This is a genomic window from Mycobacterium bulgaricum (genome assembly GCF_041287165.2).
In the GTDB taxonomy this organism is placed as follows: Bacteria; Actinomycetota; Actinomycetes; order Mycobacteriales; family Mycobacteriaceae; genus Mycobacterium; species Mycobacterium bulgaricum.
Genome location: NZ_JBGGKV020000001.1, coordinates 1,244,998 through 1,301,971 on the forward strand (window position 1 = coordinate 1,244,998; position 56,974 = coordinate 1,301,971).

A 56,974-nucleotide genomic window follows, 5' to 3' on the forward strand; every position below is an offset into this window, starting at 1 on the left:
CCAGCAGTACTCGGTGACCAGATCCTGCAACGGTTGCGAGAACTCGTCGGCATTGGCCGCCGCCCGTTCGACATAGTCGGCGCCGAGCACTGCCGTCCGGATCTGCCGGCCCTTCTCGTAGGTTTCGCGATCCATGCTTCCTCCGTGATCGGTCACGCCGGCGGCGGGGTGCCGATCAACACGGCACTGAGACGGCAGCCGTCGGGGCCGCCCCGCCACGCGTGGTCGACGCCGGTCAGCACCACGAGGTCACCCTGCTCCAAGTGGTGGGCGCCGTCTCCCAGGACGAGGTCGACACTGCCGGAGAGCACCGTTTGCAGATCGAGGGTGTCGGTGTGGTGCATCGGCGTCTCGGAGTCCGGGCCCAGCTCGACGAACATCCAGCGCACCAAACCGGGCGCGATGCCCTGATCGATCAGCGGCGCGCTGCCTGCGGGACGGGTGGGCGGCGGACTTTCCGACGTCGCGAAGGGAATTCCCATCGCAAAGCCGGGCGCCAGCTGGTCGAGCGTGAGCTCGTCCTGACTCACGACGCAGGACTTGCCGTCCGCGTCGACTCCCGTGATCAGCGTCCGCACTTGTCCTCGCTCCCTCCCCGCCACGGCGTCATGTTGTCGACCCGGGCCCGGGCCAGACTCCGTGATGGTGACATTGGTTGCCCCCGTTACGTTTTGCACGGTACATCGCATTGTCGGCGGCGGCGATCAGGTGGTCGACGGCGGCATCGTGCGTCTGCGTCGAACCGGTCAGTTCGGTGTACGCCGTCCCGACGCTGGCCCGAACGTGCATCGGCAGTGCGGCGATCGCGTCGCACACGTCCTGATACCGCAGGGCGGCGCGCGGCGACGACGCGACGTCGGCGATCAGGAACTCCTCCCCGCCGCTGCGGGTGATGACCGCTGTCGGCGTCGCGGTCGCCCGCAGCGCGTCGGCGACGGCGACCAGCGCCCGGTCTCCCGCGAGGTGCCCGTGCGCATCGTTGAGCGCTTTGAAGTCGTCGAGATCGAGCAGGGCCACCACCAGGTAACGATCCGTCTCGTAGCGGCGCGCCAGCAGGCTCCTCGTCTGCCTGCGAAAAGCACGACGGTTCAGCAGGCCGGTCAGCGGATCCAGATCCGCGTAGAGCAGGTCGCCCTCCAGCGCGTGCAGCAGCAGCCGAATCGCCAGCGGCACGCCGATGTTGATCTGAAGGATCAGGAAGAAGTCGACCGCGGCCAGGGCGGTGCGGCCTTCGGCGGCGAGCTGGATCGCCTCGTAGGCTCCCACCCCGGCGGCGACCGCGACGTTGGCGAGTACCAGCCGCGTCGTGTGGAAGAACGCACTGATCGCCCCGTTCGTGGTGAACGCGACACACCCGAGCAGCGCGGCCAGCGGATCCGGATAGGCCAGACAGGCGAGCGCGATCGAAATGCTCGTCACCATCACGAAGCCTGCCGACTGCGTTTTGGTCGGCCACCGCCGCAGCCACAGCGCAGTGCCTGCCACGCCGCCGGCCACGGCCACCCACATCATGGCGCGCTGAGGGTGGTCCGTCGGGCCGCCCGCGCCGGCGAGGAGGACGAGGACCGCCACCGCCATCGACAGCGTGAGCGCCGCCACGAAAAGGCGCACGGACAACGTCACACCGCGTGCTTCGAGGAAGCCGCTGAACCACTCGTAGTGATCAGCGCGTCGGTGATCCCGCTGCATGCCACACCATCTCGTCGCCCGTGCTTTTTGTGTCATCCAACATGGCCGGGTCGGCCCGGGTGATCGAACGCGCCGATCGGGATGCAATTCACAAGAACCGTTTGCCGGCGGCTTCACCGCATTCTTGCCGGTCCTTCCCGCCCGCCCGTAGCCTCGTCAATGTGTCTGGCCTGGCTGCAGTTCGCGCCGATGACCTCGCCGCGCTGTCGGTTTTTCACGGCATCAGACCCGAGGCCCTCGTCCCCCTCGCTGCACAGTTGCGCCCGTTGACGGCGGCGCCGGGTCAGGTGCTCATGCAGCAGGGCGAGCTCGCGGTCTCATTTCTGGTGATCGGATCCGGCCGCGCCGAGGTCACCCACATCGGCGACGACGGGCACGACACCGTCGTCGGCGTCGACCCCGGTCTCATCGTCGGAGAGATCGCACTGCTGCGCGACGCTCCCCGCACGGCAACTGTCGTCGCCACGGAGGCCTTGACCGGCTGGGTCGGCGGCCGGGAGGCGTTCGGGACCATGCTCGAAGTGCCCGGGATGATGGACAGGCTGGTGCGCACCGCGCGGCAACGGCTGGCCGCCTACATCACCCCGATACCTGTGCAGATGCGCGACGGCTCCGTCCTGTATCTGCGGCCGGTGCTGCCCGGCGACAACGAACGCACCACCAACGGGCCGGTGGAATTCTCCGGCGAGACGCTCTACCGGCGATTCCAGTCGGTCCAGTCCCCGTCGAAGACGTTGATGGCCTACCTTTTCGAGGTCGACTACCTGGATCATTTCGTGTTCGTGCTGACCGAGGGGCCCGATGGTCCGGTGGTGGCCGATGTCCGCTTCGTCCGCGACGCCAACGATTCCACCGAAGCCGAGATCGCGTTCATCGTCGGAGACGCCTACCAGGGCAGGGGTATCGGCACATTCATGATGGCGGCGATCTCTGTCGCTGCGGGCTACGACGGGGTGCGGCGTTTCACGGCAAGGGTTCTCACCGACAATGTCCCGATGCGGGCCATCCTGGACCGCTTCGGCGCGGTCTGGCGCCGCGACGATCTCGGCGTGGTGGTGACCGAGATCCCGGTGCCCTCGATCGACGACCTGGGGTTGAACCAGGAGCTCGTACAGCAGATCCGCGACGTTGCGCGGCAAGCGATCCGGGCGGTGGGCTGATGACGAAAGCCCCTGACGCCGGCCGGAGGCCGCAATTGAGCAAGGACACGCGGCTCTGCATTTCCCTGTCGGGCAGACCGAGCAACATCGGCACCCGGTTCCACAACCATCTCTACGACGTGCTCGGCCTCGACTTCATCTACAAGGCGTTCACCACCACCGACATCGCCGCGGCCATCGGGGGAGTGCGTGCGCTCGACATCAGGGGCTGCTCGGTGTCGATGCCGTTCAAGGAGGACGTGCTGGCGCTCGTCGACGACATCGAGCCGTCGGCGCAGGCCATCGAGTCGGTCAACACGATCGTCAACGACGGCGGCAGGCTGACTGCGTCCAACACGGATTATCTTGCGGTGCAACACCTCATCGCGCAGCACGGTCTCGACCCGGATGACCCTGTCCTGATCCGCGGCAGCGGCGGGATGGCCAAGGCGGTCGGCGCCGCCTTCGTCGACGCAGGCTTCACCGCCGGGTTCGTCGTCGCGCGCAACGCGGGAACCGGTGCGGCGCTGGCGGATCGACTCGGATACGAATACCGCTCCGAGGTCGGATCGTTGACTGTCCCGATCATCGCCAACGTCACGCCGATCGGGATGGCCGGCGGACCGGAGGAAAGCGACGTCGCTTTCGACGAGGCGACGATCGCGGCTGCCGGCACGGTGTTCGACGTGGTGGCGCTTCCGTCGGAGACGCCGTTGATCACGGCCGCCAGAGCCGCCGGTGCGAACGTCATCACCGGCGCCGAGGTGATCGCGCTGCAGGCCGCCGAGCAGTTCGAGCGCTACACCGGAGTGCGGCCGAGTCCCGAGCAGATCGCCGAAGCGTCGCGGATATCGAGGGCCTGAACGTCTAGACCGTGATGGTGGTCTGCTCGTCGATCGCCGCCGTGGCGTCCATCAACGGCATCGCGAAATCTTCGGACCCCTCGGCGGTGATCTTCAGGACGAACAGACCGTCCTGCGCCGGGATCACCACGGTCTTCTGGGCGATGAGTAGTTCGACGCCGTCCTTGGTGTAGAAGCCACCTATCTGGGTCGCCTGGAAGTTGGCCAGTGTGCTCGCTTTGCCTTCGTCGGCGCCCTGGAAGCCGGGGAGGGCGCGCGTCTCGTTGGCGGCGAATTCGAGGACCTTCGCCGGATCCGCGTTGCCGGTCAGCTTGGAGACGAACGCCACGATCGTCGGCGGCGTCGGTGACGGCGGCGGCGCGGTGTAGACGATGGCGTCGTAGGCGCCCTCGGGAGCACGGGGTCCCGCGGGTTCCCAGCCCGGCGGGATCGGCAAGGTGATGGTCGGCGCACCCGCATCGCCCCGGCGCACGCTCTTCGAGTCGATGTCGTTGTCCAGGATGTATTGGTCGAGCGTCATCCCGGGAGCTGCCGCGGGTGTCTGCGTCGGGGGAGGCGCGGCCGAGGTGCTGGTCGCCGTCTGCGACGCCGGTGAGGGCGTGCTGGTATCACTGGCTTTCGTGGCCTCACCCGAGGTGTCGGATGCGCAGGCCGACAGTCCGATCCCGAGGGCGGCGGCCACCGCCGCGGCACCGGCGCGCTTGGCGAAGGTCATTCGATCTCCTGTTCGTCAGGCTCAAGGCTAGTCAATTTGCTGGCGTATCCGTGACGTCGTTTGCCGAAACGCGCCGCCGACGGGCTGCCGGTGGTACATGTCAGCTGTACCGACTTGGTGGATTGGGGGGTCGGGACATGACGATCGTTATTCGCTCGGTCGCGGCGTTGTTCGGTGCGATCGCTAGCGTGGTCGCGCTCTCGCTGTCATGGACGACGCCCCCCGTCCTGCTTTCGGCGAATACGGCAGCGCTCATCATGGGTGGATCTTTTCACCCCCTCATGGGGCCGAAGGATCGTCCGGACTTCGTGAAGGACTACCTCGACAACGCCGTCACCGGTTTCCTCGAACCGGCCTTCGGGACATTCGGGCCGGTGACCAACGCGGTCGCGGTGTACACCCCGGAGGAGTTCTTCCCGCTCGGGCGACTCACCTTCGAGAAGTCGCTCGCCCAGGGTCTGGCGAATCTGGGCAGGTGCGTGGCGGCGACGTCAGACTGCGTGTTCAACGAGGACCCGCTCGTCGGCTCGGCCGCACCGGAGTCCGGCGACGCGATGTTGGTGTTCGGGTACTCGCAGAGCGCAGTGATCGCCTCCCTGCTGAAGCGGGAGTTGATGGAGAAGTACGGACCGGACGCCGCGCCGGTGTCGTTCGTGCTGGACGCCAATTCGATGCGGCCCAACGGCGGCATCCTGATGCGCTTCGAAGGCTGGCCTACTATCCCCATTCTCGGCATCCCGTTCCCCGGCGCATCACCGACCGGCAGCGTCGACAGCATCTACCGGACCATCGACATCGTGCGGCAGTACGACGGCCTCGGCGGTGACTTCCCGGTTCGGCCGCTGAACCTGATCGCCACCCTCAACGCCCTGCTGGGCTACGGCATGTTGCACGGGGAGACCGTGAACGTGCCGCTGTCCGAGGCGAGCTACCAGGGCCGGGAAGGCGACACCAGCTACTACCTGATCGAGACGGACATCGTGCCGCTGCTGCAGCCCTTTCGGCTGTTCGTGCCGAAGCCCATCCTCACCGCGATCGACGCGCCGCTGCGGGTGATCATCGAAGACGCCTACGACCGCGACATCGGGCCCGGCGTTCCCACCCGGGCGAGTTGGCGGCCGATCAAAGACTTCGTCGGTACCGCGGCCCGCCTCCTCGCGTCCATCCCCGTCGCAGTCGACAACCTCACCGAGGGATTCGGGTTGGGGCGCGTGCTCGGCACCACCAACCCCGGCCCCTTCGGCGTCGGCGGCCCCGAACTCCCGTCCGAGCAGGACGACGACACGGCCGAACCTGTTGTGCAGGAAACGGTTCCGTCGCCGTACAAGGATGAGCGCGCAGCGATCTCCGTCGTCGTCGCCGACGAAACCGAGGACCCTGCGCGACGCGAGGACGTCGACGACGATCCTGCCGCAAACGTCGACGAGCGGGCCGCCGACCCCGAAGGCGTCGAGGACGAGGCTGAGGAATCGGCGGCTCCTGAGCCGGAGGAACCCGCCGGCGACGCCGAATCGCAGCCGGAAAGCGACGCGGCCGAAGCTGCTTGAGCGCTGCGCGCCGCATACGCGTGGTATCAACAGCGCGTGAGGCTCACCGCCGCATGCGTGCCGGTCCTGCTGTGTGCGGCCTGCGCGCAGCCGTCTGCACCGCCGCCTCCCGCGCCGGAGGCGCCCGTGAACCTGACGGTCGACCCTGCCCGCGTCGACCGCACGCGTCATGATCTGCCCGCCGGTTACGAGGTGACCGGATACGCGGGAGCGCCTGCGCCGTTCGCGGCGTGGGGTTTCCGGGATTCCGCGGTGACCGACCCGGTTCAGTGCGTGACGTTGGGGGCGCCTGCGGTCGACGCGGCGACGACGAGGGGATGGACGGCGTCGGGGCCCGGCGGCATCGTCTATACCGTGGTCGCGAATACGTCACCCGGTGCTGCGCTCGATCCGGCGGTGGTGGCAGCCTGTGAGCGGTGGACCGTGGCCTCGGGCCCGTCCACGGGCACGGTCACGGGACTGCCGGGGCCCGATATCGCCGCCGCGGACACGATCGGGATGAGCACCGCGGCGACCACAGTTGTCGAGGGCGGCACCGAAACACGTTCACATGCCGAAACATTCGTCGCCTATCTCGGTGGACACGTCTGCTTCGTCACGGTCGTCACCGACCCCGGCTCGCCACAGCCCGCCCTCGGGCCCGGGTACGCGTCGGATCTGCTCGTCAAAACGGTGTCGACGCTGCGCGGCTGAGCGCCGCGGCGCGGGTACATTGGCGGCGATGTCGAACCCCCGGAAGCAGCTGACGATCACGATGGCGGCGGTAGCCGGGTTGTTGGCGACGTGCACGTCGGCATGTGGCGCGAATCGACCCGAGGATTTGTCGAACGCCGACATCGCCCGGGTAGCTGAGGTCAAGGCTGATTTCCCACCGCCTTTCACGGTGAAGACGGTCGGGCCTGCGGCGATCGATCCGCAATTCCTGAAGGCGCAGAAGCTGCCGCCGGGGCTGACGTTCGACCCCGCCGATTGCGGTCAGTCCGCGGGCGAGCAGACGATCCCCGACGGTGTCAAAGGCAACATGGCTGCGACGACCGCCGAGGGCGACGGCATGCGCTACATCGCTCTCGCCGTCGAGACCTCCGAGCCGGTCCCCGCGAACCCGCCGACCGAGCAGTGCCAGAAGGTGTCGTTCAAAGGCCCCGGCATGGGCGGACTCGTCGAGGTGGTGGAGGCGCCGCAGATCGACGGCGTCGACGTCGTGGGAACTCACCGCGTGCTGCAGACGATCACCGCGGAAGGGCCACGCACCGGTGAGCTCTACAACTATGTCGCCCGCTTCGGGAACTTCATCGTGATCGTGACGGCGAACCCGCTCGTCGTCGCGGACCGGCCGCTGGCCGACGTCGATACCCAGCGGGCACGCGATCTCGTCGCGCAGACGGTCGAGCTCGTCAAGGGGTAGGGCAGGCGCTAGCGGACGTCGTGCGGGCGGAACTGGATGCTGATGCGCGGTCCGGTCGGCCTGGTGGTCTTCGGGATCGAGTGCTCCCAGGTGCGCTGACACGAACCGCCCATCACCAGGAGGTCGCCGTGGCAGTGCCGCAGGCGCAGAGACGGCCCGCCACCGCGCGGGCGGAGCGCGAAAACCCTTGTCGCACCGAGGCCGACGATGGCGACCATGGTGTCCTCGGTGCTGCTGCGGCCGATGTTGTCACCGTGCCAGGCGACGCTGTCGTTGCCGTCGCGGTACAGGCACAGCCCCGCCGTCACGAACGGTTCGCCGAGCTCGCCGGCGTAGGCATCGTTGAGTCTGCGGCGGAGCTGCTTGAGACGTGGGTGGGGGACCGCGCCGTCGACGAGATTGTGAAAACTGACCAGCCGCGGAACGTCGAGCACCCGGTCGTACATCTGGCGGCGCTCGGCACGCCACGGGATCTGGTCACGCAGCTCACCGAAGAGGGTGTCGTCGGGCGAATCGTCTTGCGACAACCACCCGGAACGCACCTCCAGCCACGCGCCGTTGCCGAGGTCTCGCCGATCGGACTGGTCGAAAAGCGAGCTTTGCAGAGCCTGCTCCATGCCGCGCAGTCTATCGCACAGACGTTCGAGTCAAAGGCGAACCGCGCCAGGGCCCTCGCCGGCGAGAACGTCACCGGGGTTGGCCAGCGCGCACACCTTCAAGCTCAGGCAGCCGCAGCCGATGCATCCGGTGAGGTTGTCGCGCAGGCGCTGCAGGTGCACGATCCGTTCGTCGAGGTCTTCACGCCAGCCGGCCGACAGCCGCGCCCAGTCCTTGCTCGTGGGCACGCGATCGGTGGGCAGTGTGGCGAGCGCGTCGCGAATCCGGGCCAACGGGATGCCGAGCCGCTGCGACATGCGGATGAACGCCACCCGGCGCAGCGTCTCGCGCGAATAGCGCCGCTGATTGCCGCCGGTGCGCCTGCTGGTGATGAGGCCTTCGCGTTCGTAGAAGTGCAGCGCGGACACGGCGACCCCGCTGCGCACCGCCATGTCGCCCGGCGTCAACTCGTGCGGCCACTCCATGACCTAAACCATAGTTGAGGTGGGCTCCGGGGTTACGGTGCTAGATGTGACAGAGGCGGCGTTGGGGTGCAATTCGGAGGTCGGCAGGCTTCGGGTGGTCATCCTGCACCGACCCGGGCCCGAGCTGCAGCGACTGACGCCGCGCAACAACGACACCCTGCTGTTCGACGGGCTGCCGTGGGTGGCCAGGGCGCAGCAGGAACACGACGCGTTCGCCGAACTGCTGCGGTCGCGTGGTGTCGAGGTGCTGGTGCTCGGTGAGCTGCTGACCGAGGCGCTGGCCAAGAGCGGCGCGGCGCGGATGCACGGCATCTCGGCCGCGGTGGATGCCCGCCGCCTCGGCGCGCCGCTGGCCCAGGAACTCTCGGCGTACCTGCGTACGCTCGATGCGCCGTCGCTGGCGCGGATCCTGATGGCCGGGATGACATTCGACGAGTTGCCCTTCGGGGAGAACGAGCTGTCGCTGGTGCGGCGCATGCACCACGGCGGCGACTTCGTGATCGACCCCCTGCCCAACCTGCTGTTCACCCGCGACTCGTCGTTCTGGATCGGGCCGCGCGTGGCCATCACGTCGCTGGCGATGCGTGCCCGGGTGCGCGAGACGTCGCTGACCGATCTGATCTACGCCCATCACCCGCGATTCCTCGGAGTGCGGCGGGCCTACGAGTCGCGGTCGGCCCCGATCGAGGGTGGCGACGTGCTGCTGCTCGCGCCCGGCGTGGTGGCCGTGGGTGTCGGTGAGCGCACCACACCTGCGGGCGCAGAAGCGCTGGCGCGCAGCCTTTTCGACGACGATCTCGCCCACACGGTGCTGGCGGTGCCGATCGCACAGGAGCGCGCGCAGATGCACCTCGACACCGTGTGCACGATGGTAGACAAGGACGCCGTCGTGATGTACCCGAACATCCAGGATTCGTTGACGGCGTTCACGATTCGCCGCCGGTCCGAAGGTGTGACGATCGACAGGGCGGCGCCGTTCGTCGACGCCGCCGCCGACGCGATGGGCATCGGCAAGCTGCGGGTCATCGACACCGGGCTCGACCCCGTCACCGCCGAGCGGGAACAGTGGGACGACGGCAACAACACGCTCGCCGTCGCACCCGGTGTGGTGGTGGCCTACGAGCGCAATACGGAAACCAATGCCCGCCTGATGGATTCGGGCATCGAGGTGCTGCCGATCTCCGCCTCCGAGCTCGGCACCGGCCGCGGCGGCCCGCGCTGCATGTCGTGCCCGGCAGGACGAGACCCCCTCTAGGGGCCCACGTGTCGCCGAACTGAGATTCCCGGTCGTTCTTTCGCCGCCTTACACGACCATGGATCCAGGCTCGCGTTCGGCCCACGCCCGTCGTACGCGTTCGATGACCTCGAACGGACGATCTTCGGCGATGACCTTCACGTGCAGATAGCCCCGGTCGCGCACGCGCCGCAGTCGACGTTCGTCCCAGACATACTGGCTGCGATCGATGCGATGCTGGTCGCCGTCGTATTCGACCGCGATCTTGACGCTCTCCCAACCCATGTCGAGGTAGGCGAACGGGACGTCGTACTCGTCGCGCACCGGAATCTGCGTACGGGGACGCGGGAATCCGGCGTCGATGAGCAGTAGGCGAAGAAGCGTCTCCTTCGGGGATTGGGCCCCGGCGTCCATCAGATCGACAGCGGTCCGCACGCGCCGGATATGGCGGGCGCCTTTGTACCGCTCGATGATCGGCACTACGTGCTCGGCGCGGATGCCGGTGGCGCGTGCCAGCGAGTCGAGATGAATGAGTGCCTCGTTGCGCGGTAGATGGCGGCCGAGGTCATAGGCGCAACGGGGATAGGTCGCGACCGCCATGTCGTCGATCTCCATGATGTCGTCGTACGAGAAGTGGTCGTCGCGGGCGATGATCCCGTCGGGAGTGTCGTAGCACTTCCATAACAGTTCGATGGGGGCGTCGTCGCGTACCCACTTGGCACCGTGGATCGCCGCGGCGGCGCGTCCGGTGATCGCACCGCGTTCCCGCGACCACACCCATGCCCCGACCGTCCTGGTGTAGAGCGACCGCGGGGTGCCTTTGAGGACGTGGACGTCGGGGAAGAGCGGCTCGTACCGCCAACGCAACTGCCCGCGGGTCAACGCGCCGCGCTTGATCGCCTGACTTCCTAGGATCACCGACTGCACGCACCTGATCGTCGCTCAACGTGGCGGGCGGTCGGCGAGCCTCGTCACAGGGCTGTGGATAACTCCGAATCCACGACTGGGAATCTCAGTTCGGCGAGATGGCGCGCTCAGCGCCAGGACGGCAGCCAGATCTGCATGTCCCACGTCTGCTGCGAGATCGGCAGCCCGGTCAGCACCGGGTAGAGCCATGCGAAGTTCGTGATGACCACCGCCACGTAGATGCACACCACGAGCAGGCCCAGCGTTCGACGCTCGGCGTTCTGGTTCGGCTTGTAGAGGATGTCGCCCAGGATCATCGCGAGGATCATGGCCAGGAACGGCGCCATCGTCGATGCGTAGAAGAAGTACATCTGCCGGTCGATGTCGGCGAACCACGGCAGGAAGCCCGCGCTGTAACCGACCAGCAGCACGGCATAGCGCCAGTCCTGCTTCACGAATGCGCGCCACACCGCCCACGCGAGTACCGGCACCGCGATGAACCACATCGCCGGGGTGCCGACCAGCATGACCGCTTTGACGCACGATTGCGCGCCGCAGCCCGACACATTCTCGGTGTCGATCGCATACAGCACCGGCCGCAGCGACATCGGCCACGTCCACGGCTTCGACTCCCACGGGTGGTGGTTGCCGTCGGCGTTCGTCAGCCCGGAGTGGAACCGGTACGCGGCGTAGGTGTAATGCCACAGCGACCGCACCGCGTCCGGGATCGGCAGCACGCTGTCCGGCCCGATCGAGCGCCCCACCTCGTGGCGGTTGACACCTGTCTCCGACGCGAACCACGCGGTGTACGACGCGAGGTAGACGCCGAAGGTGATCAGCACGAGCGCGTAGAGCGACGGGCCCACGTCGCGCCGGAACGTCCCCAGCCACGGCCTCGGCACCCGGTACTGCCTGCGCGCGGCGATGTCGAACGCCACCGTCATGACGCCGAAGAACATCACGAAGTACAGCCCCGACCATTTCGTCGCGCAGGCCAGCCCGAGGAGTACCCCCGCGCCGAACCGCCACCACCGCACTCCGAGCCGCGGGCCCCACGGGGTCTCCGCGATGCGGCCTTCCAGGAACGCGAGATGCATGCGTTCGCGGATCTGGTCGCGGTCGACGATCAAGCAGCCGAACGCCGCGACCACGAACACCGTCAGGAACCCGTCGAGCAGCGCGGTCCGCGCGGTCACGAAGCTGACCCCGTCGGCGATCAGCAGCAGCCCCGCGATGCCACCGACGAGCGTCGACCTGCTGATGCGCCGAGTGATGCGGACCGCCAGCAGGATGAGCACCACCCCGCACACGGCGCCCGAGAACCGCCAGCCCAGGCCGTTGTAGCCGAAGATCGCCTCGCCGATCGCGATCAGTTGCTTGCCGACGGGCGGGTGCACCACCAGGCCGTAGCCGGGGTTGTCCTCGAGCCCGTTGTTGTGCACCATCTGCCACGCCTGCGGCGCATAGTGCTTCTCGTCGAAGATCGGGGTGCCCGCATCGGTGGGGGAGCCGAGGTTCAGGAACCGCGTGATGGCCGCCAGCGCCGTGATCACTGCCGTCATCGCCCAGCCCTGTAGGCGGTCGAGCGGACCGAAGTCGGCGACGGGCACCACGGGGCCGGGGCTGATGACAGGGACCGCTCGCCCGCTCCTCGAGAGCTCGTCGGTCGGGGCAGTCACGCCTGCGATCGTAGGCTGTCTCGCATGACGGCCGGACGACTGCTTGTAGGCGCCACGCCGCTGGGGCAGCCCTCGGATGCGTCCGCCCGGTTGGTTCGGGCCCTGCGCAGCGCCGACGTGATCGCCGCGGAAGACACCCGCCGGATCCGGACGCTCGCCGCCGCGCTGGAGGTGAAGCCCGCCGGCCGCATCGTGAGCCTCTACGACCAGAACGAGGCGTCCCGGGTACCCGCCTTGCTCGACGACATTCGCAGCGGCGCGACGGTGCTGCTGGTCAGCGACGCCGGGATGCCCCTGATCAGCGACCCCGGCTATCGCTTGGTCGCCGCATGCGCCGACAGCGGGCTGCCTGTGCAGTGCCTGCCCGGCCCGTCCGCGGTCACGACCGCCCTGGCCGTCGCCGGTCTGCCGTCGGAGCGGTTCTGTTTCGAGGGTTTCGCGCCGCGCAAACAGGCCGCCCGGACGTCCTGGCTGCAGTCGCTGGCCGCCGAGCCGCGCACCTGTGTCTTCTTCGAGTCACCGCGCAGGCTGGCCGAAACGCTGGACGACGCCGTCGAGGTGCTCGGAGCCGGCCGCCGCGCGGTGGTGTGCCGGGAGCTGACGAAGACGCACGAGGAGATCGTGCGGGGAACCCTCGGGGAACTCGCCGAATGGGCGGCCGACGGCGTACTCGGGGAGATCACCGTGGTGCTCGCGGGCGCCACCCCGACCGCAGACCCGGACGCGCTCGTCGCAGAAGCCATCCGCCTCGTCGACGACGGCATGCGGGTCAAGGACGCGTGCGCGCAGGTGGTCGCCGCCCACCCCGGGTCCCCGTCGCGGCGCGAGCTCTACGACGCGGTTCTGCGCGCCCGCGAGTAGGCGCCGTGACCGATGATCGGTGCGGCCTTGTGCAGGCATTCGTCCCACTCGCGGCCCGGGTCGGAGTCGGCGGTGATGCCGCCGCCGACACCGAGCACCGCGGTGCCGTCGGCCGCGAACTCCACCGTGCGGATCGCGACGTTCACTTCGCAGCCCGCCACCGGAGAAGCCAATCCGACTGTTCCGCAGTAGATTCCGCGCCGCCGCGGTTCCCAGCCCACGAGTAGCTCGCGGGCCCGGCGCTTGGGTGTGCCGGTCACCGACGCCGGCGGGAACGTTGCCTCCAGCAGCGTGGCCATCGGCAGCTCCGCGGGGACCCGCGCCGACACGGTCGACACCAGGTGCCAGACGCCGGGCGCTGGACGGACGGCCAGCAGCTCGGGCACCGACACCGACCCCGTTCGCGCCACCCGGCCGAGGTCGTTGCGCACGAGGTCGACGATCATGATGTTTTCCGCGACGTCTTTGACCGACGCGCGTAACGCGGCGGGGTCGGCATCGCGGGGCAGGGTGCCCTTGATCGGGCTCGACGTGACGTCCTCACCGCACCGGCGAAGGAACAGTTCCGGTGAGAGCGAGGCGACCGCACCCCAGTCGCCGGCGAGGTAGGCCGCGCGCGACGGCGCCGTCCTCTCCGCGGTCTCGGCGAAATAGTCGACGGATTCGCCGTGGAGCCTTCCGGTGAACTGCGTGCACACGCACGCCTGGTACACCTCGCCCGCTGCGATGGCGTCCAGGCAGGAGGTGACGCCGCGTTCGTGGGCGTCACGGTCCGCATGTCCCCAGTCGACAACGGCGGCGCGGCGGGGCGGCACCGTCTGCAGCGCTTCCGTCATCCAGTCGAAAAGTGGTGCGCCGGTCAGACTTTCGTACCACCACACGCCGTCTCGGTCACACCGCAGTACCGAGTCCGACCACCCGCCCGCCGCTTCCGGGATCCTCGGACCGCGGCCGTCGGCGCCGGCGTCGGGATAGGACAGGTATCCGAACCATCCGCCGCCGACCGGCCCGTCGGATCGATTGCCGGGCGTCACGTCGAACACCTCCGAGGCCGACACCTCGGTGACGGGCACCGACGGGGCGACCACCGCGGTCGAGCCGAACCAGTCCCCGATCAGCGCCGCGGGCGGCGCCAATCCGAGCCTGGTGGTCGCTGAGCTCAGCGCACGCAGAACCTGCGGGGCAGGGCCCAGATCGCCGAGCCGCTCGATGCGCACCGGTTCATTATCGGCCGATGCGTCGCGGCACCATCACGCCAGCCAGCTTGTCCGGATTGCGCATGGCATAGAAGTTCGTGATCTTGCCGTCGATCACCTCGACCGAGACGACACCTTCCAGCTTGTCCGCGGTGTAGAGCACCAGGGCAGGGGCGTTGTTGTAGATGCCCGGTTCGGCGCGGCCGTCGGGTCCGCCCAGGCGGATCAGACCCAGGATCAGCTTGGCCACCCGCTCCGCACCGGCGACGGGCCTGCGAGCCGCGCTGACCTTGCCGTCGCTGTCGGCGGTCCACACCACGTCCGGCGCGAGCATTCCCATCAGACCGTCGAGATCCCCGGTGGCCGCCGCGGTGAAGAACTGCATCGTGATCTCGGTCGACACCTTGGGGTCGATCGGCTCGAAGCGCTTCCTGCGCGACTGCACGTGCTCGCGTGCGCGGTGCGCCATCTGACGCACCGCGGTCGTCGTCTTTCCGAGCGTCGCGGCGATCTCGTCGTGGCCGAAGCCGAACACCTCCCGCAGCACGAACACCGCTCGCTCGTCGGGGCTGAGCGTCTCAAGAACCACGAGCATCGCCATCGACACCGACTCGGCGAGCACCACATCGGCCGACGGATCCGCCTCTGTGAGAAGCGGTTCGGGTAACCAAGGGCCGACGTAGTCCTCGCGGCGCCGCGATTGTGCGCGCAGCGCGTTGAGTGCCTGCCGGGTGACGAGCTGGGCGAGATAGGCCTTGATGTCGGCTACCGTACCGAGGTCGACCTCGGCCCACCGCAGGTAGCTCTCCTGCAGCACGTCGTCGGATTCCGTTGCACTGCCCAAGATCTCGTAGGCGATCGTGAACAGCAGCGGACGCAGTTGCGTGAACCGCTCGGCGTGTTCGTCACCCGGTCCGACGGTCATCGGACGGGCACCGCCGTCACGGCGGCGATCAGCTCGCTGCGGTCCGGGCCCTGGAAATACTTGTAAGAACCTGGTTTTGCGGCCTCGCCGGCGAGCCACTTGACCGTGTACCGGCACACCTGCTCTTTGACGAATGCGCCTGCGCGCCCACCGATGTACAGACCGACCGGGGTGTCGTCCCCACGCGCCAGCTGCACGGTGCCTGCGCCGCGGCCGACGCTGATGCACTGGCCCGTCATCTTGACCGTCGCGTCGGCGGGCTGGGTGCCGGCGATCCTGGCCAGCACCGTGTTGGCGGCTTGCGCACCGAGCGGCAGGCCGGCTTGGCAGCTCATCCGGTAGGGCAGGCCCGAGGGCGACGCCGCATCGCCGGTCGCGACGATGCGGTCATCGTCCACACTGGTCAGCGTCTCGTCGGTGAGAAGCCGGCCCAGCGCATCGGTCGTCAGGCCGCTCGCGGTGGCCAGTCCGGGCACCCCGAAGCCGGCCGTCCAGACGGTCACCGCGCTGGGCAGAGTCAGGCCGCCCGGCAGGGCGACCTGGTCGGGGCCGACGGCGGTGACGGTCGCCTCAGGTCCGTCGAGGATCGCGACGCCCAGCTTGGTGAGGCGCTTGGTGACCGAGCGGCGTCCCGCCTTGCTCAGCGACGGTCCGACGATGGTGCTGACCAGAGTGACCCTGCGGCCCGCTTCGGCGAACTCCGCGGCCGCCTCGATGCCGGTCAGCCCGCCACCCACGACGACGACGGGTGCCTGCACCGGCACGTCCGCCAGTCGTGACCGCAGGCGCTTCGCCTGCTCCAATTCGCTGAGGGGATAGGCGAATTCGGCGGCCCCTGGCACCGACACCGGAACCGCGCCGGTGCTGCCGACCGCGTAGACGAGGTAGTCGTAATCGAGCGTCGCGCCCGATGCCAGCGCAACCTGGCGAGCGCCCGCGTCGATGCGCTCGACGCTGTCGACGACGAGTTGCACACCGGCGTTGAGGACGGCGCCGAAATCCTGGACCGCCACCGTGCTGTTCGGGTCGTCCGCGGCCGCCAACTGATGCAGCCGGATGCGCTCCACGAACTCCGTCCGGGGGTTGATCAGCTTCACCTTCACATCGTCACGTGACATCAGGCGGTTGGCTGCCATGACTCCGGCGTATCCGCCGCCGATCACCAGCACGGTCGTTGCTTTCGCGGCCATGAGCATCTCCTTCGAGGTTGTCGACTCCCCATCGAGTCGGGCTGACCTCAAGACACCGACGACCGACGATATGTGACATGTCGTGACGCACGTCACAAATCAGGGGTCATTCCGCCTGGTAGCGGGGAAACACACCCGTCGGAGCGGGAAGCGCTGTCCCTGCCGCCAGACGGGTCGCGATCGCGGTGAACGCCCGGTCGTCCTCGGGCTGGCCGAGTAGGTCGAGAAGCTTTGTCATCGCGTCGGGCATCACCGGTTGGCTCAGCAGCGCGGCGATCCGCACCACCTCCAGCGTCGTGTAGAGCACGGTCGCAAACCTCGCCGGATCGCTCTTGCGCAGCACCCACGGCTCCTGCGCCGAAAAGTACCTGTTCGCGGCGCCGAGCACCGACCAGATCGCCTCCAGCGCAAGATGCATCGCGGTCGCGTCGAAGTGACTGCGCACCTTGTCCAGCAGCGCGTCGGCGGCGGCGAGCAGCTCGGAGTCCTCGGGCGCGAACTCGCCCGGGGTCGGCACGACGCCGTCGAGGTTCTTGGCCACCATCGACAGCGAGCGCTGCGCCAGGTTCCCGAACTCGTTGGCCAGGTCGGCGTTGATCCGGCCGATGATGCCGTCCTCGCTGTAGCTGCCGTCCTGCCCGAACGGCACCTCGCGCAGCAGGAAATAGCGCAGCTGGTCCAGGCCGAACGTGTCGACGAGGTTGTTGGGGTCGACGACGTTGCCGACCGACTTGCTCATCTTCTCGCCGCGGTTGAACAGAAAGCCGTGGGCGAAAACCTTTTTCGGCAGCTCGATGCCCGCCGACATCAGGAATGCCGGCCAGTACACGGTGTGGAACCGGATGATGTCCTTGCCGATCATGTGCAGGCTGGCGGGCCAATACCGCTGGAACGCCTCGGATTCGGTGTCCGGGAAGCCAACGCCGGTCAGGTAGTTGGTCAGCGCGTCCACCCACACGTACATGACGTGGTCGGGGTGGCCGGGAACCGGGACGCCCCAGTCGAACGTCGTCCGCGAGATCGACAGGTCGCGCAGGCCGCCGGAGACGAAGCTGACGATCTCGTTGCGCCGCACCTCGGGTTCGATGAATCCGGGCCGTTCGGCGTAGAGGGCCAGCAGCCTGTCCGTGTAGGCCGAGAGTTTGAAGAAGTAGGTCTCCTCCTCGGTCCAGGTGACCGGGGTGCCGGTTTCGGTGGCCACCCGAACTCCGTCGCCGTCGACAGTCGTCTCTGCTTCGGTGAAGAAGCGTTCGTCGCGCACCGAATACCAGCCGGAGTACTTGTCGAGGTAGACGTCGCCTGCGTCGACCATCCGCGTCCAGATCGCCTTTGACGCTTCGTAGTGGTCGGCATCGCTGGTCCGGATGAAGCGGTCGAACGAGATGTTCAGCTTCTCCTGCAGCCGCTGGAAGACGTCCGAGTTGGCCCGGGCCAGTTCGGCGGTGGGGATGCCGAGCTTGGCGGCGGTCTCGGCCATCTTGAGCCCGTGCACGTCGGTACCGGTCAGATAGCGGACGTCGAAACCGTCCAGCCGCTTGAACCGCGCGATCGCGTCGGTGGCGATGTACTCGTAGGCATGTCCGACGTGAGGATCACCGTTGGGGTACGCGATCGCCGTCGTGATGTAGTAAGGCTCGCTCATTTCTCGCTCATTTCGACGTCAACCCTAAGGTGTCTGGGGTGAGTCCCTCACAGAAGCGCGAGCCGCCGCCGATTCCGGAGCCCGTCGCACCGTTGATCGACGCCCACACCCACCTCGATGCCTGCGGGGCCCGCGACGCGGACGGCGTGCGCGCCATCCTGGACCGCGCCGGGCAGGCGGGCGTGAAAGCCGTCGTCACGATCGCCGACGACCTCGAATCGGCCCGCTGGGCGACCGAAGCCGCCGACTGGGATTCGCGCGTGTACGCGGCCGTGGCACTGCACCCGACGAGGGCCAATGCGTTGACGTCGGAGGCGCGGACGGTGATCGAACGGCTCGCCGAGCATCCGCGGGTGGTCGCGATCGGCGAGACCGGTGTGGATCTCTACTGGCCCGGTCGCCTGGAGGGCTGCGCCGAGCCAGACCAGCAGCGCGAGGCCTTCGCGTGGCATATCGACCTCGCGAAACGCACCGGTAAGCCGCTGATGATCCACAACCGCGATGCCGACGCCGCCGTCCTCGACGTGCTGCGGGCCGAGGGTGCCCCCGAGACTGTGATCTTCCACTGTTTTTCCTCCGATGCCGCGATGGCCCGTACGTGCATCGACGAAGGGTGGGTGCTCAGCCTGTCCGGGACGGTCAGCTTCAAGAACGCGCATGACCTGCGTGAAGCGGCCGCCCTGATTCCCGCCGGCCAGCTGTTGGTGGAGACCGATGCACCGTTTCTCACCCCGCACCCGTTCCGCGGCGCGCCGAATGAGCCCTACTGCCTCCCTTACACTGTCCGGGCGCTGGCTGACCTCGTCGGCCGGCCGGCCGAGGCTCTCGCCGAGGAGAGCTTCGAGACGGCGATGCGGGTGTACGGTCTGGCGGGTTGCTGGAGCTAGACCTGTTCGTTACCGTCTTGTGATAAATCGCGCGGTGGCCACCCCCACCTCCACGCCCTCCGCGCCAGGCTAAGTCGGGATAGACGACATTTTGAATGCATTGACCAAACTCCATCAGACGCGCTCGCCCCTCCTGCGACTTGTGGTCGCGGCGACTTTGCTGGCCCTGGCTTTCGCGGGCGTCACGGCGGTCGCTGCCCACAAGACGGTGACCCTGACGATCGACGGCGCGTCTGTGACGGTGTCGACGATGAAGTCTCGCGTCATCGACGTCGTGACCGAAAACGGCTTCGAGGTCGGCGAGCGCGACGACCTTTTCCCCGCCGCGGACACGCCTGTCAACCAGTCCGACACGATCGTGCTGCGTCGCAGCCGGCCGCTGGAGATCTCCACCGACGGCGGCGGATCGGAACAGGTGTGGACGACGGCGTCGACCGTCGACGAAGCGCTCGCACAGTTGCAGATGACCGACAAGGCGCCTGTCGCCGCGTCTCGTGGAAGCCGTCTGCCGCTCGACGGCATGGCGCTTCCGGTGGTCAGCGCGCAAAACGTGCAAATCGAGGACGCCGGAGTGACGCGCTCGGTGCGGCTTGCGGCCCCGAACGTGGCGGCGCTGTTAGATGCCGCTGGAGCGCCGTTACAGCAAAGGGACACAGTCATCCCCTCGCCGTCAAGCCCAATTGTGAACGGTATGCACATAAAAGTGACACGCGTGCGCATTGCGAAAGTCACCGAGAGATTGCCGCTGAATCCGAACAATCAGCGCATCGAAGACGTGACCCTCAACATGAGCCGTCAAATAGTGGAGGATCCCGGAAATCCCGGTGTCCAGGACGTGACTTTTGCGGTCTCGACCGTCAATGGGGTGGAGACCGGCAGGCTGCCAGTAGCCAATGTCGTCGTCGCGCCGGCGCGCGATGGTGTGCTGAGAATCGGCGCGAAACCGGGCACAGAGGTGCCCGCGGTGAGCAACGGGGGCACCTGGGACGCCCTCGCGCGGTGCGAAGCCGGAGGTAATTGGGCCATCAATACGGGCAATGGCTATTTTGGTGGCGTTCAATTTGACCAAAACACCTGGGAGCGCAACGGGGGTCTGAGGTATGCTCAGCGAGCGGATCTGGCAACGAGAGAAGAGCAGATCGCGATTGCTGAGGTAACTCGGGCACGCCAAGGTTGGGGGGCGTGGCCGACCTGTAGTGGGAGGATCGGTGCGTCGTGACAATACGGCTGCTCGGAAGAACTGAGATTCGGCATCTGGCTAAGTCAATTGACTTCAGGCCAAGGAAGTCTTTCGGTCAGAACTTCGTCCATGACGCCAACACGGTGCGCCGCATCGTCTCCGCGTCCAGCATCAACCGAAACGACCATGTGCTCGAGGTCGGACCGGGGCTGGGCTCGCTGACGCTCGCGCTGCTGGACCGGGGCGCCAGGGTCACCGCGGTGGAGATCGATCCGGTGCTGGCCAAGCAGCTGCCCACGACCATTGCCGCCCACTCGCACAGCGAGGCCAACCGCCTCACCGTCCTGAACAGGGACATCCTGACCTTCAAGCAGTCGGATCTCACCGACATGCCGACCGCGCTGGTAGCCAACCTGCCGTACAACGTCGCGGTCCCCGCCCTCCTGCACCTGCTGGCCGAGTTCCCGTCGATCCGAACAGTCATGGTCATGGTGCAGGCCGAGGTGGCCGAGCGCCTCGCCGCCGAACCGGGCGGCAAGGACTACGGAGTGCCCAGCGCCAAGATCCGGTTCTTTGGCAATGTGCGTCGCTACGGCATGGTGTCGCCGACGGTGTTCTGGCCGATCCCGCGCGTGTACTCCGGCCTGGTGCGCATCGACCGCTACGAGACGCCCGAGTGGCCGATGGATGCCGAGTTCCGTGAGAACGTCTTCGAGCTCATCGACATCGCATTCGCCCAGCGTCGCAAGACGGTACGCAATGCGTTCGCCGAGTGGGCGGGGTCGGGCAACGAGTCGGCCAGCCGACTGCTCGCTGCCAGTATCAATCCGGGCCTTCGCGGTGAGACGCTGAGCATCAAGGACTTCGTGCGGCTGTTGCAGCGCAACGCCGACTGGCATGTCGTGCCCAAGAACGCGAACTCCGAGGAGCTCGAACCGGTCGATGCCGGCGACGATTCGCAGGGCTTGACGGTCTGATCCGCCACCACTGCACCAGACCGGCCCCGGCTCCTTGCCGGGGCCGGTTTTGTGTCTGCTTCGAAGCCGTCTCTTGAGGCGACACCCCGACCACGCCTCCACTGCACGAGGCGTGGTCGCGGGATTAATGTCGTTCGAGTGTCCGCGCGAGACGGTAGTACCGCATCAGACTGGGTTCCTTCCGGCTCGGTCACGGTCCGCGTGCCCGGCAAGGTCAACCTGTACCTCGACGTCGGCGATGTCCGCGAGGACGGCTACCACGAACTGACGACCGTCTTCCATGCGGTGTCCCTTCTCGACGAGGTCACCGTCCGAAACGCCGACATGCTGACTCTGGACATGACCGGCGAGGGCGCCGAATCCCTTCCGACCGATGACCGCAATCTGGCATGGCGCGCGGCCGAGTTGTTGGCCGAACACGTCGGACGGGCCCCCGATGTCGCAATCTCTATCGAGAAGACGATCCCGGTGGCGGGCGGCATGGCCGGCGGCAGCGCCGACGCGGCGGCCGTCCTGGTGGCCATGAACCACCTGTGGGAGCTCGGGGTCCCGCGGCGCGATCTGCACGCTCTGGCGGCCCGGCTCGGCAGCGACGTGCCCTTCGCGCTCCACGGCGGCACAGCACTGGGTACCGGACGCGGGGAGGAGTTGGCGACAGTGCTGGCGCGCAACACCTTTCACTGGGTGTTGGCGTTCTCACCGGGCGGACTGTCGACCCCGGCGGTGTTCGCCGAGATCGACCGCCTCCGAGCCGAAGAGGACCGCACGCTCCCGCCGCGTCTGGAATCGCCGGAGCCGGTGCTCGCCGCCCTGGCGTCGGGGGACCCGGCGCAGCTGGCGCCGCTGCTCGGCAACGATCTTCAGCCCGCGGCGCTGAGCCTGGACTCGACGCTGCGCCGCACGCTGCGTGCCGGCGTCGAGGCGGGTGCGCTGGCGGGCGTGGTGTCCGGATCCGGGCCCACCTGCGCCTTCCTGTGCACCTCGGCAGGGGCCGCGGTCGACGTCGGCACCGAACTGGCGGGCGCGGGAGTGTGCCGCACCGTGCGGGTCGCGAGCGGGCCGGTCCAAGGCGCCCGGGTGGTTCCCGGCTCTCGACCGCAGGCTGATCGATAAATTCGCGATCACAAAAAGGTGTGACACACGCCTCAATAATCGCGCGCGTTTGGCAGCTACTTAAGAGTTGCTTAAGATGAGCGACGGTGACAGCTAGCGGTCGAGTAGTTCACGCAACGAGTTCCCCCACCGGTGCATCCGGCGGGGCGGTGAACAGAATCCGCACCGCGTCCGGCCGAGTTTGCCGAACATCACCGATTCGAGACACAACCGCTCCCCAAAAGTGTGCGCGCCTCCACGAAAAGGCCGCTGATCAGGCGGAGCATGGCAAACGGGCATGTGCACCGGGGCAGATGTCGGCGAGGAGGTCGTCGTGAGCAGATTCACCGAGAAGATGTACTTGAATGCCCGCACCACCGATCGGGGCATGGTGACAGGCGAGCCGTACGAGCCCGTCCGTCACACCTGGGGCGAGGTGCACGAGCGGGCCCGGCGCATCGCCGGTGGCCTGGCCGCGGCGGGCGTGGGCCACGGAGACGCCGTCGGCGTGCTGGCCGGGTTCCCCGTCGAGATCGCGCCGACGGCCCAGGGGCTGTGGATGCGCGGCGCCAGCCTGACGATGCTGCACCAGCCCACCCCGCGCACCGACCTCGTGGTCTGGGCCGAGGACACCATGAACGTCATCGGCATGATCGAGGCCAAGGCCGTCATCGTGTCCGAACCGTTCCTCGTCGCCGTCCCGGTGCTGGAGGAAAAGGGCATCAAGGTTCTCACGGTCACCGACCTGCTCGCGTCCGAGCCCGTCGACCCGATCGAGGTCGGCGAGGACGACCTCGCGTTGATGCAGCTGACGTCCGGGTCGACGGGATCTCCCAAGGCCGTTCAGATCACCCACCGCAACATCCACTCGAACGCCGAGGCGATGTTCATCGGCGCCGAATACGACGTCGACAAAGACGTGATGGTGAGCTGGCTGCCCTGCTTCCACGACATGGGCATGGTCGGCTTCCTGACCATCCCGATGTATTTCGGCGCCGAGCTCGTGAAGGTCACGCCGATGGACTTCCTGCGCGACACGCTGCTGTGGGCCAAGCTCATCGACAAGTACAAGGGCACGATGACCGCCGCGCCGAACTTCGCGTACGCGTTGTTCGCGAAGCGGCTGCGCCGTCAGGCCAAGCCCGGCGAGTTCGACCTGTCGACCCTGCGCTTCGCGTTGTCCGGTGCGGAGCCCGTCGAGCCCGCCGACGTCGAGGACCTGCTCGACGCCGGCAAGCCGTTCGGCCTCGATCCGGGCGCGATCCTTCCGGCCTACGGCATGGCCGAGACCACGCTTGCGGTGTCGTTCTCGCCGTGCGGCGCGGGTCTGACCGTCGACGAAGTCGATGCCGACCTGTTGGCGGCCCTGCGCCGCGCCGTGCCTGCGACGAAGGGACACACCAAGCGGCTGGCCGAGCTGGGCCCGCTGCTGACCGACCTGGAAGCGCGCGTCATCGACGACCACGGCAATGTGATGCCGCCCCGTGGGGTCGGTGTCATCGAGTTGCGCGGCGAGTGCGTGACCCCCGGCTACATGACCATGGGCGGGTTCATCCCCGCTCAGGACGAGCACGGCTGGTACGACACGGGCGACCTCGGCTACATGACCGAAGAGGGCAACGTCGTCGTCTGCGGTCGCGTCAAGGACGTCATCATCATGGCCGGGCGCAACATCTATCCGACCGACATCGAACGGGCCGCCGGCCGCGTTGAGGGGGTGCGCCCCGGCTGTGCCGTCGCGGTGCGCCTGGACGCCGGACACTCCCGTGAGACGTTCGCCGTCGCCGTGGAGTCGAACAACTGGCAGGACCCGGTCGAGGTGCGTCGCATCGAGCACCAGGTCGCCCACGAGGTCGTCGCCGAGGTCGATGTGCGTCCGCGCAACGTCGTGGTGCTCGGCCCCGGCAGCATCCCGAAGACGTCGTCGGGCAAGCTCCGCCGCTCCACGTCGGTGTCGCTGGTCACGTAGTCGTCGCACCGCGAGCGCGCGGGTCTGCACGCCGACACGCCGCCCGCAGCGGCATTTCGCGCGCCCTCGTCGCCGGCGACAGCGACAGGCCCGCCCGCACACGGGTAAATCGATTGGCTCTTGTCAGGGGCCGCCGATAGCGTCGGATGCATGCCACATCCTCCCGCCATCGAAGCGCTCGACCTGGTGAAGAGGTTCGGGGACGAGACCGCGGTCGGCGGCGTCAGCTTCGCGGTGCCGCCGGGAACCGTGCTCGGCCTGCTCGGCCCCAACGGAGCAGGCAAGACGACCACCGTGCGGATGATGACTACGCTGACGGAGCCCACCAGCGGGACCGCACGGGTAGCCGGGTTCGACGTTCGCACCCAGCCCGACGAGGTCCGCCGCCACATGGGGCTGACGGGTCAGGTCGCGACGGTCGACGAACTGCTCACCGGGCGCGAGAACATCCGGATGATCGGCGGTCTGCACGGCATCCGCCGCAAGGACCTCAACCGGCTCTGCGACCAACTGCTGCACCAGTTCTCACTCACTGACGCGGGCGACCGCGTGGTCCGATCCTATTCCGGCGGCATGCGTCGCCGGCTGGACCTCGCGGTGAGTCTGCTCGCCTCCCCGCCGGTCCTGTTCCTCGACGAGCCGACGACGGGTCTGGACCCCCGGAGTCGCAGCGAGCTGTGGGACGTGCTGCGCGACCTGGTGGCCCAGGGCACCACGCTGCTGCTGACCACGCAGTACCTGGAGGAGGCAGATCAGCTTGCCGACAACATCGTGGTGATCGACCGCGGTCGGATCATCGCCGAGGGTTCTCCGCTGGAACTCAAGCAGCAGGCCGGCCGGGCCAGTCTGGTCGTCACCGTCGCCGACGCCGCCGACCTGGACTCCGCCCACACGCTCCTGGCGCGGACGGGCGCCGACGTGTACGTCGACGCCGGGGCCCGCAGGCTGACGGCATCCGCCGACGGTCTCGACGACATGATCCAGGTCGCGGGCTGGCTGCGCGACGCGGGCGTCACCGTCGACGACATCGGGCTGAGCAGGCCCAGCCTCGACGACGTGTTCCTGACCCTCACCGGACACCGCACCGAAGACAGCGAGGAGGTCGGCGCATGACCGCTCTGGAGACACCCACCACGACGTCGGTGCGGCCCGACCCGGTGCCGACGCACCGCACCAACCTGGCACAGCAATCGTGGATCATGGTGAAACGCAACATGATCCACACCAAGCGCATGCCCGAGATGCTCAGCGACGTGACGGCGCAGCCGATCATGTTCGTGCTGTTGTTCGCGTTCGTCTTCGGTGCGTCGATCACCAACACCGGAGGGGCGTCCTACCGGGAGTTCCTGCTCCCGGGTATCCAGGCGCAAACCATCGTGTTCTCGGCGTTCGTGGTGGCGGCCGGCATCACCGCCGACGTCGAGAAGGGCATCATCGACCGCTTCCGGTCGCTGCCGATCTCACGCTCGTCGGTGCTGATCGGCCGCAGCATCGCCAGCGTCATCCACTCGTCGCTGGGCGTGCTGGTGATGGCTTTGACGGGGCTGGCCATCGGCTGGCGGATCCGCAACGGTGTCGGCGAAGCCGTGCTCGCGTTCGCCCTTCTGCTGGTGTTCGGCTTCGGGATCATCTGGTTCGGGATCCTCATCGGATCGCTGATGCGCACGGTCGAGGCGGTCAACGGCGTGATGTTCACCGTGCTGTTCCCGATCACGTTTCTGGCCAACACCTTTGTGCCCACCGAGCCGATGCCGCACTGGCTGCGGGTGATCGCCGAGTGGAACCCGGTGTCATCACTGGCGCAGGCGATGAGGGAACTGTGGGGCAACGGCGGTCCCGCGCCCGCAAGTGCCCAGCTGCCGCTGCACCATCCGGTGCTGTCGACGATCCTGTGGTCGCTCGCGTTGACGGCGATCTTCGCCCCGGTTGCGCTGTACGCCTACAGGCGCAGAACCGCGGACTGACCGGCGGCGCGGGGGTCACCCATCTGGGTATTTATGACTATACTCAGGTGGGTGGACAAGCTGCCGCCCCGACTGGCCGACCATCCGACCGTGCGCGCCGTGCGATCACGACCGACCTCTGCGCCCGGCATCATCGATGCCGACTGGCTGCGAGCGGTATGTCTGGACGCCGGCGCGGACGACGTGGGCTTCGCCCGCGTCGGAGACCCGGAGCTGGCGTCCGAACTGCCCCACGTCGAGGCGGCGCTACCGGGTGCCGTCAGCTACCTCTCGCTGGTCGTGAAGATGAACCGCGACAACGTCCGGTCGACGGCGCGCAGCGTCGCGAACCAGGAGTTCCACCGCAGCGGTGAGGTGATGAACGAGGCTGCCCACCGAATAACCCGCGTGCTGCAGGATGCCGGCCACCGGGTGCTGAATCCGTCGGCGACGTTCCCGATGGAGATGGACCGATTCCCGGGACGTATCTGGGTCGTCGCGCACAAGCCCGTCGCGGTGGCGGCAGGCATGGGCGCGATGGGCATCCACCGAAACGTCATCCACCCGAAATTCGGCAACTTCATCCTGCTCGGCACCATCGTGGTGGCCTCCGGCATCAACAGATACGGTGCACCGCTGGACTATTCGCCGTGCCTGGAGTGCAAGTTGTGCGTCGCTGCGTGTCCGGTCGGGGCGATCAAGAAGAACGGCGACTTCGACTTCTTCGCGTGCTCGGTGCACAACTACCGCGAATTCATGGGCGGATTCACCGACTGGGTGCAGACCATCGCCGACAGCGCTGACGCCGACGACTTTCGTTCTCGCGTCACCGATTCGGAGAACGCATCGATGTGGCAGAGCTTGTCCTTCAAGCCCAACTACAAGGCGGCCTACTGTCTGGCTGTGTGCCCGGCGGGCGAAGAGGTCATCGAGCCCTACCTCGACGACCGCAAGGGATTCATGGACCTCGTCCTCAAGCCGCTTCAGGACAAGCGTGAAACGCTCTATGTGCTGCCGGGTTCCGATGCCGAGGCCCATGCCAGGAAGCGCTACCCGCACAAACCCGTCAAGACGGTCGACAGCGGGATCCGCGGCCGCTGAGCCTCAGCTCCAGGCGTGCACGGTGTTCTGGGCCGGTTCGATGCCAAGCTCGACCAACAGTTCGGTGGCGTCGGCGGCCAACTCCACGATGGTGCCGAGCTCTGGACGTTCCCGGGAGTTGAAGTTCTCCAGCACGAAGCTGGCGCCGGACTTCTGGCCCGGCGGCCGGCCGATGCCGACCCTCACCCGCTGAAAGTCGTTGCCGCCCAACGCCGAAGCGACAGAACGCAGGCCGTTGTGGCCTGCGACGCCACCGCCGGACTTCAGCCTGATCCGGCCGAAGTCGATGTCGAGTTCGTCGTGGATGATCACGACGTCGGCGGGGGCGACGGAATAGAACTTGGCCAGCGGACCGACCTGGCGACCCGACTCGTTCATGTAGACCCGCGGTTTGGCGAGCACCACCGGACGGCCCGTGAGCCGTCCGGTGGCGACTTCTGCGCCAGACTTCTTGTGCACCTTGAACGTTTCGCCCATGCGGTCGGCGAGAACGTCGGCCACGAGGAACCCGAGGTTGTGCCGGGTCGTCGCGTACTGCGGTCCGGGGTTGCCCAGGCCGACCACCAGCATGGGTTCGGCCATGACGGGGTCGACCTACTCGGAGTCGGACTCGGCCGCGGCTTCGCCTTCGCTCTCGCCCTCTTCGGACTCCGCCTCGGCGGCCTCTTCCGCCTGCTCCTCCAGCGAGGCACCGCCGCCCTCGGACTCAAGCTCTTCGGCGGTCGGAGCCGCGACGACGTTGACGATCAAGGTCTCCGGGTCGGCGATCAGGGTCACGCCGCTGGGCAGCTCGATCTGGCTGGCCAGGATCTGGGTGCCCTCCTCGGCGCCCTCGACCGATACGGTGAACTGCTGCGGGATCGACAGCGCGTCCGCCTCGATCTCGATGGTGCCTGCGTCCTGGGTGACCAGCGTGCCGGGGACGGCCTCGCCCTCGACGACGACGGTGACGTCGACGGTCACCTTCTCGCCGCGGCGCACGACGAGCAGGTCGGCGTGCTGGATGTTGCGGCGAATCGGGTGGATCTCGATGGCCTTGGTCAGCGCGAGCTGCTCCTTGCCGTCGATGTCGAGCGTCAGCACGGCATTGGTGCCGGAGTTGCGGAGCACGGCGGCGAAATCGTGGCCGTTGAGCTCGAGATGCTGGGGGTCGGTGCCGTGGCCGTACAGGACCACGGGGACGCGGCCTTCGCGGCGCGCGCGGCGGGAGGCGCCTTTACCGGTGGTGTCGCGGACCTGCGCGCTCAGATTGTTGGTGGCGTTCTTGGCCATTGTGTTTCGCTCCTGTGCCGGTGATCGGTTCTCGGGCACGGCCAGGGGTTACACACACAGAAGTGTCGGTTTCCGTCGATAACGGTGCCCTGCTGATGTGTTTCCCGTGCAGGCCACCCTCGCCGTGACGCGTCCGCAAGGGTAGCGCAAACAGCTGCTCACCCGGAAATCAGAGCGGGAACTCGGTGCCCGTGAGCTGCTCGGACAGCGTCCACAGCGCGGTGGCCCGGGCGCGGTCGGTGGCCAGCGGGCTACGCCAGTGCGCGACGGTGGGGCCGCGCATCGAGAACTTCGGCCCGATGAAAGTGTCCCCGGGCAGCTCTTGGGAGGCCGCATAGAGGGTCTGCTTGGCTCCGAAGTCGGCATCGGTGGCAAACAGCCGGTTGCCTGCGTCCCAGACGCGGGTGCCGTACCGGCTGCCGGTCTGGCCCTGCAGATTGGTCGCCGAGTATCCGGGGTGGGCGGCCAGCGATGTCACAGGCGACCCGGCTGCGCTGAGACGGCGCTGCAGTTCGCGGGTGAACAGCAAATTGGCCAGCTTGGACTGGCCGTAGGCGGGCCACGCCAGGTACGGGCGGGACTTCCAGTTGAGGTCTTTGAGGCTGACGTATCCGATCAGGTGCATCATCGACGAGACGGTGACGACACGGTCGGTGATCTTGGGCAGTAGCAGGTTGGTCAGCGCGAAATGCCCTAGGTGGTTGGTGCCGATCTGGCTCTCGAAACCGTCGGCCGTCAGCGCGTACGGCACCGCCATGATGCCGGCGTTGTTGATCAGCACGTCGATGCGGTCTTCCGGACCGGAAAAGCCGTCGGCGAAGGAGTGGATCGACGCGAGATCCTGCAGGTCGAGGTGGCGGACCTGCACGTCACCGGTCATACCGGCGGCCGCGGCATTGCCCTTGTCCAGGTTGCGCACGGCGAGGATCGTCGTCGCGCCGGCACGGGCGAGTTCCCGTGCGGTGACCAGCCCGAGCCCGCTGTTGGCGCCGGTCACGATGACGGTGCGCCCGGCAAACGAAGGCAGGTCCGCGGCGGTCCAGTCGCTCATAGGCCATCACAGTAACGGGATGTGCCGACGCGTCCACCGGCCGAGTGCGAAGCTCTGGTGAACGTCGGTCACGGGAGCTTGACGGTGAATCCTTTGATGATGGTCTCGATGTCGGGGGCTTCCTCGGCTGCCTTGTCCGCGTACCCGGTGACGGTGAACTGGATCAGGTAGCGCTGTGCCTTGGGTGGCGCGCCGGTGGCGATGACGATGCGGTTGTAGCTGTGCATCCTGGCGCCGTTGAGGTCGTAGCTGCCCTCGATCATCGACGACGGAAATCCGTTGAACGGCGCTGCCGAGGTGTTGAGTTCGCGGAAGTTCTCCGACATCTGCGCGTCGGCGTTGGCGTGGCTGAGTGCTTGTGCGACATCGAAGTCGCCGTCGAGCTGGAAAACCATCAGCATGGCCATGGGGTAGGTGTCGCCCATGGCGATCGTCCGGGTACCGGGCGCCAGATTGGTGTTCATGTAGGGCTGCCAGCCGCGTGGCGTGGGGATCGACACCGTCAGGTCGGTCAGTTTGTCGGGGGCGACCGGCTGCCCGCCCACACCCTCCTCTTCCAGAAAGGCGGCGATCGACTTGGGTGGGGTCGACGCGTCGGTGGTCGTTGTGGGAGTCGCGGTCGTCGTCGACCAGACCGACTGGTAGTCAGGCGCTTCGGTGGCGCACCCCGTCGTGACCAATGCCGCCGCTGCGGTCGCGGCCAGCAGGAGGCGAGGCGTCACAGAATCTCTCGGACGTTGTCGATCGGCCGGGCCAACCGGGTGCCCTTGCCGGTGACGACGAAAGGCCGCTCGATCAGGATCGGGTGCTCGGCCATGGCATCCAGCAGTTCATCGTCGGACGCCGAGGCGAGATCCAGCTCGGAGTAGAGCTTTTCGCGCTTGCGTACGGCGGTACGCACGTCGATGCCTGCGTCCTCGATCATCGCGGCGAGTTCGGCACGCGACGGAGGCGTCTTGAGATACAGCACGATCTCCGGCTCGACCCCGTTGTCGCGCAACAACTCCAGGGTCTTGCGGGACGTGGAGCATTTGGGGTTGTGCAGGATGCGGGTGGTGGTCATGCCGATCCGTCGAAAAGTCCTGTCACGGAACCGTTCTCGAAGACCGCACGGATGGTGTTGGCCAGCAGCGGCGCGATCGAGAGCACGGTCAGCTGCGGGAACATTTTGTCGTCGCCGATCGGCAGCGTGTTGGTGACGATCACCTCGCGTGCGCCGCTGGCCTGCAGTCGTTCGCGAGCGGGGTCGGACAGCACGCCGTGTGTGGCGGCGATGACGACGTCGGCGGCGCCGTCTTCCTTGAGCAGTCGGACGGCCCCGGCGATGGTGCCGCCGGTGTCGATCATGTCGTCGGTGAGGATGCAGGTCTTCCCCTTCACGTCGCCGACGACGCGGTTGGACTTGACCTGATTGGGCACCAGCGGATCGCGGGTCTTGTGGATGAAGGCGAGGGGAACACCTCCCAAAGAGTCGGCCCACTTCTCGGCGACACGCACGCGGCCCGAGTCGGGGGAGACGACGACCATGTCGTGATCGGCGTAGTTCTCGGCGATATAGCCGGTCAACAACTTCTGGGCGCGCATGTGGTCCACCGGGCCGTCGAAGAAGCCCTGGATCTGGTCGGTGTGCAGGTCGACGGTGACGATGCGGTCCACGCCTGCGGTTTTGAGCAGGTCGGCGACGAGGCGCGCGGAGATCGGCTCACGCCCGCGATGCTTCTTGTCCTGGCGCGCGTACGGGTAGAACGGCAGGATCGCGGTGATCCGCTTGGCGCTGCCGCGCTTGAGCGCGTCGATCATGAGCAGCTGTTCCATCAGCCACTGGTTCAGCGGCCAGGGATGGCTCTGCAGAACGAAGGCGTCGCAGCCGCGGACGGACTCGTCGAAGCGGACGAAGATCTCGCCGTTGGCAAAGTCCCGGGCGGTCTGGGCGGTGACCGCCACGTCCAGTTCCTTGGCGACCTGCTCGGCGAGTTCGGGGTGCGCCCGACCCGAGAAGAGCATCAGATTCTTGCGGTTGTCGGTCCAGTCGTGGCTCACGGGCTGCCCTCGGCTTCTCAGATCGATGGTGATCGATTCTCGGGTCATCGTACGTAGCGCTGACGTTCAGACGCTGGCGGGTTACCAGAATGCCAATAAACGGCGACCGAACGCTACTCGCCGGTAGCTTGCCGGGATTCCGGTTCGGCTGCCTTCGCTGCCTCCGCGGCGGCGCTTCCCGGTCTCCTGCGTGCCACCCAGCCCTCGATATTGCGCTGCGGACCAGCCGAAACGGCCAGTGCGCCCGGCGGAACATCCTCACGCACTACCGTGCCCGCGCCGGTGTAGGCGCCGTCGCCGACAGTGACCGGCGCCACGAACATGGTGTCGGACCCGGTGCGCACATGGGAGCCGATCGTGGTGCGGCTCTTGGTTTCTCCGTCGTAGTTGACGAACACACTGGAGGCGCCGATGTTGCTGTGCTCGCCGATGTCGGCATCGCCGACGTAGGTCAGGTGCGGCACCTTGGTGCCGGTCCCGATCGTGGCGTTCTTGGCTTCGACGAAGGCGCCCAGCTTGGCGGACGCGCCGAGCGCGGTGCCAGGACGCAGATAGGTGAACGGGCCGACGACGGCGTCCGCGCCGATGGTCGACGAGCTGCCGTGGGTGCGGACCACCTGGGCGCCGTCACCGACGGTGACGTCGGTCAGCGTGGTGTCGGGCCCGATCTCGCAGTGGCTACCGATCGCGGTGGCGCCGAGCAACTGGGTGCCGGGCCGTACCACGGTGTCGCGGCCGATGGTCACGTCGACGTCGATCCACGTCGAAGCGGGATCGATGATCGTGACGCCGTTGCGTTGATGAGCGGTGACGATGCGGCGGTTGAGGACACCGGCGAGGTCGGCGAGCTGCACCCGGTCGTTGACGCCGGCGACCAGAGCCGAATCGTCGATGTGCTGGGCGCGGACACGGCCGCCGTCGCCCCGCACGAGTGCGATCGCGTCGGTCAGGTACAGCTCCTGTTGCGCGTTGTCGGAGCGCAGTCTGCTCAGCGCCGAGCGCAGCGCACCGACGTCGAACGCGTAGACCGCGGCGTTGACCTCGGTGATCTCCTGCTGCGCGTCGGTGGCGTCGGCCTGCTCGATGATGGCGAGCACCTCGCCGTCGGTGCTGCGCAGGATCCGCCCGTAGCCGGTCGGGTCGGCCAGCGTGGTGGTGAGCAGTGTGGCCGCCGCGGACTCCGCGTGGTGGGCGGTGACCAGCTCGGCCAAGGTGCGGGCGTCCAGCAGCGGGACGTCGCTGGCGGTGATGACGACGGTGCCGTCGAAATCTTGGGGCAGGGCCGTGATCCCGCAGGCGACCGCGTGTCCGGTGCCGCGCTGCTCTTCCTGGACGGCGATGTCGATCGTCCTGCCGAGCTGCTCGCCGATCTGCGCTGCGGCGGGGGCCACACGTTCGCGATCCTTGCCGACGACCGCGACGAGGTGCTTCGGCGCGATCTGCGCCACGGCGTGCAGGCTGTGGCCGAGCATGCTGCGACCGCCCAGTGTGTGCAGCATCTTCGGGGTGTCGGATTTCATCCGGGTGCCTGCGCCCGCTGCCAAGATCAGGACCGCAAGGTCACGCATAGATGTCCTTCCTCGCCTTCGCGAGCGTGCGTGTCTGCGGTCGACACGCCGGTCCTGGATGCCATGTCGCGCACGCTCGTCGCTGCAAGAGCTCCGTCGCCAGGACTCGAACCTGAACTATCTGAACCAAAATCAGAGGTGCTGCCGATTACACCACGACGGACCGGGCCACGAGTTACGCGTGCGACTCTAGCCCACCGAGTGGTCGATTCTTCCTACGGAGAAGTCGAAGCGGCGACGGCATGGGCACCATACGGTGTGGCGCTCAGCAAGGTCACCGACTGCACACGACCTCCGGGCAGGGGATAGCTGCACTGCTGTCCGGGCGTCGCGCCGACCAGCGCGCGGCCCAGCGGCGAGCTGACGGTGTAGACGTCCAGATCCGGGTCGGCGGTTCCGCGGCTTCCGAGGAGGAACGTCTCGATGTCACCGGTGTCGTCGAAGCGGACGGAGAGCACCATCCCCGGTTCGGCGATCCCGTCGTCAGCGGGATCGACGGCGCGCTCGGCTCTGCTCAGCAGTTCGTGGATCTCGCGGATGCGTTCCTTGCGGGCGAGCCACGCGTCGACGATGTCGTCGGTCCCCGCCGTCCTCGGCACGGCCAGCAGCGCGGCGAGTTCGCGCTTCAGGCTCTCGCGGGCCTGCGGCGTCATCCAGATGTGGTCGGACACGTCCATGGGTCTTCCTTCGGGTGGCAGGGATCGTCGTCAGGGGCGGGCACTGCGCGCCGCCCCTGACGACAGGGGACCCCTCCTCAGAGGGGGAGAGTGAGTCGCTGAGCGGGAGTCGCCGACGAGTTCATGGTCGGCCTTCCCCGAACCGGGGGTGTTGTTCCGCGACGACAAAATGAACGGGGTGAACTGTGGTTCCGCAACAACGAAGGGTCAGTCCAGGACGGCCAACGCGATCGTCATCGCGAACCGCTTGTGGGCGTCGTCGAGATGCAGCTCGGTGAGCTCGGCGATCCGCTTCATCCGGTATCGCACCGTGTTCTCGTGCACACCCAGACGTGCGGCGGTCCGGACCGGATCGCCCTGTTCCTGCAGCCAGGCGCGCAAGGTCGCCACGTAGGCCGTACCGCTGGTCGCATCGTGGTTCTTGAGTTCGACGACCGCGCCGCGGTGCGGCGTGCGCCCCGAGCGGGCAGCCGTCTTCAACCGCCGCAGCAGCAGGTCGTCCCATGATTCGTCGTAGGCGGGCGGCTCGGCGGCCGCAGTGCTTTCCTGCAGCGCCAGACACTCGTCGGCCTCGGTGCGGGCGGCGTTGAGTTCGGTCGCCGTCGCGGCGGCGCTGATGCCGGCTTGCACCGTCACGCGATCGGGCAGGGATGCGATCAGGGCGCGGACCCAGGCCCGCGCGACCGCGGCGTCGTCGGCCGCGAGCACGGTGTAGACGGTGACGTCGGCCAAGGCGCTACGCGACGGTCTGGACCAACCGAAGCCGGCGGTCGCACGCTCGAACACCTGCAGCAGTGCCGAATGCGTGCCGGTGTCGTCGTGGGCTCGCAGCGCGATCACCCGCAGCGGGGAGGGCGGCAGCCCGAGCCGGCTGGCGACCATCTCGGCATCGGCAGGGCTCTCCGTCAGGCGGATCACCAACTCCGATTCCACCTGGCGTTCGAGGTCCGCACTCGCGCGCGACCGCAGCAGGTGCACCGCGACGGTGTGTGCCCCGTCGGCCAGCGCCTGCCGCCGAGCATCGCTGAGCGGGGCGGGCGATGCCACCCACACCGAGCCGAGAAGTTCACGCCCGGCGCGCGCCGCCACCACCGAGCGCCCGGTCAGGCCGACAGCAGGGGCTCCGGGTACGAACACCGGGTCGTCGGACGCGCAAAGATGCGCGAAAACCCCGTGCGCGTCGAAGACGGCCCGCAGCTCCGGCGGAGCCTGGCGGGCCAGGATGGTCGCCGTGCGTGCCGGATCAGCGTCCTGCTGACCCCTGGAGAACGCGAGCACCTGTGACGTCCGGTCTTCGATGACCACCGCACCCCCTACCGCATCCGACAGACTGTCGGCCAGGGCGAACAGATCCGTGGGGCCGCGACCGGATTCGGTCTCGCGTCCCTCCATCACGAGGCCGTAGACGATCGCGGCGAAATCGCTCCACGGCATCGCCGGATCGACGACGACGACCGCGACATCTCCGGCGTCGCGCACAGACTCGGACAGGTCACCCCGGGTCAGCACCACAGCCGCACGCGCCGACCGCGCCCAGCCCAGCGCTTCCACCACCGAGGTGGCGCCGACGGCCAACAGGACATCGCCTGCCACGGTCCGACCGTCGACGGTCTCGGGCAGCACCACGCTGCGCAGTTCTGTCTGCCGATCCGCCGAACCGCCCTGCCAGCGCACGCCGTATCCGCCGAGCACGTTGATCAGGCGGTCCAGCGTTATCACGGGGTTCGACGCTACGCCTGTGGCGGCGCGGCACGGTTTACCCTGAAACCCGTGGCAGGTTCGGAGAAACCCGAGGTCGTCATCCGCGCGCCCCGCGCCAGGATGACCGGTAGCGAACGCCGCCAGCAGCTGATCGAGATCGCCAAGTCGCTGTTCGCCGAGCGGGGTTTCGACGGCACCTCCATCGAGGAGATCGCGCTGCGGGCCAACGTGTCCAAACCCGTTGTCTACGAACACTTCGGCGGCAAAGAAGGTCTCTATGCGGTCGTGGTCGACCGGGAGATGTCGGCGCTGCTGGACGGCATCACGTCCTCGCTGGCCGACAACAGGTCACGGGTGCGGGTCGAGCGGGTCGCACTGGCGCTGCTGACCTACGTCGAGGAACGCACCGACGGGTTCCGGATCCTGATCAGGGACTCGCCGGCGAGCATCACGCAGGGCACCTACTCCACGTTGCTCAACGACGCCGTCAGCCAGGTCGCGTCGATCCTCGCGGGGGATTTCTCCCGCCGCGGCCTGGACCCCGACCTCGCGCCGCTCTATGCCCAGGCGCTCGTCGGATCGGTGTCGATGGCGGCGCAGTGGTGGCTCGATGTGCGGGAGCCCAAGAAAGAGGTCGTCGCCGCGCATTTGGTGAACCTGTGCTGGAACGGGCTGACGCACCTGGAGTCCGATCCGGTGCTGCACGAGGAATAGCTCAGCGCGACATCACGAAGAAGCCGAGCATGGATTCCGGATAGTCGGGTCGCAGCGGCTCGTAGTACTCGACCGCCACGACCTTCCGGTCGTCGAATTGGTCTCTCGGCCAACCGGTTCCCCAGATGAGGTAGCGGAACGAGGTTCCGTCGAAAGACGTCTCCCCGTCGGCCTGCTGACGCATCCCGAAGTCGGCGAAGTACTCGCTCGTCAGCTTCTGCAACGGATGCCAGCCACCCGGGTGGGAGAACATCTGTTCTTCGTCGATGTGCCTGCCGGTTTGCAGAGAGCGCGCCGCGCGCCGCAGCGTCTCGGCGATGTCGGCGCGAACGGTGCCGCTGACCGCCACCTCGGCCAGCGGCGTCACCGGCATCATCTGCATCTGGTTCGCGGGAATCGGCTTCGCGCCGACGAGGATCGGTTGTTGCGACGGCAGATAGAGCAGCCGGTAGGCGCCGACGGCTGTCGTCACGACCAGGACGACGACAGCGACCGCGATCAACGACTTGCGCATCGGTCATGCCCCCAGTCGGCCGATGTTGATCATGCCGGTGGGGCCGAGTCCGATCCCGCCGAGCGGGTTGGTGCCGATCAGGTCACCCAGCCGTGCGGTGATCAGCGGTGGACCGTCGTCCGGTCCCCATGGATTGCGCAGCGTCACCGTCGCATCGCTTCCGGTGCCGGCGATCGCCTCGACCGGATAGACGTGCTGTGCCGACAGACCCGATACGCCACCGGTGAGCACGCTGGTCGACAGCATCACGGGTTGGTTGCCGGCCAGCGCCTCGGCGATCCTGCTGTCGATGTGTTGGCTTGGCGTCATCCACTCGGTCGCGGGGATGATCCAGTCCCCGTTGTTGCCGGTCAGGGCTTCCAACGCCGGGGGAGTCAGACCGCTCTCGATTCCCTCGATACCCTGCCCCGGCGCCTTCATCCTGGCGTAGGCCGATTCCAGCACCGCAGGCCACAGCGGCGCGTTCGGGTTGGTCAGTTCGGGCGTCGCGCCGTCGACACCGCTGGCTCCCTTGGCGGCGATGTTCGCGTCGATGTCGGCCTGGGTGACGGGGATGTGGCGCCATTCGTGCCCGTCCCACAAGGTCACGTCGAACATGCCGGTGTGCGGGTCGTAGCTGATGCGGTCCCTGATCCACTGCGGGTCGGCATTCGCGATCGCGCTCATCGTGGCGACGAGGTAGCAGTCGCCGATGCCGTCCTGATTGACGTCGGAGCCCTTCGGGTCGCCGTCATAGAGGGCGTCTTCGTCCCATCTCGGCGTTGGTGCCGGCGTCTGCGGCACCGCGTCCCCGGTGCGCAACGACTCCGCCACGGTGTCGTCGATCCGGGTGAACCACGACAGCATGGTCTTGAGCGAGGTGGTGTACGCGGTGGCCAGGGCGGGCGACATCACGCTCAGCGTGTCGTGGCCCGTCACGGTGCCGTCGTCGGCGACGAAGCCGCCCAGGGCGCGGGCCTGGGTCGCCATCGCGAGGATCTGGCTGCGCAGCGGGTCCAGATTGACCCCGCCGTACCGCAACGCAGAGGCGTAGTTGATCAGCTTCGCGTGTAGTGCGCGCTGGTTGGCGAGGTCGGCGTCGGCGGTCGCGATCGCGGCGTCGGCAGCGCCGCCCTGCCAGGCCGCGCGCAGCGCATCCAGACTGCGCTGCAGCGTCGCGGTGTGGTTCGCCAGCGCAGCGGCCTTCTCCTCCTGCGTGCCCGCGGATTCCAGCAAACGCGATGGTTGGGTGCCTTCCACGATCGAAAGCGTCGCAACCATGAATCTCCCGTTCCCCGCAAAGCCCGCACCGACGCTAACACCGGGGGGCGGGGGGTCTGTGCACCAATTTCGACCGTTCCGGGCGGGCCCGGTGCCCGCTCGTCGTGTCGGGAGCAGTGCCTACGATGGAGGCATCATGACCGTTTCGGGGCCCAGCCATGTCCAAACCCCGATCGCGGGCCTCGTCGACCTCGCGTTACGCGACCCCTCACTGCAGGAGATCGCTCGCCGCGCCGCCGACCGACCTGCCGATCTCAGCCTCGTCGGGCCGGCCAGCGCGCGCCTTTTCGTCGCGTCCGCGCTCGCCCGGTCCGGCCTGCTCCTCGTCGTCACCGCGACCGGGCGGGAGGCCGATGACCTGACCGCAGAACTGCAGGGCGTCTTCGGGGACGCCGTCGCGTTGTTCCCGTCGTGGGAGACGCTGCCGCACGAGCGGCTCTCACCGGGTGTCGACACGGTCGGCGCGCGGATGATGGTGCTGCGGCGGCTGGCCCACCCCGACGACGCCCGCCTCGGCGCGCCGCTGCGGATCGTCGTCACCACCGCGCGCTCGCTGCTGCAGCCCATGGCACCCGATCTGGCTCAGGTCGAGCCCGTGACGCTCACGGTCGGCGCCGACGCGGACTTCGACGACACCGTCACATGCCTGGTGGAACTCGCCTACAACCGCGTCGACATGGTCGGCAAGCGTGGCGAATTCGCGGTCCGCGGAGGCATTCTCGATGTCTTCCCGCCCACGGCCGAACATCCGGTGCGCATCGAGTTCTGGGGCGACGAGGTCTCCGAGATGAGGATGTTCTCGGTCGCCGACCAGAGATCCATCCCCGAGATCGACATCGACACCCTGATCGCGGTACCGTGCCGTGAACTGTTGCTCACCGCCGACGTCCGGGACCGGGCCGCGGCGTTGTCGGCCGAACATCCAGTGGTGGAGAACAGTGTGCCGGGCAGCGTGCCCGACATGCTGGCCAGGTTGTCCGAGGGCATTCCGGTCGAGGGCATGGAGGCACTGCTTCCGCTGTTGCGCCCCAGCGACTTTGCGACGCTGCCCGACCATCTGCCCGAGGGCACACCGCTGCTGGTGTGCGACCCGGAGAAGGTGCGCACCCGCGCCGCCGACCTGATCAAGACGGGCCGCGAGTTCCTCGAGGCGTCATGGTCGACCGCCGCGGTGGGCGGCGACGTGCCGATCGACATCGAAGCCCTGGGCGCGTCGGGGTATGTCAGCTACGGCGACGCCCGTGACGCTGCCCGCGCCGGCGGTCACGCGTGGTGGACGCTGAGCCAGCTCGACAGCGGGTCGGGCGAATCTTCTGCCCTCGACATCAGGCCCGCGCCGTCGGCCCGCGGTCAGCAGCACAACCTCGAAGAGATCTTCGCGATGCTGCGCGGGCATGTCGCCACCGGCGGATTCGGCGCCGTCGTCACGCCCGGCACCGGCACCGCGATGCGCGTCGTTGAGCAGCTGTCCGAATCCGACACTCCCGCAGTCATTCTCGAACCCGGGGATACCCCGCGCGAAGGAGTGGTCGGCGTTCTGAAGGGGCCGCTGCACGACGGCGTGGTCATCCCGGGCGCCAACCTGGTGGTCATCACCGAGACTGATCTGACCGGCAACCGCGCAGCCGCCACCGAAGGCAAAAAGCTTGCGGCCAAGCGCCGTAACGTCGTCGACCCGCTGGCGCTCACCGCGGGCGACATGGTCGTCCACGATCAGCACGGCATCGGTCGCTTCGTCGAGATGACCGAGCGCGTGGTCGGCGGTGCCCGGCGTGAGTATCTGGTACTGGAGTACGCGTCAGCCAAGCGCGGTGGCGGGTCGGACCGGCTCTACGTGCCGATGGATTCGCTGGATCAGCTCTCGCGCTATGTCGGAGGGGAGTCGCCCACACTCAGCAGGCTCGGCGGCAGCGACTGGGCGAACACGAAAACCAAAGCGCGCCGGGCAGTTCGGGAGATAGCCGCCGAGCTCGTCACCCTCTACGCCAAGCGTCAGGCCTCACCGGGTCACGCGTTCGGCCCCGACACCCCGTGGCAGACCGAGATGGAGGACGCGTTCGGGTTCACCGAGACCGTCGATCAGCTCACCGCCATCACCGAGGTCAAGTCCGACATGGAAAAGCCCGTGCCGATGGACCGAGTCATCTGCGGTGACGTCGGCTATGGCAAGACCGAGATCGCCGTCCGCGCGGCGTTCAAGGCCGTGCAGGACGGCAAACAGGTCGCGGTGCTGGTGCCGACCACCCTGCTGGCCGATCAGCACCTGCAGACGTTCACCAACCGGATGACCGGCTTCCCCGTCACGGTGAAAGGCTTGTCGCGCTTCACCGATCCCGCCGAGTCGCGCGCGACGATGGAAGGGATGAAGGACGGCTCCGTCGACATCGTCATCGGCACCCACCGGCTGCTGCAGACCGGCGTGACGTGGAAGGACCTCGGTCTGGTCATCGTCGACGAGGAGCAGCGCTTCGGCGTGGAGCACAAGGAACACATCAAATCGATGCGCACCCACGTCGACGTGCTGACGATGAGCGCCACCCCGATTCCGCGCACGCTGGAGATGAGCCTGGCCGGAATCCGCGAGATGTCGACGATCCTGACGCCGCCCGAGGAGCGTTATCCGGTGCTGACCTACGTCGGCCCGCACGACGACAAACAGGTCGCGGCCGCGCTGCGCCGCGAGATGCTGCGCGACGGGCAGGCGTTCTACATCCACAACCGGGTCCGCTCGATCGACCAGGCGGCGGCGAAGGTGCGGCAGCTGGTGCCCGAGGCGAGGGTGGTCGTCGCGCACGGGCAGATGCCCGAAGAACAGCTGGAGAAGACGGTCGAAGGGTTCTGGAACCGCGAGTTCGACATCCTGGTCTGCACCACGATCGTCGAGACGGGACTGGACATTTCGAACGCCAACACGTTGATCGTGGAGCGCGCCGACACCTTCGGGCTGTCCCAGTTGCACCAGCTGCGCGGCCGCGTCGGACGGTCCCGTGAGCGCGGCTACGCCTACTTCCTCTATCCGCCCGAGGTTCCGCTGACCGAGACGGCCTATGACCGGTTGGCGACCATCGCGCAGAACAACGAGCTGGGCGCGGGCATGGCCGTCGCGATGAAGGACCTCGAGATCCGCGGTGCCGGAAACGTGTTGGGCGCCGAGCAGTCCGGCCACGTCGCCGGCGTCGGCTTCGACCTCTACGTGCGTCTCGTCGGTGAGGCCGTCGAGGCCTACCGTGCCGCGGCGGACGGGAAAACCGTTGCCACTCCTGAGGAACCGAAGGATGTGCGCATCGACTTGCCCGTCGACGCGCACCTGCCGCCGGACTACATCGGCAGCGACCGGCTACGGCTGGAGGCCTACCGGAGGTTGGCCGCGGCGCCCGACGACAGCGCCGTCGACGCGGTGATCGAGGAACTCGTCGACCGATACGGTCCGCTGCCCGAGCCCGCCGAGCTACTGGTGGCCGTCGCCCGGTTGCGTCTTCTCGCCCGCGCTCACGGTCTCACCGAGATCGGCGCGGTGTCGTCCGCGGCGTCCACGCTGCGGATCTCGCCGCTGACGCTGCCCGACTCCGCGCAGCTGCGTCTCAAGCGGCTCTACGCCGGCGCGAACTACCGCGCGACGACGTCGACGGTCCAGGTGCCGATACCTCGTGCCGGCAGCGGCGTCGGCGCGCCACGGATCCGCGATCTGGAGCTCATCGAGTTCGTCTCCGGCCTCATCAAGGTGCTTCACGATTAGGACTCGACGGCGGGCAACAGATGGATGACCGCCGGGCAAAGCTGATATAACCGGTGCGATGACCGTCGTCCTCGTCGATCCACGCCGCCCGTCGCTGGTCCCTGTCGAGGCGATCGAATTGCTGGCCGGTGACGTGCAGTACACCGAGGAAATGCCGATCAAGGTGCCTTGGTCGCTACCGTCTGCCCGGCCCGCCTACACCGGTGAGGCAGCGGAGGTGCTGCTGTCGTCCGACCCGGATCACCCCGACGTCGTGGCGCGCGTCACGGCAGGCGAGCGGGTCATCTCGGCACCCGCCGCGCAGCCCGGCGAACGTCTCGTCGATGCGGTGTCGATGATGGACAAGCTGCGCACCGCGGGTCCGTGGGAGAGCCAGCAGACGCACGACTCGCTGCGGCGCTACCTGCTGGAGGAGACCTACGAACTGTTCGACGCGGTGCACGGCGGTGACCTGGCCGAGTTGCGCGACGAGCTCGGCGATGTGCTGCTGCAGGTGCTGTTCCATGCGCGCATCGCCGAAGAGGCCCCCGAGAAGTCCTTCGACATCGACGACGTCGCCGACGCGCTGGTGCGCAAGCTCGGCAATCGCGTGCCCGCAGTGCTTGCGGGCGAATCGATTTCGCTCGAAGACCAGCTGGCGCAGTGGGAGCATCGCAAAGCGCTGGAACGGTCCACTCGAGAGTCCTGCATGGACGACATTCCCACCGCGCAGCCGGCGTTGGCGCTGGCACAGAAGGTGCTGGCCCGGGCGGAGACCGCCGGGCTGCCCGCCGACCTGATCCCGTCGTCGATCACGTCGGTGACGGTGTCGGCCGACGTCGACGCCGAGAATGCTTTGCGCTCAGCGGTTCTGGAGTTCATGGACGACGTGCGCGCCGCGGAGAAGGCCGCCGTGACGGCCCGACGCAGTGACGATGTCGCCGAGGAGCTCGACGATGCCCCGCACGGCGTGATCGCCGCAGACGACTGGCGCGCACACTGGCCGGTCGTGGTTGACGACGCGCAGACCGAGGAGGCGCCGGCCGAGCCGGACGACGCCGAGGACGGCGAAGTTACGTAACGTCACGGCGATTGGGGGGCCCACGTTCCGCCACAGCGTTACCCAAGTCCCCCCTGCCACGCCCAAATCCACCTGGTGCAGCGCCGCACTCATACGTTCGCTGCACAAAGTGGATCTCGACGTGCGCGCCGGTTCACTCGAACAGTGTCGAACCCCAGAACGTCGACGTGTCGCCCTCGCGAATGCCGGGCGGACAGGCGAACACCGCGGAGCTCGTCGGCGTGACGTACTCGTTCATCGCGTCGTCGCGCGAAATCGCGTTCTGCATCGGCACGAACTGCGTGACCGGGTTGCGGACGAACGCGATGAAGAACAGCCCCGCGTCGAGGTGTCCGAAGCCGTCGGAGCCGTCGGTGAAGTTGTATCCGCGGCGCAGGATTTCGATGCCGCCGAGGTGTTCGGGGGAGGCCAGCCGGACGTGGGCCAGCGTGTCGATCAGCGGCTCGTCCTTGTCGTTGACGAGGTCGAAGTTGAGCTCTTCGAACTCGTCGTCGAGGCCCATCGGGGCGCCGGTGCCCTTCTGCCTGCCGATGACACGCTCCTGCTCGAGCAGCGTGGTGCGGTCCCACTGCTCGATGCGCATTCGGATGCGGCGCGCCACCAGGTAGGAACCGCCCGTCAGCCAGGCCGGGCCGTCGCCGTCGGCGACCCACACAAACTTGTTCAGCTTCTCCGTCTCATCGGAACGCAGGTTCGCCGTTCCGTCCTTGAATCCGAACAGGTTTCGCGGTGTGGACTGGTCGCGGGTCGTCGACGACGTGCGACCGAACCCCAGCTGCGAGTAGCGCACCGCGACGGTGCCGAAGCCGATGCGGGCCAGGTTGCGGATGGCGTGCACCGCCACCTGCGGGTCGTTGGAGCACGCCTGCACGACGATGTCGCCGCCGCTCTTGGCGGGGTCGATCTTCTCGTTCGGGAACTTTGGTAGATCGACGAGCGCGTCGGGCTTCTTGTCGGCGATGCCGAACCGATCCACCCCGTCCTTGAGGAAGAAGGACGGCCCGAACCCGATGGTCAGCGTCAGCTGCGACGCCGGAAGTCCGAGCGCCTCGCCCGTGTCCGACGGCGGCGAGTACGGGTTCTGACCGGTGGAGCCGTTCGGAAACGCTTCCTTGCCCTGGGTCATCCGCTCGGCCATCTCGGTCCAGTCGGCGAGCATCTTGATGACGTCGTCGCGGCTCTTCGTCGTCACGTCGAACGTGGCGAAGTGCATGCGGTCCTGGGCCTCGGTGACGATGCCCGCCTGATGGTCGCCGCGGAACGGGACGGCGGCGTGCAGGTGGTTGGGTGCCTCGGCGGCCGACGCGCGGCCTGCCAGCGCTCCCGCACCGGCTGCGCCGACGACCGCCGCCGTCACACCTGCGGCACCGAACAGCCTGCGGCGACTGAGCCCGGACCGCTGGGGTTCGGGCTCAGCCGCCGACTCGGCGTTACTGGGGTGCGATGACACCTTGCACCTGGCTGACCTCCTTGCTCAGCGCGTCGATCGCGCGTGAGAGCTCCTGGCGTTCCGACTCCGTCACCGTGTCGTACAGCACGAAACCGTCGCCCTCACGGTACTTCTGCAGCAGGGCTTCGACTTCCTCGAACCGCTGATCGACGCGCTTGCCCAGATCGGGGTTGCGCTCGTCGAGGATCGGGCGCACCGAGGCCACCGCGGTCTGCGAGCCCTGCAGGTTCGCGTTGAAGTCCCACAGGTCGGTGTGGCTGAAGATGTCCTCTTCGCCGGTGATCTTGCCCGTGGCGATCTCGTCGAGCAGGCCCTGGGCGCCGCCGGCGATCTGCGTGGAGTCGACGGTGAAGTCCGGCGCGCTGACACCGGCCTGGAGTTCCTTGGCGTCGGCGAGCAACTGGTCGGCGACCGCGTTGGTGTCGGGTTGCAGGCCGCTGACCCACAGGTCCTTCTCGAGGCGGTGGAAGCCGGTCCACTTCTGGCCGGGCTCCAGGTCCGCCTCGCGCAGGTCGATGCGGGGATCGAGGTCGTTCGGGAACGATTCCGCGACGGGCTCGATGCGCTCGAAGTATGTCCGCGCCGTCGGGTACTGCGCCTTGGCGGCCTCGATGTCGCCTGCCTTGATCGCTGCGACGAACGCCTCGACGGCCGGCACGAACGCCTCGACCTGGCTGTTGACGTACCGCTTGTAGCTGTCGGCGGCTTCCTTGAACTTGCCCTCGGTGTCGATCTGGACCTCTTCGCCGGTGACGGTGAAGTCGCCCCGCAGGCCGTCGCCGATCATGCCGGGCTTGCAGGCGGTCTGATAGGTGCCGGGCTGGCTGAGCTGGACGATCAACTTGCGCTGCAGGCCGGGAGAGATGTTCTCCACCTCGCCCATCACCCGCTCGCCCTCGCCGTAGACGTAAAACTCGGTGACCTTCGAGCCGTTGTTGGTGATCACGAAGGTGTTGGCGCCGGTCTTGCCTTCGGTGCCGGAGAGTTCACAGGAGGTGTCGGAGGCCTCGACCGTGATCTCCGAGGGCGCGGTGGTACCGCCTTCCTCGGACGCGGCGGGCGTCTCTTCCTTGGCCTGGCAGCTGGTCAGCGCACACGCCGCCAGGGCCGCCGCGATCACTGCGGCAGAGGGGTGAACCTTCACTGGGTCGACCTTTCAGGTGATGGGTTGGGTGTGGGGGTCTGTGGGTTCCGACGCCCGGCTGCCGTCGCCGTGGTCGGGCGCAGGAACAGGACCAGGACGACGACGAGGTAGGCCAGATAGCCCGCGAGCTGCAGCACCGTGGGTGTCGGCGTGACGTTGAAGATGCCCTGGATGACCTCGCCGTACCAGGCCGACCAGTTGAACGACGTGCTGATGTCGAAGGCCTTGCTGCCCAGGCCCGGCAGCCAGCCGACGGTCTGCAGGGCGCCGATGCCGTAGGACAGGATCCCGGCGGCCACGACGATCAGGAAGATGCCGGTGTACCTGAAGAATTTGGCGAGATTGATGCTCAGCGCGCCGCGGTACATCCCGTACGCGATCAGCCCGGCGATCAGGACCCCGACGATCAGGCCGATCAGGGGCCAGGCCGTCTGCGCCTCGGCGTACCCGACCATGAACAGCGCGGTTTCGACGCCTTCGCGGCCGACGGCGAGGAACGCCAACGCGGTGATGGCCACGGGGCCGGTCTCCAGCGCCCGCGACATCTCGCTGCGCAGCTGGCCCGACATCGACGCGGACGCCTTCTTCATCCAGAGCACCATGGTCGTGACGATCGCGACGGCGATCAGGGACGCCACCCCGGCGATGGCCTCCGCTCCGAGCCCGGTGATGGTGTGGGAGCCGAACTGGATGGTCAGGAAGACGATCAGGGTCATGGCGATGGCGGCGCCGACGCCCAGCCAGACCCACTTGAGCGCGTCGCGCCGGTCGGATTTGACGAGGAACGCGACGAGGATCGACACGACGATCGCCGCTTCCAGACCCTCGCGCAAACCTATGAGTCCGCTGCCAAAAAGCTGTGAGGTGATGTTCGGAGCCGCGTAGTAGGAGGTGACCGGCAGGTCCGTTCCAGCAACCATCTAGTTTTTCCTCGCTACGCCGTGCGCCCGATTTGCTTTGCCTCACCAAACGAAGGTGTGGCTCACCTATTCTCCGAAGCGCACAGTGAATGTACACCCACGCCCCGCGGCCCGGGGTGAACCTCAACTCCGCCGCTGCGTGGCAGCATGGGCTACAACCAGAGTGGTTTGAGGGAGTCCGGTGACGCGGGTGCGTTGGCTACAGGCGATGGCCGTGATCGGCGCGACAGCGCTGCTCCTGGCTTCGAGCTGCTCCTGGCAGCTCGGCACGCCGGTGCCCGACGGTGTCCCGCCTCCGCCCGGCGATGCCGTCCCGCAAATCGACACGTATGCCAAGGGGCGACCCGCCGACCAGTTGCACGAGTGGGCCGCACAGCGGGCGCCTGGGCTGGGGATCCCGGTGACGGCGCTGGAGGCGTACGCCTACGCGGCCCGGGTCGCCGAGGTGGAGAACCCCGACTGCAACCTGAGGTGGACGACGCTCGCCGGCATCGGCCAGGTGGAGAGCCACCACGGCACCTATCGCGGCTCGACCGTCGCCGCGGACGGGGAGGTGACGCCGCCGATCCGCGGTGTCCTGCTCGACGGGTCCAACGGAAACCTGGAGATCCTCGACAACGACTCGGTCAGTCACGACCCGGCCGTCGAGGAAAAGGGCGATGAGCCCTACGCCCGCGCCATGGGCCCGATGCAGTTCATCCCCGAGACGTGGCGGCTCTACGGGGTCGATGCCAACAACGACGGCGACATCAGCGCCGACAACATCGACGACGCGGCCCTGTCGGCGGCGGGCTATCTGTGCTGGCGCGGCAAGGATCTGTCGAAGCCGCGCGGCTGGATGGAGGCGCTGCGCGCCTACAACCACTCCGACGCGTACGCCCGCAACGTGCGCGACTGGGCGACGGCGTACGCCCAGGGACATCCGCTCTGACCTCACCCGCCGAACACGCACGCTCTAGGCTCAACACCGAAAACGTCTGAGCGAAAGACCCAGGAGGCGAAAGTGCCCATCATCGAGCAGGTCGGAGCCCGCGAGATCCTCGATTCCCGGGGAAACCCGACGGTCGAGGTCGAGGTGGGCCTGCTGGACGGAACCGTGGCCCGCGCGGCCGTGCCGTCGGGCGCGTCGACGGGAGAGCACGAGGCGGTGGAGCTGCGCGACGGCGGTTCCCGGTATCTCGGCAAGGGTGTCGAGAAGGCCGTCGAGGCGGTGCTCGACGAGATCGCGCCCGCGGTGATCGGGCTGGGTGCCGACGAGCAACGGCTGGTGGACCAGGCGCTACTGGATCTGGACGGCACGCCCGACAAGTCGCGGCTGGGCGCGAACGCCATTCTCGGTGTGTCCCTCGCCGTCGCGAAGGCTGCCGCTCAGGCGGCCGAGCTGCCGCTGTTCCGCTACATCGGCGGGCCTAACGCGCACATCCTTCCCGTGCCGATGATGAACATCATCAACGGCGGCGCCCACGCCGACACCGGCGTCGACGTCCAGGAGTTCATGATCGCCCCGATCGGCGCGCCGAGCTTCAAGGAAGCGCTGCGCTGGGGTGCCGAGGTGTACCACGCGCTGAAGTCGGTGCTCAAGAAGCAGGGCCTGGGCACCGGGCTCGGCGACGAGGGTGGCTTCGCCCCCGATCTGCCCGGCACCAAGGCCGCGCTCGACCTGATCGGCACCGCCATCGAGGCTGCCGGGCTCAAGATCGGCAGCGACGTGGCGCTGGCCCTCGACGTCGCCGCGACGGAGTTCTACACCGACGGCACCGGTTACGCTTTCGAGAAGGAGACGCGCACCGCCGATCAGATGGCCGCGTTCTACGCCGACCTGCTGGGCGCCTACCCGCTGGTGTCGATCGAGGATCCGCTGTCGGAGGACGACTGGGACGGCTGGGTCGCGCTGACCACCGCCATCGGCGACAGGGTCCAGCTCGTCGGTGACGACCTGTTCGTCACCAACCCCGAGCGGCTGGAGGACGGCATCGAACGAGGTGCTGCCAACGCCCTTTTGGTGAAGGTCAACCAGATCGGCACGTTGACCGAGACACTGGACGCGGTGTCGCTGGCCCACAATGCCGGCTACAAGACGATGATGAGCCATCGCAGCGGCGAGACCGAGGACACCACGATCGCCGACCTGGCGGTGGCGGTGGGCAGCGGTCAGATCAAGACCGGCGCACCGGCCCGAAGCGAGCGCGTCGCGAAGTACAACCAGCTGCTGCGCATCGAGGAAGAACTCGGCGACGCCGCCCGCTACGCCGGCGACCTCGCCTTCCCGCGCTTCAGTGTGGAGACAAAATAGCCTGTGCCCGAAGCGAAACGGCCCGACCCTCGACGGAGGTCTTCTTCGGCGAAGAAGGCCCCCGCGTCGAGGCCTGCCAAGGCCGGCGATACCGGCCGGGCCAAACCGCGGGCGATCTCGGCTCGTCGGGAGACGCCGCGCGCGGCCGCGGCGGCGCCACAGGAGGACGCCGAGTTCGTCGACCTATCCGACACGTCCGAGGGCGGCTCGATCCGGGAGTCGATCATCGCGTCGGCCGACGCGGCTGCCGAGCAGCGGTTCGGGTCGGCCGCGCGGCGGGCGGCGATCCTCGCCGCCGTCATCTGTGTGCTGACGTTGACGATCGCCGGGCCGGTGCGGACATACTTCGCCCAGCGCACCGAGATGAAGCAGCTCGAGGCCAGCGAAGCGCAGCTGCGAGAACAGATCTCGGAGTTGGAGGAGCAGAAGGCCAAGCTCGCCGATCCGGTGTTCATCGCCGCTCAGGCGCGTGAGCGGCTCGGGTTCGTGATGCCCGGTGAGACGCCGTACCAGGTGCAGCTTCCTCCTGGTGCCGCCGCGCCGGGCGCGCCGACCACCGACCTGGCCGAGACGAAGAGCAACGACCCCTGGTACACCGCGCTGTGGCACACCATCGCCGATGCGCCGCACGGTGTTCCGCCGACCCCGCCTCCTGGTGCGCCCGCCGCGCCGGAGCCCATCCCGCCCAGTGCGCCCCCGCCCGGTGGTTGAGCAATCTGATCTCGACGCGGTGGCGCAGCAGCTGGGCCGGGAGCCTCGCGGCGTGCTCGAGATCGCCTACCGCTGCCCGAACGGCGAGCCGGGCGTCGTCAAGACTGCGCCGAAACTGCCTGACGGAACACCGTTTCCGACGTTGTACTACCTGACCCACCCGGCACTGACGGCCGCGGCGAGTCGCCTGGAGTCCTCCGGGATGATGCGCGAGATGACGGAGCGGCTCGCCGAGGATGCGGCGCTGGCCGCCGCCTACCGCCGGGCGCACGAATCGTTCCTCGCGGAGCGTGATGCGATCGAGCCGTTGGGGACGACGTTCTCCGGGGGTGGAATGCCCGACCGGGTCAAATGCCTGCACGTGGTGATCGCGCATTCCCTGGCAAAAGGGCCGGGGCTCAATCCCTTCGGCGACGAGGCGTTGGCGGTGCTGGCCGCCGAGCCGGAGATGGCCGGAATTCTCGACAGGAAGGTGTGGACGTGAGGGTCGCGGCGGTCGACTGTGGAACGAACTCGATCCGGTTGTTGATCGCCGACGTATCCGACGGCACTCTGAGCGACGTCCACCGTGAGATGCGCATCGTGCGGTTGGGTCAGGGGGTCGACGCGACGGGCGAGTTCGCTCCGGAGGCGTTGGCGCGCACGCGAACCGCGTTGAGTGCCTATGCCGAGTTGATGCGCCGCCACGGTGTCGGCGCGGTCCGGATGGTGGCCACGTCGGCGGCCCGCGACGTGTCCAACCGCGAGGAGTTCTTTGCGATGACGTCGGAGGTCCTCGGCGCCGTCGTGCCCGGCGCGGTGGCCGAAGTGATCACCGGCACCGAAGAGGCCGGGTTGTCGTTCTACGGCGCCGTCGGCGATCTTGATTCCGCCGCAGCGCCTTTCGTGGTGGTCGACCTCGGCGGCGGGTCCACGGAGGTGGTGCTCGGCTCCGAGGATGCGGAGGCGGGATACTCCGCCGACATCGGATGTGTCCGGCTGACCGAACGTTGCCTGCGGTCAGACCCCCCCACCGCCGAGGAGATCGAGGCGGCCCGGGCGGTCGTGCGTGACGCGCTGGCCGAGGTGGTGCGGCAGGTGCCCGTCCAGAAGGCGCGGACCTGGGTCGGTGTCGCCGGGACGATGACGACGCTGGCCGCCCTCGCGAACAAGCTGACGATCTACGACGCGGACGCCATCCACCTGTCCCGGGTCGGCTTCGACGAACTGCTTCCCGTCTGTGCGGACCTGTTGTCGATGACGCGTCAGCAGCGGGCGGCGCTGGGGCCGATGCACGAGGGGCGTGTCGACGTCATCGGTGGCGGGGCGCTGATCGTGGAGGAGCTGGCCGCCGTGTTGAAGGAGAAGGCGGGCATCACCGAGCTGGTGGTCAGCGAGCACGACATCCTCGACGGGATCGCTCTTTCGATTGCCTAGTTCCGCCGATCGCCTAGTGCGATGCGGCGCGGCGCAGCCTCGGCCGTCGCTTCGTCGGGTCGTGCTGACCGCCCAGCGTCACGCCCAGCAGAGCCATGACGACACCCAGACCCAGGTGCAGCCAGTTGGTGGCCGTGTTGAGCGGGATGACGTGGGCGTTGCTCCCGAACTCGACGAGGACGCCGTAGAGCCACAGGCCCAGATAGAGCAGACCGCCTCCGAGCAGGTAAGCCCTCGCGCCGGCGTAGGTGCGCGCGAAGTAGAAGCCCGCGGCGCCGACGACCAGATGCACGATGCTCAGCACCGCCGACACCACGAACGTGCCGAAAAGCCTGGCACCAGAATGCTGTCCGATCCAGCTGAGCTTGTCCAGATTCGACGTGATGCCGGGGATGAAGCTCAGCACACCGATGAGGACGAGCGCACCGGCGACGATCAGCGCCGCGCCCTGCACCGCCATGTATTTGGGCTGTCGGGACATCCGCGCCTCCCCTCACGACCAGTCATATTGACGTCTGTGATGGGGGAGATACCCAACTTGCGTCGGGCATAACATCTGGCGTCAGGAGCGCAGAATCGGTCCCAGTTTCTCGAGCACTGACGGGTCCTCGATGGTCGACGGCACCGGCTCGTCGCGGCCCGCCGCGAGCCCGCGCATCGTCTTGCGCAGGATTTTGCCCGAGCGGGTCTTGGGGAGCGCGGGCACGACATCGACGAGCTTGAACGCCGCGACCGCGCCGATCTCGTCGCGCACCAGCTTGACGAGTTCCTCGGTGAGCCCCTCGGTCGACGCCCCCGACTTGACGACCACGAGTCCGCGCGGCGCCTGGCCCTTGATCTCGTCGGCCACACCGATCACCGCGCACTCGGCGACGGCCGGGTGGGTGGCCAGCACCTCTTCGATGGCGCCGGTCGAGAGCCGGTGCCCGGCGACGTTGATGACGTCGTCGATGCGGCCCATCACGAACAGGTAGCCGTCGTCGTCGAAGTGCCCGCCGTCGCCGGTGAGATAGAACCCCGGGTACTCGGTCAGGTAGGACGCCCGGTAGCGATCCTCGGCGTTCCACAGGGTCGGCAGCGTGCCGGGCGGCAGCGGCAACCGGATGGAGATGGCTCCCTCCTGGCCGGGTGCGCAGTCGTGGCCCTGTTCGTCGAGGATGTGCACGTGATAGCCGGGCATCGCGACGGTGGGGGAGCCGGCCTTGATCGGAAGGTGTTCCACGCCCATGGGATTCGCGGCAATCGGCCAACCGGTCTCGGTCTGCCACCAGTGGTCGATGACGGGGATGCCCAGCTTCTCCGACGCCCAGTGGTAGGTGTCGGGGTCCAGACGTTCGCCGGCCAAGAACAGGTATTGCAAGCCAGACAGGTCGTACTCGGCGACGTACTTGCCTTCTGGGTCTTCTTTGCGGATCGCGCGGATCGCCGTCGGCGCGGTGAACAACGCCTTCACGCCGTGCTCGGAGGCCACCCGCCAGAACGCGCCGGGATCCGGGGTGCCGACCGGCTTGCCCTCGTAGAGCACCGACGTGGCGCCGAGAAGCAGTGGGGCGTAGACGATGTACGAATGGCCGACCACCCAGCCCACATCGGAGGCGGCCCAGAAGACATCTCCGGGGGCGATGTCGTAGATGTGGCGCATGCTCCACAGCAGCGCGACCGCGTGGCCGCCGTTGTCGCGCACGATGCCCTTCGGTTTGCCGGTAGTTCCCGACGTGTACAGCACGTACAGCGGGTCGGTGGCGGCGACGGGCACGGGATCGACGGGTTCGGCGTCTGCCATCACATCGTCCCAGGACAGATCGCGGCCCTCGATCAGGTCGCAGCGCAGCCGATCACGTTGCACCACAACACAATGCTCGGGCGGGTGCTCGGTCATCCCGATCGCGGCGTCGAGCATGGGCTTGTACTCCACCGCGCGGGTGGGCTCGATTCCGCACGATGCGGAGACGACCACCGTCGGTCGGACGTCGTCGATGCGCACCGCGAGCTCGTGCGGTGCGAAGCCGCCGAAGACGACCGAATGCACCGCGCCCAGGCGCGCGCAGGCCAGCATCGCGATGACGGCCTCGGGGATCATCGGCATGTAGATGACGACGCGGTCGCCCTTGCCGACGCCGAGCGAGCGCAGGACACCTGCGAAGCGGGCGGTCTGGTCCAGCAGTTCGGCGTAGGTGTACACGCGCTTGGTGTCGGTGACAGCCGAGTCGTAGATGAGGGCGGGCTGCTCGGCTCGGCCGTTCTCGACGTGGCGGTCCAGAGCGTTGGCGCAGGTGTTCAACTCCGCGTCGGGAAACCAGCGGTAGAACGGCGGATGGCTGTCATCGAGGATCCGTTCGGGGGCTCGTGTCCAGGTGACGGCTTTGGCCGCGTCCGCCCAGAAGGCGGTCGGATCGTTGATGCTGGCGTCGAAGAGGTCGCGATACCCGGGCATATCAGAACCGTAGACCCTCGGGATTATTCTCAGGGCCATGACGAACCAACCCCCGCCAATCGGAGGGGTGCGCAGACGCCATGTCACGGTCGACGGAGTCAATTTCCACGTGACCGAGGCGGGCCCGGAGGACGGCAGGCCCGTCCTGGCCTTGCACGGCTGGCCCCAGCACCACTGGGCCTACCGGGACCTGCTGGCCGATCCGCCCGCAGGGCTGCGCATCATCGCTCCTGACCTGCCCGGCTACGGATGGTCCGGGCCCCCGCCGCACCGCTGGGCCAAGGAGGATGTGGTCACCGACCTGGTCGCCCTGGTCGACGCGCTGGGAATCGACCGGTTCCTGCTCGTCGGTCACGACTGGGGTGGCTACATCGGGCACCTGCTGACACTGCGCATCCCCGAGCGCATCGACGGCTATCTCGCACTGAACATCGCCCACCCGTGGGTGCCGCCGAAGGTGATGGCGCCGCACCTGTGGAGGTTCCTGCTCTATCAACCGGTGGTCGCCTCGATCGGCGTGCCGCTGCAGCAGCGCACCAAGTATCTGGAGAAGGTGGTCTTCCGGGCGGCGGCACCGAACCTCGATCCGGTCACCGTGCGCGTCTACGCCGACCGGTTCCGCGATCCGGTCGTGGCCCGCACGGCGCGCGACACGTATCGGACGTTCCTGTTGCACGAGATCCCCAAGGGTGTGCGTGAGGGCGAGCGGCGACGGTCGACGGTGCCGACGCGCGTCCTGTTCGGGAAGAAGGACACAGCCATCCATCCGGATCTGGCCTCGGCGGAGACGGCCCGCGCCGACGACTACCAGATCGAGATCGTCGAGGGTGGGCACTTCATCGTCGACGAGCAGCCACATCTGGTGCGCGCGAAGCTGATCGCGCTGGCCGAGGAGTTTCCCGCCCGCTAGCCCGTTGCCCGCGAAATATCATTCCGGGTCGTGGTTTCGGGCGAAAGAGCAGCCCGGAATGATATTTCGCGCGGCAGGACCTAGGCCTGGAAGCGGTACCCCATCCCGGCCTCGGTCAGCAGGTGCACCGGGTGTGACGGGTCATCTTCGAGCTTGCGCCGAAGCTGCGCCAAATAAACGCGCAGATAATGGGTTTCCTTCGCATACGCCGGGCCCCATACCTCTTTGAGGAGTTCCTCGCGGCCGACGAGCTTGCCGCGGTTGCGGACGAGCATGTCGAGCATGCCCCATTCGGTCGGCGTCAGATGCACCTCGGCACCGTTCTTCGTGACCTTCTTGGCGGCCAGGTCCACCGTGAACGACGACGTCTCGATCACCGGCTCGTCTGTTTCCGCCGCGGCGGCACCCCGGCGCACCGCGGCGCGCAGTCGGGCCAGGAACTCGTCCATGCCAAAGGGTTTGGTGACGTAGTCGTCGGCACCTGCGTCGAGTGCTTCGACCTTGTCCAGCGAGTCGCTGCGAGCTGACAGTACGATCACCGGTGCCGTCAGCCACCCGCGCAGACCGCCGAGCACGTCGATGCCCGACATGTCCGGCAATCCGAGATCGAGGACGATGACATCGGGTCGCCGCTCTGCGGCCAGCTTCAGCGCTTCGGTGCCTGTGGCCGCTGTCAGCACCTCGTAACCGCGCACCGAGAGGTTTATCCGCAGCGCGCGCAGGATCTGGGGCTCGTCGTCGATCACCAGGACGCGCGTCTTGCCCGCCGTCGTGGTCATGATGTGCCGCCGGCTGCCAGGTCGATCTCGACTGTCAATCCGCCGCCGGGGGTGTCCGACGCCGAGATGGTGCCGCCCATCGCCTCCACAAAGCCACGCGCTACCGAAAGGCCAAGGCCGACACCGCTGCTGGTGTCCTGATCGCCCAGCCTCTGGAAGGGGGCGAACAGTTGCGTCTCGGCACCGCGGGCGATCCCGGGTCCTTCGTCGGCCACCGCGATCAGTACCCGATCACGGATACGGCCCGCCGTGACCCGGATCGGACCGTCGTGCGCGTAACGCACAGCGTTGTCGATGACATTGGCCAGCACGCGTTCCAGCAGTCCGCTGTCGGCCATGACGACGGCACCGTCGACCTCCACCTTCACCCTCTCCAGCCCGGCGCGCAGTCCGGTGTTGCCGCGGTTGATGCTGAGCAGGGCGCGCGGTACGGCCTCCTCGAGGTAGACCTCGCGAAGCTCGGGTTTGACGGCGCCGGACGCCAACCGTGAGGAGTCGAGCAGGTTGCCCACGAGCGCGGTCAGCTGATCGATCGATTCCTCCACGGTGGCCAGCAGCTCGGCGGTGTCTTCGGCGGAGAAGTCGACGTCGCTGCTGCGCAGGCTCGACACCGACGCCTTGGCCGCCGCCAGCGGTGTGCGCAGATCGTGGCTCACAGCCGACAGCAGCGACCGGCGCAGCTCGTCGGCTCTGGAGATCGCGGCGGCCCTGTCGGCCTCCTCGGTCAGCGCTTGCTGTGTGGCCAATCCGGCGGCCTGCTTGGCGACCGCACCGAGCACCCGGCGATCGCGCGCGGCGAGTTTATGGCCGGACAGCAGCATCCAGAACGTGTTGTCGCCGACCTCGATGGCTGTGTCGGCGGTGTCGACATCCACACAGGGCGTGGAGCCCACGCATCCCACGATCACAGGGCCGTCGGGTCCCTCGCGCAGCAGGCTCACCGACTGCTGCGCGTAGGTCTCCCGGACACGCTCGAGAAGGGTGTTGAGGTCTGCGCCGCGCAGGACGGAGCCCGCGAACAGTGCGAGTAGTTCGGCTTCCCTTGCGGCACTTCGCGCTTCACGGGCACGCTGGGCGGCACCGTCGACGAGCGCGGCCACGGCAACAGCCACCGCCAGCAGCACGACGATGGTGATCGCGCTGTCGGGTTCGGAGATCGTGAACGTGTAGCGAGGCTCGACGAGAAAGTAGTTCAGCAGCAGGCCCGACAGCACCGCCGACAGCGCCGCCGGTGCCACGCCGCCCAGCAGGGCAACGACCAGCACGCCGATGAAGAAGACCGCGCTCTCGCCACTGACACCGAGAAAGATGTCCAGGAACGCGACGTTGACCGCACAGATCGCGACGGGCACTACGAAAGCCGCGATCCAGGACATGGCGTGTCGGTCCCGTGGTGTGATTCGCGACCATAGCGATTCACCGCGCGCCTGGTCGTGAGTGACCATGTGGACGTCGATGCTGCCCGACTGTTGCACCACTGTGGCGCCGATGCCTTCGTCGAAGATGCGCGCCCATCGTGATCGCCGTGACGTGCCCAGAACCAGCTGGGTGGCGTTCATTTCGCGAGCGAACTCCAGCAGTGCCGCGGGAACGTCGTCACCGACCACGGTGTGGAGGGTTGCGCCCAACGAGGTCGCAAGCTCGCGGACTCGTCCCATCTGCGCCGCGGAGATGCCGGCCAGTCCGTCACCGCGTACCACGTGGACGACCATCAGGTCGGCGCTGGACTTGGATGCGATACGAGATGCCCTGCGCACCAGGGTTTCCGACTCCGGGCCTCCGGTCACCGCCACGACGACACGCTCCCGGGCTTCCCAAGTCGCCGTGATCTGGTTGTCGGCCCGGTATTTCTCCAGTGCGGCGTCGACCTGGTCGGCCAACCAGAGCAGTGCCAATTCCCTCAGCGCCGTGAGGTTTCCGCGTCGGAAGTAGTTCGACAGCGCTGCGTCGATTCGTTCGGGCGCGTAGACGTTCCCGTGTGCGAGCCTGCGCCGCAGTGCTTCCGGCGTGATGTCGACCAGCTCGACCTGCGAGGCGTTGCGGACGACTTCGTCGGGCACCTTTTCTTTCTGCTCGATGCCGGTGATCTGGGTGACGACGTC

General features: G+C 67.8%; 54 protein-coding genes and 1 tRNA gene (2 of these 55 running past the window's edge). 24 read left to right on the top strand and 31 right to left on the bottom strand.

Going from position 1 to position 56,974, the window contains the following annotated elements:
• The 3 genes in view from ACAG24_RS06115 to ACAG24_RS06125 are tightly spaced (at most 28 nt apart) and all read right to left on the bottom strand, a layout consistent with a single transcriptional unit that may run on beyond the window.
• A protein-coding gene (locus tag ACAG24_RS06115) for a carboxymuconolactone decarboxylase family protein (RefSeq protein ID WP_370475496.1) crosses the window boundary here: on the bottom strand, positions 1-135 show its start. 246 nt of this gene lie to the left of the window's left edge; 135 of the gene's 381 nt are visible here — the first part of the coding sequence; its start codon is at positions 133-135; the stop codon falls past the left edge of the window.
• A gap of 17 nt (positions 136-152) precedes the next feature.
• On the bottom strand, positions 153-578 hold the full coding sequence (locus ACAG24_RS06120; RefSeq protein WP_370475495.1) for a cupin domain-containing protein: 426 nt from the start codon (positions 576-578) through the stop codon (positions 153-155).
• 28 nt (positions 579-606) lie between these two features.
• The gene (locus ACAG24_RS06125; RefSeq protein WP_370475494.1) at positions 607-1,689 is read right to left on the bottom strand and encodes a GGDEF domain-containing protein; all 1,083 of its coding nucleotides are present in this window, start codon (positions 1,687-1,689) and stop codon (positions 607-609) included.
• Between the two features lie 161 nt (positions 1,690-1,850).
• Here ACAG24_RS06125 and pat point away from each other — a divergent pair, with 161 nt between their 5' ends.
• Positions 1,851-2,849 (top strand): acetyltransferase Pat, encoded by a 999-nt coding sequence (gene pat, locus ACAG24_RS06130; RefSeq protein ID WP_370475493.1) that lies wholly within the window; start codon positions 1,851-1,853, stop codon positions 2,847-2,849.
• Entirely contained in the window at positions 2,849-3,691 is an 843-nt protein-coding gene (locus tag ACAG24_RS06135) for a shikimate 5-dehydrogenase (RefSeq protein ID WP_370475492.1), read from the top strand. Before pat ends, ACAG24_RS06135 begins: the two co-directional genes overlap by 1 nt.
• 4 nt (positions 3,692-3,695) lie before the next feature.
• On the opposite strand, the gene lpqN is transcribed toward ACAG24_RS06135, so the two are convergent.
• Entirely contained in the window at positions 3,696-4,406 is a 711-nt protein-coding gene (gene lpqN / locus ACAG24_RS06140; protein ID WP_370475491.1) for an envelope biogenesis lipoprotein LpqN, read from the bottom strand.
• Between the two features lie 137 nt (positions 4,407-4,543).
• On the opposite strand from lpqN, the gene ACAG24_RS06145 reads away from it, so the two are divergent.
• The 3 genes from ACAG24_RS06145 to ACAG24_RS06155 are packed head-to-tail and all read left to right on the top strand — an operon-like array spanning position 4,544 to position 7,358.
• Positions 4,544-5,953: a PE-PPE domain-containing protein gene (locus tag ACAG24_RS06145; protein WP_370475490.1), complete on the top strand. Its 1,410-nt coding sequence runs from the start codon at positions 4,544-4,546 to the stop codon at positions 5,951-5,953.
• A 36-nt stretch (positions 5,954-5,989) separates the two neighbouring features.
• Entirely contained in the window at positions 5,990-6,646 is a 657-nt protein-coding gene (locus ACAG24_RS06150; RefSeq protein ID WP_370475489.1) for a DUF5642 family protein, read from the top strand.
• 28 nt (positions 6,647-6,674) lie between these two features.
• The gene (locus ACAG24_RS06155) at positions 6,675-7,358 is read left to right on the top strand and encodes a DUF5642 family protein (protein ID WP_370475488.1); all 684 of its coding nucleotides are present in this window, start codon (positions 6,675-6,677) and stop codon (positions 7,356-7,358) included.
• A gap of 8 nt (positions 7,359-7,366) precedes the next feature.
• On the opposite strand, the gene ACAG24_RS06160 is transcribed toward ACAG24_RS06155, so the two are convergent.
• Both ACAG24_RS06160 and soxR read right to left on the bottom strand, forming a co-directional pair.
• On the bottom strand, positions 7,367-7,975 hold the full coding sequence (locus tag ACAG24_RS06160; RefSeq protein ID WP_370475487.1) for an alpha-ketoglutarate-dependent dioxygenase AlkB: 609 nt from the start codon (positions 7,973-7,975) through the stop codon (positions 7,367-7,369).
• 30 nt (positions 7,976-8,005) lie between these two features.
• Entirely contained in the window at positions 8,006-8,440 is a 435-nt protein-coding gene (gene soxR, locus ACAG24_RS06165; RefSeq protein ID WP_370475486.1) for a redox-sensitive transcriptional activator SoxR, read from the bottom strand.
• Positions 8,441-8,486: 46 nt separating this feature from the next.
• Between soxR and arcA the strand changes: the two genes are divergently transcribed.
• On the top strand, positions 8,487-9,695 hold the full coding sequence (gene arcA / locus ACAG24_RS06170; protein WP_370475485.1) for an arginine deiminase: 1,209 nt from the start codon (positions 8,487-8,489) through the stop codon (positions 9,693-9,695).
• A gap of 48 nt (positions 9,696-9,743) precedes the next feature.
• Here the strand turns inward: arcA and ACAG24_RS06175 are convergent, their stop codons facing one another.
• Both ACAG24_RS06175 and ACAG24_RS06180 read right to left on the bottom strand, forming a co-directional pair.
• Complete coding sequence (locus tag ACAG24_RS06175; protein WP_370475484.1) at positions 9,744-10,601, bottom strand: putative endonuclease domain-containing protein; 858 nt, start codon at positions 10,599-10,601, stop codon at positions 9,744-9,746.
• Positions 10,602-10,708: 107 nt separating this feature from the next.
• A complete protein-coding gene (locus ACAG24_RS06180) occupies positions 10,709-12,259 on the bottom strand; it encodes a dolichyl-phosphate-mannose--protein mannosyltransferase (RefSeq protein ID WP_370475483.1) in 1,551 nt (516 codons plus the stop codon).
• A gap of 24 nt (positions 12,260-12,283) precedes the next feature.
• Between ACAG24_RS06180 and rsmI the strand changes: the two genes are divergently transcribed.
• Complete coding sequence (gene rsmI / locus ACAG24_RS06185; protein WP_370475482.1) at positions 12,284-13,120, top strand: 16S rRNA (cytidine(1402)-2'-O)-methyltransferase; 837 nt, start codon at positions 12,284-12,286, stop codon at positions 13,118-13,120.
• Here rsmI and ACAG24_RS06190 read toward each other — a convergent pair.
• From ACAG24_RS06190 to metG, 4 genes are all read right to left on the bottom strand, one after another.
• A complete protein-coding gene (locus tag ACAG24_RS06190; protein ID WP_370475481.1) occupies positions 13,090-14,337 on the bottom strand; it encodes an aminodeoxychorismate synthase component I in 1,248 nt (415 codons plus the stop codon). The two genes, rsmI and ACAG24_RS06190, sit on opposite strands and share 31 nt — an antisense overlap.
• 7 nt (positions 14,338-14,344) lie before the next feature.
• Positions 14,345-15,241, bottom strand: coding sequence for an RNA polymerase sigma-70 factor (locus tag ACAG24_RS06195; RefSeq protein ID WP_370475480.1), 897 nt, complete (start codon positions 15,239-15,241; stop codon positions 14,345-14,347).
• Entirely contained in the window at positions 15,238-16,431 is a 1,194-nt protein-coding gene (locus ACAG24_RS06200) for an NAD(P)/FAD-dependent oxidoreductase (protein WP_370475479.1), read from the bottom strand. The genes ACAG24_RS06195 and ACAG24_RS06200 overlap by 4 nt, the downstream gene beginning before the upstream one ends.
• Before the next feature lie 106 nt (positions 16,432-16,537).
• Positions 16,538-18,073, bottom strand: a complete 1,536-nt coding sequence (gene metG, locus ACAG24_RS06205; protein WP_370475478.1) for a methionine--tRNA ligase — start codon at positions 18,071-18,073, stop codon at positions 16,538-16,540.
• Positions 18,074-18,111: 38 nt separating this feature from the next.
• Between metG and ACAG24_RS06210 the strand changes: the two genes are divergently transcribed.
• From ACAG24_RS06210 to ACAG24_RS06245, 8 genes are all read left to right on the top strand, one after another.
• On the top strand, positions 18,112-18,960 hold the full coding sequence (locus ACAG24_RS06210; protein ID WP_370475477.1) for a TatD family hydrolase: 849 nt from the start codon (positions 18,112-18,114) through the stop codon (positions 18,958-18,960).
• A gap of 91 nt (positions 18,961-19,051) precedes the next feature.
• Positions 19,052-20,179, top strand: coding sequence for a resuscitation-promoting factor (locus ACAG24_RS06215; protein ID WP_370475476.1), 1,128 nt, complete (start codon positions 19,052-19,054; stop codon positions 20,177-20,179).
• On the top strand, positions 20,176-21,117 hold the full coding sequence (rsmA, locus tag ACAG24_RS06220) for a 16S rRNA (adenine(1518)-N(6)/adenine(1519)-N(6))-dimethyltransferase RsmA (RefSeq protein WP_370475475.1): 942 nt from the start codon (positions 20,176-20,178) through the stop codon (positions 21,115-21,117). The genes ACAG24_RS06215 and rsmA overlap by 4 nt, the downstream gene beginning before the upstream one ends.
• Positions 21,118-21,255: 138 nt before the next feature.
• Complete coding sequence (locus ACAG24_RS06225; RefSeq protein ID WP_370475474.1) at positions 21,256-22,230, top strand: 4-(cytidine 5'-diphospho)-2-C-methyl-D-erythritol kinase; 975 nt, start codon at positions 21,256-21,258, stop codon at positions 22,228-22,230.
• A 313-nt stretch (positions 22,231-22,543) separates the two neighbouring features.
• Positions 22,544-24,178 (top strand): fatty acyl-AMP ligase, encoded by a 1,635-nt coding sequence (locus ACAG24_RS06230; protein WP_370475473.1) that lies wholly within the window; start codon positions 22,544-22,546, stop codon positions 24,176-24,178.
• Between the two features lie 150 nt (positions 24,179-24,328).
• Complete coding sequence (locus ACAG24_RS06235; protein WP_370475472.1) at positions 24,329-25,291, top strand: efflux ABC transporter ATPase subunit, DrrA-related; 963 nt, start codon at positions 24,329-24,331, stop codon at positions 25,289-25,291.
• Positions 25,288-26,142 carry an ABC transporter permease gene (locus tag ACAG24_RS06240; protein WP_370475471.1) on the top strand — a complete coding sequence of 285 codons (855 nt, stop codon included), beginning with the start codon at positions 25,288-25,290 and terminating at the stop codon, positions 26,140-26,142. Before ACAG24_RS06235 ends, ACAG24_RS06240 begins: the two co-directional genes overlap by 4 nt.
• 33 nt (positions 26,143-26,175) lie before the next feature.
• Entirely contained in the window at positions 26,176-27,222 is a 1,047-nt protein-coding gene (locus ACAG24_RS06245; protein WP_374150762.1) for a 4Fe-4S binding protein, read from the top strand.
• Positions 27,223-27,225: 3 nt separating this feature from the next.
• On the opposite strand, the gene pth is transcribed toward ACAG24_RS06245, so the two are convergent.
• From pth to ACAG24_RS06295, 10 genes are all read right to left on the bottom strand, one after another.
• Positions 27,226-27,804 carry an aminoacyl-tRNA hydrolase gene (gene pth, locus ACAG24_RS06250; RefSeq protein ID WP_370475469.1) on the bottom strand — a complete coding sequence of 193 codons (579 nt, stop codon included), beginning with the start codon at positions 27,802-27,804 and terminating at the stop codon, positions 27,226-27,228.
• A 12-nt stretch (positions 27,805-27,816) separates the two neighbouring features.
• Entirely contained in the window at positions 27,817-28,494 is a 678-nt protein-coding gene (locus ACAG24_RS06255) for a 50S ribosomal protein L25/general stress protein Ctc (protein ID WP_370475468.1), read from the bottom strand.
• 169 nt (positions 28,495-28,663) lie between these two features.
• Positions 28,664-29,545 carry an oxidoreductase gene (locus ACAG24_RS06260; RefSeq protein WP_370475467.1) on the bottom strand — a complete coding sequence of 294 codons (882 nt, stop codon included), beginning with the start codon at positions 29,543-29,545 and terminating at the stop codon, positions 28,664-28,666.
• A gap of 68 nt (positions 29,546-29,613) precedes the next feature.
• The gene (locus ACAG24_RS06265) at positions 29,614-30,267 is read right to left on the bottom strand and encodes an LpqN/LpqT family lipoprotein (RefSeq protein ID WP_370475466.1); all 654 of its coding nucleotides are present in this window, start codon (positions 30,265-30,267) and stop codon (positions 29,614-29,616) included.
• Positions 30,264-30,608 carry an arsenate reductase (glutaredoxin) gene (arsC, locus tag ACAG24_RS06270; protein ID WP_370475465.1) on the bottom strand — a complete coding sequence of 115 codons (345 nt, stop codon included), beginning with the start codon at positions 30,606-30,608 and terminating at the stop codon, positions 30,264-30,266. The genes ACAG24_RS06265 and arsC overlap by 4 nt, the downstream gene beginning before the upstream one ends.
• Positions 30,605-31,585: a ribose-phosphate diphosphokinase gene (locus ACAG24_RS06275; RefSeq protein ID WP_370475464.1), complete on the bottom strand. Its 981-nt coding sequence runs from the start codon at positions 31,583-31,585 to the stop codon at positions 30,605-30,607. Before ACAG24_RS06275 ends, arsC begins: the two co-directional genes overlap by 4 nt.
• Positions 31,586-31,698: 113 nt before the next feature.
• The gene (glmU, locus tag ACAG24_RS06280; RefSeq protein ID WP_370475463.1) at positions 31,699-33,153 is read right to left on the bottom strand and encodes a bifunctional UDP-N-acetylglucosamine diphosphorylase/glucosamine-1-phosphate N-acetyltransferase GlmU; all 1,455 of its coding nucleotides are present in this window, start codon (positions 33,151-33,153) and stop codon (positions 31,699-31,701) included.
• 91 nt (positions 33,154-33,244) lie between these two features.
• A tRNA-Gln gene (locus tag ACAG24_RS06285) sits at positions 33,245-33,316 on the bottom strand.
• A 52-nt stretch (positions 33,317-33,368) separates the two neighbouring features.
• Complete coding sequence (locus ACAG24_RS06290) at positions 33,369-33,830, bottom strand: GreA/GreB family elongation factor (RefSeq protein ID WP_370475462.1); 462 nt, start codon at positions 33,828-33,830, stop codon at positions 33,369-33,371.
• Between the two features lie 207 nt (positions 33,831-34,037).
• Positions 34,038-35,549 carry a PucR family transcriptional regulator gene (locus ACAG24_RS06295; RefSeq protein WP_370475461.1) on the bottom strand — a complete coding sequence of 504 codons (1,512 nt, stop codon included), beginning with the start codon at positions 35,547-35,549 and terminating at the stop codon, positions 34,038-34,040.
• Between the two features lie 102 nt (positions 35,550-35,651).
• Between ACAG24_RS06295 and ACAG24_RS06300 the strand changes: the two genes are divergently transcribed.
• Positions 35,652-36,245 carry a TetR/AcrR family transcriptional regulator gene (locus ACAG24_RS06300; RefSeq protein ID WP_024448038.1) on the top strand — a complete coding sequence of 198 codons (594 nt, stop codon included), beginning with the start codon at positions 35,652-35,654 and terminating at the stop codon, positions 36,243-36,245.
• Position 36,246: 1 nt separating this feature from the next.
• Here the strand turns inward: ACAG24_RS06300 and ACAG24_RS06305 are convergent, their stop codons facing one another.
• Complete coding sequence (locus ACAG24_RS06305; protein ID WP_370475460.1) at positions 36,247-36,759, bottom strand: hypothetical protein; 513 nt, start codon at positions 36,757-36,759, stop codon at positions 36,247-36,249.
• A 3-nt stretch (positions 36,760-36,762) separates the two neighbouring features.
• Positions 36,763-38,019, bottom strand: coding sequence for a C2 family cysteine protease (locus tag ACAG24_RS06310; RefSeq protein WP_370475458.1), 1,257 nt, complete (start codon positions 38,017-38,019; stop codon positions 36,763-36,765).
• Between the two features lie 136 nt (positions 38,020-38,155).
• Between ACAG24_RS06310 and mfd the strand changes: the two genes are divergently transcribed.
• Entirely contained in the window at positions 38,156-41,755 is a 3,600-nt protein-coding gene (mfd, locus tag ACAG24_RS06315; RefSeq protein WP_370475457.1) for a transcription-repair coupling factor, read from the top strand.
• A 58-nt stretch (positions 41,756-41,813) separates the two neighbouring features.
• Positions 41,814-42,815 carry a nucleoside triphosphate pyrophosphohydrolase gene (locus ACAG24_RS06320; RefSeq protein WP_370475456.1) on the top strand — a complete coding sequence of 334 codons (1,002 nt, stop codon included), beginning with the start codon at positions 41,814-41,816 and terminating at the stop codon, positions 42,813-42,815.
• 133 nt (positions 42,816-42,948) lie between these two features.
• On the opposite strand, the gene efeB is transcribed toward ACAG24_RS06320, so the two are convergent.
• The 3 genes from efeB to efeU are packed head-to-tail and all read right to left on the bottom strand — an operon-like array spanning position 42,949 to position 46,329.
• On the bottom strand, positions 42,949-44,265 hold the full coding sequence (efeB, locus tag ACAG24_RS06325) for an iron uptake transporter deferrochelatase/peroxidase subunit (RefSeq protein WP_370475455.1): 1,317 nt from the start codon (positions 44,263-44,265) through the stop codon (positions 42,949-42,951).
• Positions 44,246-45,409 (bottom strand): iron uptake system protein EfeO, encoded by a 1,164-nt coding sequence (gene efeO / locus ACAG24_RS06330; RefSeq protein ID WP_370475454.1) that lies wholly within the window; start codon positions 45,407-45,409, stop codon positions 44,246-44,248. The genes efeB and efeO overlap by 20 nt, the downstream gene beginning before the upstream one ends.
• A complete protein-coding gene (efeU, locus tag ACAG24_RS06335) occupies positions 45,406-46,329 on the bottom strand; it encodes an iron uptake transporter permease EfeU (RefSeq protein ID WP_370475453.1) in 924 nt (307 codons plus the stop codon). Before efeU ends, efeO begins: the two co-directional genes overlap by 4 nt.
• A 208-nt stretch (positions 46,330-46,537) precedes the next feature.
• Here efeU and ACAG24_RS06340 point away from each other — a divergent pair, with 208 nt between their 5' ends.
• The 5 genes from ACAG24_RS06340 to ACAG24_RS06360 all read left to right on the top strand — a co-directional run bounded on the left by ACAG24_RS06340 (position 46,538) and on the right by ACAG24_RS06360 (position 50,749).
• Complete coding sequence (locus ACAG24_RS06340; protein ID WP_370475511.1) at positions 46,538-47,260, top strand: lytic transglycosylase domain-containing protein; 723 nt, start codon at positions 46,538-46,540, stop codon at positions 47,258-47,260.
• Positions 47,261-47,332: 72 nt separating this feature from the next.
• Positions 47,333-48,622 (top strand): phosphopyruvate hydratase, encoded by a 1,290-nt coding sequence (gene eno / locus ACAG24_RS06345; RefSeq protein WP_370475452.1) that lies wholly within the window; start codon positions 47,333-47,335, stop codon positions 48,620-48,622.
• 3 nt (positions 48,623-48,625) lie between these two features.
• Positions 48,626-49,333: an FtsB family cell division protein gene (locus tag ACAG24_RS06350; protein ID WP_370475451.1), complete on the top strand. Its 708-nt coding sequence runs from the start codon at positions 48,626-48,628 to the stop codon at positions 49,331-49,333.
• The gene (locus ACAG24_RS06355; protein WP_370475450.1) at positions 49,326-49,817 is read left to right on the top strand and encodes a DUF501 domain-containing protein; all 492 of its coding nucleotides are present in this window, start codon (positions 49,326-49,328) and stop codon (positions 49,815-49,817) included. The genes ACAG24_RS06350 and ACAG24_RS06355 overlap by 8 nt, the downstream gene beginning before the upstream one ends.
• Complete coding sequence (locus ACAG24_RS06360) at positions 49,814-50,749, top strand: Ppx/GppA phosphatase family protein (RefSeq protein WP_370475449.1); 936 nt, start codon at positions 49,814-49,816, stop codon at positions 50,747-50,749. Before ACAG24_RS06355 ends, ACAG24_RS06360 begins: the two co-directional genes overlap by 4 nt.
• A gap of 13 nt (positions 50,750-50,762) precedes the next feature.
• Here the strand turns inward: ACAG24_RS06360 and ACAG24_RS06365 are convergent, their stop codons facing one another.
• Together ACAG24_RS06365 and ACAG24_RS06370 are read right to left on the bottom strand one after the other, a co-directional pair.
• Positions 50,763-51,230: a DUF4383 domain-containing protein gene (locus ACAG24_RS06365; protein ID WP_370475448.1), complete on the bottom strand. Its 468-nt coding sequence runs from the start codon at positions 51,228-51,230 to the stop codon at positions 50,763-50,765.
• Between the two features lie 81 nt (positions 51,231-51,311).
• A complete protein-coding gene (locus ACAG24_RS06370; protein WP_370475447.1) occupies positions 51,312-53,183 on the bottom strand; it encodes a propionyl-CoA synthetase in 1,872 nt (623 codons plus the stop codon).
• A 37-nt stretch (positions 53,184-53,220) separates the two neighbouring features.
• On the opposite strand from ACAG24_RS06370, the gene ACAG24_RS06375 reads away from it, so the two are divergent.
• Positions 53,221-54,093, top strand: a complete 873-nt coding sequence (locus tag ACAG24_RS06375; RefSeq protein ID WP_370475446.1) for an alpha/beta fold hydrolase — start codon at positions 53,221-53,223, stop codon at positions 54,091-54,093.
• Between the two features lie 80 nt (positions 54,094-54,173).
• Here the strand turns inward: ACAG24_RS06375 and ACAG24_RS06380 are convergent, their stop codons facing one another.
• Both ACAG24_RS06380 and ACAG24_RS06385 read right to left on the bottom strand, forming a co-directional pair.
• Entirely contained in the window at positions 54,174-54,872 is a 699-nt protein-coding gene (locus tag ACAG24_RS06380) for a response regulator (protein WP_370475445.1), read from the bottom strand.
• Positions 54,869-56,974, bottom strand: the 3' portion of a protein-coding gene (locus ACAG24_RS06385) for a DUF4118 domain-containing protein (RefSeq protein ID WP_370475444.1). 432 nt of this gene lie beyond the right edge of the window; 2,106 of the gene's 2,538 nt are visible here — the last part of the coding sequence; its start codon lies beyond the right edge, outside the window — the gene reads right to left on this strand; its stop codon occupies positions 54,869-54,871. Before ACAG24_RS06385 ends, ACAG24_RS06380 begins: the two co-directional genes overlap by 4 nt.

What these genes read in the sequence shown, in the direction of transcription:
- ACAG24_RS06125 (WP_370475494.1), bottom strand. Translation starts at nt 1,689, where the DNA reads ATGCAGCGGGATCACCGACGCGCTGATCACTACGAGTGGTTCAGCGGC.
- ACAG24_RS06135 (WP_370475492.1), top strand. Translation starts at nt 2,849, where the DNA reads ATGACGAAAGCCCCTGACGCCGGCCGGAGGCCGCAATTGAGCAAGGAC.
- lpqN (WP_370475491.1), bottom strand. Translation starts at nt 4,406, where the DNA reads ATGACCTTCGCCAAGCGCGCCGGTGCCGCGGCGGTGGCCGCCGCCCTC.
- ACAG24_RS06145 (WP_370475490.1), top strand. Translation starts at nt 4,544, where the DNA reads ATGACGATCGTTATTCGCTCGGTCGCGGCGTTGTTCGGTGCGATCGCT.
- ACAG24_RS06155 (WP_370475488.1), top strand. Translation starts at nt 6,675, where the DNA reads ATGTCGAACCCCCGGAAGCAGCTGACGATCACGATGGCGGCGGTAGCC.
- ACAG24_RS06160 (WP_370475487.1), bottom strand. Translation starts at nt 7,975, where the DNA reads ATGGAGCAGGCTCTGCAAAGCTCGCTTTTCGACCAGTCCGATCGGCGA.
- soxR (WP_370475486.1), bottom strand. Translation starts at nt 8,440, where the DNA reads ATGGAGTGGCCGCACGAGTTGACGCCGGGCGACATGGCGGTGCGCAGC.
- rsmI (WP_370475482.1), top strand. Translation starts at nt 12,284, where the DNA reads ATGACGGCCGGACGACTGCTTGTAGGCGCCACGCCGCTGGGGCAGCCC.
- ACAG24_RS06195 (WP_370475480.1), bottom strand. Translation starts at nt 15,241, where the DNA reads ATGACCGTCGGACCGGGTGACGAACACGCCGAGCGGTTCACGCAACTG.
- ACAG24_RS06200 (WP_370475479.1), bottom strand. Translation starts at nt 16,431, where the DNA reads ATGGCCGCGAAAGCAACGACCGTGCTGGTGATCGGCGGCGGATACGCC.
- metG (WP_370475478.1), bottom strand. Translation starts at nt 18,073, where the DNA reads ATGAGCGAGCCTTACTACATCACGACGGCGATCGCGTACCCCAACGGT.
- ACAG24_RS06235 (WP_370475472.1), top strand. Translation starts at nt 24,329, where the DNA reads ATGCCACATCCTCCCGCCATCGAAGCGCTCGACCTGGTGAAGAGGTTC.
- ACAG24_RS06240 (WP_370475471.1), top strand. Translation starts at nt 25,288, where the DNA reads ATGACCGCTCTGGAGACACCCACCACGACGTCGGTGCGGCCCGACCCG.
- ACAG24_RS06245 (WP_374150762.1), top strand. Translation starts at nt 26,176, where the DNA reads ATGACTATACTCAGGTGGGTGGACAAGCTGCCGCCCCGACTGGCCGAC.
- pth (WP_370475469.1), bottom strand. Translation starts at nt 27,804, where the DNA reads ATGGCCGAACCCATGCTGGTGGTCGGCCTGGGCAACCCCGGACCGCAG.
- ACAG24_RS06255 (WP_370475468.1), bottom strand. Translation starts at nt 28,494, where the DNA reads ATGGCCAAGAACGCCACCAACAATCTGAGCGCGCAGGTCCGCGACACC.
- ACAG24_RS06260 (WP_370475467.1), bottom strand. Translation starts at nt 29,545, where the DNA reads ATGAGCGACTGGACCGCCGCGGACCTGCCTTCGTTTGCCGGGCGCACC.
- arsC (WP_370475465.1), bottom strand. Translation starts at nt 30,608, where the DNA reads ATGACCACCACCCGCATCCTGCACAACCCCAAATGCTCCACGTCCCGC.
- glmU (WP_370475463.1), bottom strand. Translation starts at nt 33,153, where the DNA reads ATGCGTGACCTTGCGGTCCTGATCTTGGCAGCGGGCGCAGGCACCCGG.
- ACAG24_RS06290 (WP_370475462.1), bottom strand. Translation starts at nt 33,830, where the DNA reads ATGGACGTGTCCGACCACATCTGGATGACGCCGCAGGCCCGCGAGAGC.
- ACAG24_RS06300 (WP_024448038.1), top strand. Translation starts at nt 35,652, where the DNA reads ATGACCGGTAGCGAACGCCGCCAGCAGCTGATCGAGATCGCCAAGTCG.
- ACAG24_RS06305 (WP_370475460.1), bottom strand. Translation starts at nt 36,759, where the DNA reads ATGCGCAAGTCGTTGATCGCGGTCGCTGTCGTCGTCCTGGTCGTGACG.
- ACAG24_RS06310 (WP_370475458.1), bottom strand. Translation starts at nt 38,019, where the DNA reads ATGGTTGCGACGCTTTCGATCGTGGAAGGCACCCAACCATCGCGTTTG.
- mfd (WP_370475457.1), top strand. Translation starts at nt 38,156, where the DNA reads ATGACCGTTTCGGGGCCCAGCCATGTCCAAACCCCGATCGCGGGCCTC.
- ACAG24_RS06320 (WP_370475456.1), top strand. Translation starts at nt 41,814, where the DNA reads ATGACCGTCGTCCTCGTCGATCCACGCCGCCCGTCGCTGGTCCCTGTC.
- efeU (WP_370475453.1), bottom strand. Translation starts at nt 46,329, where the DNA reads ATGGTTGCTGGAACGGACCTGCCGGTCACCTCCTACTACGCGGCTCCG.
- ACAG24_RS06340 (WP_370475511.1), top strand. Translation starts at nt 46,538, where the DNA reads ATGGCCGTGATCGGCGCGACAGCGCTGCTCCTGGCTTCGAGCTGCTCC.
- ACAG24_RS06365 (WP_370475448.1), bottom strand. Translation starts at nt 51,230, where the DNA reads ATGTCCCGACAGCCCAAATACATGGCGGTGCAGGGCGCGGCGCTGATC.
- ACAG24_RS06370 (WP_370475447.1), bottom strand. Translation starts at nt 53,183, where the DNA reads ATGCCCGGGTATCGCGACCTCTTCGACGCCAGCATCAACGATCCGACC.
- ACAG24_RS06375 (WP_370475446.1), top strand. Translation starts at nt 53,221, where the DNA reads ATGACGAACCAACCCCCGCCAATCGGAGGGGTGCGCAGACGCCATGTC.
- ACAG24_RS06380 (WP_370475445.1), bottom strand. Translation starts at nt 54,872, where the DNA reads ATGACCACGACGGCGGGCAAGACGCGCGTCCTGGTGATCGACGACGAG.